Origin of the sequence: Rhodococcus sp. C1 (genome assembly GCF_020809065.1) — a bacterium.
Taxonomy (GTDB): Bacteria; Actinomycetota; Actinomycetes; order Mycobacteriales; family Mycobacteriaceae; genus Rhodococcus_F; species Rhodococcus_F qingshengii.
The window spans coordinates 4,024,699-4,082,369 of the sequence record NZ_CP078080.1; the positions used below are offsets into that span (position 1 = coordinate 4,024,699).

General features: G+C 64.2%; 45 protein-coding genes, 4 tRNA genes, 1 rRNA gene and 1 pseudogene (2 of these 51 only partly in view). 28 read left to right on the forward strand and 23 right to left on the reverse strand.

Features of this window, described 5'->3' with window-relative positions:
• Nucleotides 1–656 carry the 3' portion of an acyl-CoA thioesterase gene (locus tag KTR60_RS18365; RefSeq protein ID WP_007733332.1) on the forward strand. 166 nt of this gene lie to the left of the window's left edge, so 656 of the gene's 822 nt are visible here — the last part of the coding sequence; the start codon falls outside the window, past its left edge; it ends in the stop codon at nucleotides 654–656.
• On the opposite strand, the gene KTR60_RS18370 is transcribed toward KTR60_RS18365, so the two are convergent.
• Nucleotides 646–2,007 carry an MFS transporter gene (locus KTR60_RS18370; RefSeq protein WP_007733331.1) on the reverse strand — a complete coding sequence of 454 codons (1,362 nt, stop codon included), beginning with the start codon at nucleotides 2,005–2,007 and terminating at the stop codon, nucleotides 646–648. The genes KTR60_RS18365 and KTR60_RS18370 overlap by 11 nt on opposite strands.
• Nucleotides 2,008–2,135: 128 nt before the next feature.
• Between KTR60_RS18370 and KTR60_RS18375 the strand changes: the two are divergent.
• From KTR60_RS18375 to lysA, 5 genes and pseudogenes are all read left to right on the forward strand, one after another.
• Nucleotides 2,136–2,660, forward strand: a pseudogene (locus KTR60_RS18375) (PadR family transcriptional regulator); the annotation flags it as partial.
• Between the two features lie 110 nt (nucleotides 2,661–2,770).
• Nucleotides 2,771–4,801 (forward strand): NADPH-dependent 2,4-dienoyl-CoA reductase, encoded by a 2,031-nt coding sequence (locus KTR60_RS18380; RefSeq protein ID WP_228401124.1) that lies wholly within the window; start codon nucleotides 2,771–2,773, stop codon nucleotides 4,799–4,801.
• 19 nt (nucleotides 4,802–4,820) lie between these two features.
• The gene (cmrA, locus tag KTR60_RS18385; RefSeq protein ID WP_007733327.1) at nucleotides 4,821–5,624 is read left to right on the forward strand and encodes a mycolate reductase; all 804 of its coding nucleotides are present in this window, start codon (nucleotides 4,821–4,823) and stop codon (nucleotides 5,622–5,624) included.
• A 172-nt stretch (nucleotides 5,625–5,796) separates the two neighbouring features.
• Nucleotides 5,797–6,234: an LPXTG cell wall anchor domain-containing protein gene (locus KTR60_RS18390; RefSeq protein WP_050656808.1), complete on the forward strand. Its 438-nt coding sequence runs from the start codon at nucleotides 5,797–5,799 to the stop codon at nucleotides 6,232–6,234.
• A gap of 152 nt (nucleotides 6,235–6,386) precedes the next feature.
• On the forward strand, nucleotides 6,387–7,730 hold the full coding sequence (gene lysA / locus KTR60_RS18395) for a diaminopimelate decarboxylase (RefSeq protein ID WP_007733322.1): 1,344 nt from the start codon (nucleotides 6,387–6,389) through the stop codon (nucleotides 7,728–7,730).
• Nucleotides 7,731–7,749: 19 nt separating this feature from the next.
• Here lysA and KTR60_RS18400 read toward each other — a convergent pair whose 3' ends face one another.
• Nucleotides 7,750–9,489, reverse strand: a complete 1,740-nt coding sequence (locus KTR60_RS18400) for a helicase HerA-like domain-containing protein (protein ID WP_007733320.1) — start codon at nucleotides 9,487–9,489, stop codon at nucleotides 7,750–7,752.
• A gap of 120 nt (nucleotides 9,490–9,609) precedes the next feature.
• Here KTR60_RS18400 and orn point away from each other — a divergent pair, with 120 nt between their 5' ends.
• Nucleotides 9,610–10,209, forward strand: a complete 600-nt coding sequence (gene orn / locus KTR60_RS18405; protein WP_039973332.1) for an oligoribonuclease — start codon at nucleotides 9,610–9,612, stop codon at nucleotides 10,207–10,209.
• An 84-nt stretch (nucleotides 10,210–10,293) separates the two neighbouring features.
• Nucleotides 10,294–10,366: transfer RNA gene (locus KTR60_RS18410), tRNA-His, on the forward strand.
• A 291-nt stretch (nucleotides 10,367–10,657) separates the two neighbouring features.
• On the opposite strand, the gene KTR60_RS18415 is transcribed toward KTR60_RS18410, so the two are convergent.
• Entirely contained in the window at nucleotides 10,658–11,068 is a 411-nt protein-coding gene (locus tag KTR60_RS18415) for a MerR family transcriptional regulator (RefSeq protein ID WP_228401125.1), read from the reverse strand.
• Nucleotides 11,069–11,123: 55 nt separating this feature from the next.
• Between KTR60_RS18415 and KTR60_RS18420 the strand changes: the two genes are divergently transcribed.
• Nucleotides 11,124–12,086, forward strand: a complete 963-nt coding sequence (locus KTR60_RS18420; RefSeq protein WP_228401126.1) for an oxidoreductase — start codon at nucleotides 11,124–11,126, stop codon at nucleotides 12,084–12,086.
• Nucleotides 12,087–12,220: 134 nt separating this feature from the next.
• On the opposite strand, the gene KTR60_RS18425 is transcribed toward KTR60_RS18420, so the two are convergent.
• Nucleotides 12,221–13,390, reverse strand: a complete 1,170-nt coding sequence (locus tag KTR60_RS18425; RefSeq protein ID WP_416309280.1) for a L,D-transpeptidase — start codon at nucleotides 13,388–13,390, stop codon at nucleotides 12,221–12,223.
• A 368-nt stretch (nucleotides 13,391–13,758) separates the two neighbouring features.
• Between KTR60_RS18425 and KTR60_RS18430 the strand changes: the two genes are divergently transcribed.
• The 3 genes from KTR60_RS18430 (at nucleotide 13,759) to KTR60_RS18440 (ending at nucleotide 15,539) form a co-directional block, all read left to right on the forward strand.
• A tRNA-Lys gene (locus KTR60_RS18430) sits at nucleotides 13,759–13,831 on the forward strand.
• Between the two features lie 111 nt (nucleotides 13,832–13,942).
• Nucleotides 13,943–15,373: an amidase gene (locus KTR60_RS18435; protein ID WP_228401128.1), complete on the forward strand. Its 1,431-nt coding sequence runs from the start codon at nucleotides 13,943–13,945 to the stop codon at nucleotides 15,371–15,373.
• A 93-nt stretch (nucleotides 15,374–15,466) separates the two neighbouring features.
• Nucleotides 15,467–15,539 (forward strand) — tRNA-Lys (locus tag KTR60_RS18440).
• 66 nt (nucleotides 15,540–15,605) lie between these two features.
• On the opposite strand, the gene KTR60_RS18445 is transcribed toward KTR60_RS18440, so the two are convergent.
• The gene (locus KTR60_RS18445) at nucleotides 15,606–15,827 is read right to left on the reverse strand and encodes a DUF3618 domain-containing protein (RefSeq protein ID WP_007733292.1); all 222 of its coding nucleotides are present in this window, start codon (nucleotides 15,825–15,827) and stop codon (nucleotides 15,606–15,608) included.
• Between the two features lie 145 nt (nucleotides 15,828–15,972).
• Here KTR60_RS18445 and bcp point away from each other — a divergent pair, with 145 nt between their 5' ends.
• Nucleotides 15,973–16,446 (forward strand): thioredoxin-dependent thiol peroxidase, encoded by a 474-nt coding sequence (gene bcp / locus KTR60_RS18450; RefSeq protein WP_007733290.1) that lies wholly within the window; start codon nucleotides 15,973–15,975, stop codon nucleotides 16,444–16,446.
• Here bcp and KTR60_RS18455 read toward each other — a convergent pair.
• On the reverse strand, nucleotides 16,443–17,792 hold the full coding sequence (locus tag KTR60_RS18455) for a dipeptidase (protein WP_228401129.1): 1,350 nt from the start codon (nucleotides 17,790–17,792) through the stop codon (nucleotides 16,443–16,445). The genes bcp and KTR60_RS18455 overlap by 4 nt on opposite strands.
• Nucleotides 17,793–18,082: 290 nt before the next feature.
• Between KTR60_RS18455 and KTR60_RS18460 the strand changes: the two genes are divergently transcribed.
• Entirely contained in the window at nucleotides 18,083–18,784 is a 702-nt protein-coding gene (locus tag KTR60_RS18460) for a TetR family transcriptional regulator (RefSeq protein WP_003945379.1), read from the forward strand.
• Between the two features lie 58 nt (nucleotides 18,785–18,842).
• Here the strand turns inward: KTR60_RS18460 and KTR60_RS18465 are convergent, their stop codons facing one another.
• Both KTR60_RS18465 and KTR60_RS18470 read right to left on the reverse strand, forming a co-directional pair.
• Entirely contained in the window at nucleotides 18,843–19,241 is a 399-nt protein-coding gene (locus KTR60_RS18465; RefSeq protein WP_193595181.1) for a holo-ACP synthase, read from the reverse strand.
• Nucleotides 19,242–19,251: 10 nt separating this feature from the next.
• Nucleotides 19,252–28,563 (reverse strand): type I polyketide synthase, encoded by a 9,312-nt coding sequence (locus KTR60_RS18470; RefSeq protein ID WP_228401130.1) that lies wholly within the window; start codon nucleotides 28,561–28,563, stop codon nucleotides 19,252–19,254.
• Nucleotides 28,564–28,982: 419 nt separating this feature from the next.
• Here KTR60_RS18470 and KTR60_RS18475 point away from each other — a divergent pair, with 419 nt between their 5' ends.
• Nucleotides 28,983–29,699: a hypothetical protein gene (locus KTR60_RS18475; RefSeq protein WP_042925794.1), complete on the forward strand. Its 717-nt coding sequence runs from the start codon at nucleotides 28,983–28,985 to the stop codon at nucleotides 29,697–29,699.
• A 73-nt stretch (nucleotides 29,700–29,772) separates the two neighbouring features.
• Nucleotides 29,773–29,854: transfer RNA gene (locus tag KTR60_RS18480), tRNA-Leu, on the forward strand.
• A gap of 59 nt (nucleotides 29,855–29,913) precedes the next feature.
• Here KTR60_RS18480 and KTR60_RS18485 read toward each other — a convergent pair.
• Nucleotides 29,914–30,633, reverse strand: a complete 720-nt coding sequence (locus tag KTR60_RS18485) for an aspartate/glutamate racemase family protein (RefSeq protein ID WP_064113316.1) — start codon at nucleotides 30,631–30,633, stop codon at nucleotides 29,914–29,916.
• 282 nt (nucleotides 30,634–30,915) lie between these two features.
• Here KTR60_RS18485 and KTR60_RS18490 point away from each other — a divergent pair, with 282 nt between their 5' ends.
• Entirely contained in the window at nucleotides 30,916–31,323 is a 408-nt protein-coding gene (locus tag KTR60_RS18490; protein WP_020970031.1) for a hypothetical protein, read from the forward strand.
• A complete protein-coding gene (locus tag KTR60_RS18495) occupies nucleotides 31,320–31,700 on the forward strand; it encodes a DUF3817 domain-containing protein (protein WP_003945334.1) in 381 nt (126 codons plus the stop codon). The genes KTR60_RS18490 and KTR60_RS18495 overlap by 4 nt, the downstream gene beginning before the upstream one ends.
• A gap of 62 nt (nucleotides 31,701–31,762) precedes the next feature.
• Here KTR60_RS18495 and rdgB read toward each other — a convergent pair whose 3' ends face one another.
• The 7 genes from rdgB to clpS all read right to left on the reverse strand — a co-directional run bounded on the left by rdgB (nucleotide 31,763) and on the right by clpS (nucleotide 36,843).
• Entirely contained in the window at nucleotides 31,763–32,371 is a 609-nt protein-coding gene (rdgB, locus tag KTR60_RS18500) for an RdgB/HAM1 family non-canonical purine NTP pyrophosphatase (RefSeq protein WP_228401131.1), read from the reverse strand.
• Nucleotides 32,372–32,374: 3 nt separating this feature from the next.
• Nucleotides 32,375–33,160 carry a ribonuclease PH gene (gene rph / locus KTR60_RS18505; protein ID WP_003945332.1) on the reverse strand — a complete coding sequence of 262 codons (786 nt, stop codon included), beginning with the start codon at nucleotides 33,158–33,160 and terminating at the stop codon, nucleotides 32,375–32,377.
• Between the two features lie 52 nt (nucleotides 33,161–33,212).
• Nucleotides 33,213–33,971: a cyclic nucleotide-degrading phosphodiesterase gene (locus KTR60_RS18510; RefSeq protein ID WP_007733274.1), complete on the reverse strand. Its 759-nt coding sequence runs from the start codon at nucleotides 33,969–33,971 to the stop codon at nucleotides 33,213–33,215.
• Nucleotides 33,972–34,068: 97 nt separating this feature from the next.
• On the reverse strand, nucleotides 34,069–34,728 hold the full coding sequence (locus tag KTR60_RS18515; protein ID WP_063316260.1) for a rhomboid family intramembrane serine protease: 660 nt from the start codon (nucleotides 34,726–34,728) through the stop codon (nucleotides 34,069–34,071).
• Between the two features lie 92 nt (nucleotides 34,729–34,820).
• The gene (locus tag KTR60_RS18520; protein ID WP_007733272.1) at nucleotides 34,821–35,888 is read right to left on the reverse strand and encodes a P1 family peptidase; all 1,068 of its coding nucleotides are present in this window, start codon (nucleotides 35,886–35,888) and stop codon (nucleotides 34,821–34,823) included.
• Nucleotides 35,885–36,475 (reverse strand): DUF2017 domain-containing protein, encoded by a 591-nt coding sequence (locus KTR60_RS18525; protein WP_003945318.1) that lies wholly within the window; start codon nucleotides 36,473–36,475, stop codon nucleotides 35,885–35,887. The genes KTR60_RS18520 and KTR60_RS18525 overlap by 4 nt, the downstream gene beginning before the upstream one ends.
• Before the next feature lie 56 nt (nucleotides 36,476–36,531).
• Nucleotides 36,532–36,843 (reverse strand): ATP-dependent Clp protease adapter ClpS, encoded by a 312-nt coding sequence (gene clpS / locus KTR60_RS18530; RefSeq protein ID WP_029255695.1) that lies wholly within the window; start codon nucleotides 36,841–36,843, stop codon nucleotides 36,532–36,534.
• Nucleotides 36,844–37,039: 196 nt separating this feature from the next.
• Here clpS and KTR60_RS18535 point away from each other — a divergent pair, with 196 nt between their 5' ends.
• The 3 genes from KTR60_RS18535 to KTR60_RS18545 are packed head-to-tail and all read left to right on the forward strand — an operon-like array spanning nucleotide 37,040 to nucleotide 41,007.
• Nucleotides 37,040–38,305, forward strand: a complete 1,266-nt coding sequence (locus KTR60_RS18535) for a nicotinate phosphoribosyltransferase (protein ID WP_416309281.1) — start codon at nucleotides 37,040–37,042, stop codon at nucleotides 38,303–38,305.
• Nucleotides 38,302–38,949 (forward strand): nicotinamidase, encoded by a 648-nt coding sequence (locus KTR60_RS18540; protein ID WP_228401133.1) that lies wholly within the window; start codon nucleotides 38,302–38,304, stop codon nucleotides 38,947–38,949. The genes KTR60_RS18535 and KTR60_RS18540 overlap by 4 nt, the downstream gene beginning before the upstream one ends.
• Nucleotides 38,950–38,958: 9 nt before the next feature.
• A complete protein-coding gene (locus tag KTR60_RS18545) occupies nucleotides 38,959–41,007 on the forward strand; it encodes an ATP-dependent DNA helicase (RefSeq protein WP_228401135.1) in 2,049 nt (682 codons plus the stop codon).
• A 67-nt stretch (nucleotides 41,008–41,074) separates the two neighbouring features.
• Here the strand turns inward: KTR60_RS18545 and glgP are convergent, their stop codons facing one another.
• Complete coding sequence (glgP, locus tag KTR60_RS18550; protein ID WP_228401136.1) at nucleotides 41,075–43,675, reverse strand: alpha-glucan family phosphorylase; 2,601 nt, start codon at nucleotides 43,673–43,675, stop codon at nucleotides 41,075–41,077.
• A gap of 178 nt (nucleotides 43,676–43,853) precedes the next feature.
• Here glgP and KTR60_RS18555 point away from each other — a divergent pair, with 178 nt between their 5' ends.
• The 3 genes from KTR60_RS18555 to KTR60_RS18565 are packed head-to-tail and all read left to right on the forward strand — an operon-like array spanning nucleotide 43,854 to nucleotide 49,527.
• Nucleotides 43,854–45,878 (forward strand): alpha-1,4-glucan--maltose-1-phosphate maltosyltransferase, encoded by a 2,025-nt coding sequence (locus KTR60_RS18555; protein ID WP_228401137.1) that lies wholly within the window; start codon nucleotides 43,854–43,856, stop codon nucleotides 45,876–45,878.
• Nucleotides 45,878–48,079, forward strand: coding sequence for a 1,4-alpha-glucan branching protein GlgB (gene glgB / locus KTR60_RS18560; protein ID WP_228401138.1), 2,202 nt, complete (start codon nucleotides 45,878–45,880; stop codon nucleotides 48,077–48,079). Before KTR60_RS18555 ends, glgB begins: the two co-directional genes overlap by 1 nt.
• The gene (locus tag KTR60_RS18565; RefSeq protein WP_003945377.1) at nucleotides 48,079–49,527 is read left to right on the forward strand and encodes a neutral zinc metallopeptidase; all 1,449 of its coding nucleotides are present in this window, start codon (nucleotides 48,079–48,081) and stop codon (nucleotides 49,525–49,527) included. Before glgB ends, KTR60_RS18565 begins: the two co-directional genes overlap by 1 nt.
• 18 nt (nucleotides 49,528–49,545) lie before the next feature.
• Here the strand turns inward: KTR60_RS18565 and KTR60_RS18570 are convergent, their stop codons facing one another.
• The 3 genes from KTR60_RS18570 to KTR60_RS18580 form a co-directional block, all read right to left on the reverse strand.
• Entirely contained in the window at nucleotides 49,546–50,442 is an 897-nt protein-coding gene (locus tag KTR60_RS18570; protein ID WP_030537899.1) for a tetratricopeptide repeat protein, read from the reverse strand.
• A gap of 105 nt (nucleotides 50,443–50,547) precedes the next feature.
• Nucleotides 50,548–50,910 carry a DUF3817 domain-containing protein gene (locus tag KTR60_RS18575; RefSeq protein ID WP_158171185.1) on the reverse strand — a complete coding sequence of 121 codons (363 nt, stop codon included), beginning with the start codon at nucleotides 50,908–50,910 and terminating at the stop codon, nucleotides 50,548–50,550.
• Between the two features lie 100 nt (nucleotides 50,911–51,010).
• On the reverse strand, nucleotides 51,011–52,204 hold the full coding sequence (locus KTR60_RS18580) for an acetyl-CoA C-acetyltransferase (protein WP_007733254.1): 1,194 nt from the start codon (nucleotides 52,202–52,204) through the stop codon (nucleotides 51,011–51,013).
• A 107-nt stretch (nucleotides 52,205–52,311) separates the two neighbouring features.
• On the opposite strand from KTR60_RS18580, the gene mce reads away from it, so the two are divergent.
• Complete coding sequence (gene mce / locus KTR60_RS18585) at nucleotides 52,312–52,785, forward strand: methylmalonyl-CoA epimerase (protein ID WP_007733251.1); 474 nt, start codon at nucleotides 52,312–52,314, stop codon at nucleotides 52,783–52,785.
• 40 nt (nucleotides 52,786–52,825) lie between these two features.
• Complete coding sequence (locus KTR60_RS18590; protein WP_003945156.1) at nucleotides 52,826–53,884, forward strand: hypothetical protein; 1,059 nt, start codon at nucleotides 52,826–52,828, stop codon at nucleotides 53,882–53,884.
• A gap of 7 nt (nucleotides 53,885–53,891) precedes the next feature.
• On the opposite strand, the gene KTR60_RS18595 is transcribed toward KTR60_RS18590, so the two are convergent.
• Together KTR60_RS18595 and nucS are read right to left on the reverse strand one after the other, a co-directional pair.
• Nucleotides 53,892–54,236 carry a hypothetical protein gene (locus KTR60_RS18595; protein ID WP_054828484.1) on the reverse strand — a complete coding sequence of 115 codons (345 nt, stop codon included), beginning with the start codon at nucleotides 54,234–54,236 and terminating at the stop codon, nucleotides 53,892–53,894.
• Nucleotides 54,237–54,255: 19 nt separating this feature from the next.
• Nucleotides 54,256–54,930: an endonuclease NucS gene (nucS, locus tag KTR60_RS18600; protein WP_007733244.1), complete on the reverse strand. Its 675-nt coding sequence runs from the start codon at nucleotides 54,928–54,930 to the stop codon at nucleotides 54,256–54,258.
• 42 nt (nucleotides 54,931–54,972) lie between these two features.
• Here nucS and KTR60_RS18605 point away from each other — a divergent pair, with 42 nt between their 5' ends.
• Together KTR60_RS18605 and KTR60_RS18610 are read left to right on the forward strand one after the other, a co-directional pair.
• On the forward strand, nucleotides 54,973–56,565 hold the full coding sequence (locus KTR60_RS18605) for an adenylate/guanylate cyclase domain-containing protein (protein WP_063316266.1): 1,593 nt from the start codon (nucleotides 54,973–54,975) through the stop codon (nucleotides 56,563–56,565).
• Between the two features lie 141 nt (nucleotides 56,566–56,706).
• The gene (locus tag KTR60_RS18610; RefSeq protein WP_064114089.1) at nucleotides 56,707–57,333 is read left to right on the forward strand and encodes a dihydrofolate reductase family protein; all 627 of its coding nucleotides are present in this window, start codon (nucleotides 56,707–56,709) and stop codon (nucleotides 57,331–57,333) included.
• Nucleotides 57,334–57,635: 302 nt separating this feature from the next.
• Here the strand turns inward: KTR60_RS18610 and rrf are convergent.
• Nucleotides 57,636–57,671: ribosomal RNA gene (gene rrf, locus KTR60_RS18615) — 5S ribosomal RNA — on the reverse strand (it continues 81 nt past the right edge of the window).

Here is a 57,671-nt window from a genome sequence, read left to right on the forward strand (position 1 = left end):
CCGAACGCCTCGGCGATCCGCTGTCGTTGACCGTCAACTTTGCCGGTCCGATCACCGAGGGCGCCTTCGAGATCTCCGCCCGGCCGGTGCGCACCAACCGCTCGACGCAGCACTGGTCCATCGAACTGTCTCAGGACGGAACCGTCGCCACTACCGCGACGGCAGTGTTCGGTACCAGGCGTGAAACCTGGTCGTCTACCGAGATCACGATGCCGGAAGTTCCGTCGGCCGAAGACGTTACGCTGCTGCCGTTCCCCGAGTTCATCGCCTGGGCACAGAACTACGAGATGCGCTTTGTCGAGGGTGCGATCCCCGACCTGGAGTCGGGCGAGCATCCCGACTCGACAACGACGCTCTGGGTGCGCGATCAACCGGCACGCGCTCTCGACTTCACGTCGCTGACCGCACTGTGCGATGTCTTCTTCCCACGAGTTTTCTTGCGCCGAGGCAAGATGGCTCCGGCTGGGACGGTCTCGATGACCATCTACTTCCACGCCGACGCTCAGACGCTGACCGAACAAGCAGACAATTCCGTGCTGGGAACCGCGCGGACCCAACGGTTCGGCAACGGGTACTTCGATCAGTCGGCCGAAATTTGGGGCAGTGACGGCGCATTGCTCGCTACGACACACCAGTTGGTCTACTTCAAGGATTGACGGGAAGCGCACTGTCCCCTTCCGGCGCCTTCACCATCGACAATGCGGCAAGGCCGACGCCGAGAACCACCAGCAGTCCGATGATGCCGGCACGGTCTGCACCGAAGAGCCATGCGAACAGGCCGAACAGTGTCGGTGCCAAAAACGACACTGCTCGGCCTGTGGTCGCATACAGGCCGAACATCTGACCTTCACGACCAGGCGGGGTGATGCGCGCCAGGAAGGTTCGTGCCGAAGACTGAGCGGGCCCGACGAAGAGGCAGAGCGCGAGACCGAAGATCCAGAACATCACCGGCCCTGACACCGCGATCAGGATCGCGCCGACCACGATCATCGACGCCAGCGAGACGGTGATGACCTGTTTCGGTCCGATCCGATCGTCGAAACGTCCGGCCACCAATGCACCGATTGCGGAAATCACGTTGGCCGCAACACCGAACAACAGCACGTCGGCCGCACTGATTCCGTAGACGTTGACAGCCAGCACGGCTCCGAAGGTGAACACGCCCGCGAGACCGTCACGAAAGAGCGCGCTCGCGATCAGGTACCAGATCGTGCGCCTGTCGACGTTCCAGAGTTCGCGCAGATCGCGCCACAACACCCGATAGGAGTCGAGGAACCCGGCCTTGGACGCTCCCGGATCGACCGCGGGGCTGGGCAACTCGGGAACCTTGAAGAACACCGGAATCGCGAAGACCGCGAACCACACTGCAGCCAGCAGTGCCACCATCCGGATGTTCATGCCACCGTCGGTGGTCAATCCGAGGAATCCCCGAGTGTCGCCGTCGCCGACGATGAACCCGAAGTAGCACAGCAACAGCAGCACGATTCCGCCGAAATATCCCATGGCCCAGCCGAAGCCGGAGACTCTACCCAGATTCTCCGGTGTCGACACCTGCCGCATCATGGCGTTGTAGGGAACGCCGGCCAGTTCGAAGATCACCGAACCGATTGCGAGCAGAACCAATCCGAGCCACAGATAGCGGTAGTTGTCTTCGACGAAGTAAAGGCCCGCCATCGAGAGCACGGTGATGCCGGTCAGTATCGCGAGCGAGAGTTTACGTTTACCCGACGCATCGAAACGTTGTCCGGTGATCGGAGCGAGAATCGCGATGAAGAAGCCGGCGATTCCGAGTGCCCAGCTGAGCCACGTAGTTGCCGAAATCGTGCCGGGAAGGTCGTCACCGACCGCGTCGGTGAGATAAACCGAGAAGACGAACGTGAGGATCACTGCGTTGAATGCGGCCGATCCCCAATCCCACAGCCCCCATGCGAACACTTGACTCTTCGTGGCCGCACCGCCGATGCCTGCGGGTGGCTCTGCCTGCGTGCTCGTGGACTCGGCGCTCATACGGCGAAGCCTAACTGCGCGCGGGCGACTCGGCGCCTCTCTCCGAAGTCGACATACAAGACGCTCTATGCACCCGAGTTAGTACGCACTTAGTTGCATACGCACCTGAGTGCATAGATACTTTTTCCATGGCACTCGAACATGCGTTGCTCGTCTCCCTTTCCGAACAGGATGCGTCGGGATACGACCTCACACGCCGGTTCGACAAGTCGATCGGCTTCTTCCACAGCGCGACGCACCAGCAGATCTACCGAGTCCTCAAGCGAATGGACGAGGCAGGCTGGGTGGAGGTGGAGGCCATCGCGCAGGACGGCCGACCGGACAAGAAGATGTACCGCGTCAGCGATGCCGGCCGCGCCGAACTGACCCGATGGATCGCAGAGCCGTCCGAACCGAACCACCTGCGCAACGAGTTGGCCATCAAGATCAGGGCCGCTGCGCACGCCGATCTCCCCGCTCTACGACGCGAAGTCGCTCGCCACCGCGACGGCCACGCCGCCCGCCTCGACGTCTACCGACTCATCGAAAAGCGTGACTTCCCCAATCCAGCAGCGCTTTCCGGCTCTTCACTGCACCAGTACCTCGTACTTCGCGGCGGCATCCGCGTCGAAGAAGGATTCACCGACTGGTGCCAGGAAGTTCTGGACGCATTGCCCACTGGCGAGTACGCCATCGAAGACACCGGCGAGTACGCCACCGAAGACACTGGCGAGCCCGCCACCGAAGACACTGGCGAGTACGCCACGGAAGGACATCTTCAGTCATGACGGATACACAGTTCCCCCGCCTGCTCGAACCGCTCGACCTCGGATTCACGACGCTGAAGAACCGCGTCGTCATGGGATCGATCCACACCGGCCTCGAAGATCGCGCGAAGGACACCGACCGCTTGGCCGAGTACTTCGCCGAACGTGCCCGTGGCGGAGTCGGCTTGATCATCACCGGCGGCTACGCGCCCAACCGCACCGGTTGGCTCTTACCCTTCGGCGCCAAGCTGACCAACCGCATCGAAGCGCGCCGTCACCGCCGGATCACCAAGGCGGTTCACGACGCGGGTGGAAAGATCGCCATGCAGATCCTGCACGCCGGCCGCTACAGCTACCAGCCGTTCAGTGTCTCCGCGTCGTCGATCAAGGCCCCCATCAATCCGTTCCGTCCGCGCAAGCTGACCGGCCGTGGGGTGCGTTGGCAGATCCGCAACTACGTTCGCTGCGCGCGTCTGGCCAAGTCCGCGGGTTACGACGGCGTCGAAATCATGGGCGGTGAGGGCTACTTCATCAACCAGTTCCTCTGCGAGCGCACGAACAAGCGCACCGACCAGTGGGGCGGCAGTTCCGAGAACCGTCGACGCATGGCAGTCGAAATCGTGCGACGCACACGCAAGGCCGTCGGCCCGAACTTCATCATCGTGTTCCGGTTGTCGATGGCAGACCTGGTCGAGGGCGGTCAGACCTGGGATGAAATCGTCTCATTGGCAAAGGAAGTCGAAGCTGCCGGCGCCACGATCATCAACACCGACATCGGATGGCACGAGTCACGGGTGCCCACCATCGTCACCTCGGTTCCCCGAGCAGCCTTCGTGGACATCACGAGCAAGCTCGAGAAGCACGTCGGCATTCCGGTAGCCGCCTCGAATCGGATCAACATGCCCGAGACTGCCGAAGAGATCCTCAACCGCGGTGACGCGCAGTTGATTTCGATGGCCAGGCCGATGCTCGCCGATCCCGACTGGGTGAACAAGGCAGAACGCGGAGCGTCCGACGAGATCAACACGTGCATTGCCTGCAACCAAGCCTGCCTCGACCACGCCTTCGTTCACAAGCAGGTCTCCTGCCTGCTCAATCCGCGCGCGGGCCGTGAGACCACGCTGATCCTCTCCCCCACTCGGCGGACCAAGAATCTCGCCGTCGTCGGCGCCGGTCCTGCCGGACTTTCCGCAGCACTCAATCTTGCTCAGCGTGGTCATTCGGTCACGTTGTTCGAGGCCTCGGACAAGATCGGCGGGCAATTCGGGATCGCACAGCTCATTCCGGGTAAGGAAGAGTTCGCCGAGACCATTCGCTACTACACCCGCATGCTGGACGTGGCCGGAGTGACGGTCAAGCTCGAAACCCGCGTCGCACCGGCAGATCTCATCGGCTCCTTCGACGAAGTCGTGGTTGCCACCGGCGTGACGCCGCGGGTTCCCAAGATCCCCGGCATCGAGAACCCGAAGGTGCTGACCTACGCCGAGGTCGTCCGAGAGGGCAAGCCCGTCGGCAAGTCCGTCGCCGTCATCGGTGCCGGCGGCATCGGCGTCGACGTGAGCGAATTCCTCACGCACCCCACTTCCCCCACTCTTCATCTCAAGGAGTGGAAGCAGGAATGGGGCGTCACCGAACCCGAAATGGCCCCGGGCGCTCTCACCACTCCGGTACCAGAGCTCTCCGAGCGGGAGGTCTATCTCCTCCAACGCAAGCCAGGACGCATCGGCGCCGGCCTCGCGAAGACCACCGGCTGGGTCCACCGGGCGGCCCTCAAGAACAAGGGCGTCCACGAGCTCTCGGGCGTCAACTACGAGCGCATCGACGACGCCGGCCTGCATATCACCTTCGGTGAGAAGCACGAGAAGCCCCGACTTCTCGAGGTCGACACCATCGTCATCTGCGCCGGGCAGGAGTCGGTTCGCGATCTGGTGGACGAACTGACCGTCGCGGGTGTGGTGACCCACATCATCGGCGGCGCGGATGTCGCTGGCGAACTCGACGCCAAGCGTGCCATCGAACAGGGCACACGACTGGCCGCGAAGATCTGACCGGCTACGCTGACTGATCGTGAGCCTGCCGACACCCACAACCACAGCCCGCGCCGTAGTGACCGGCGCCTCCTCCGGCATCGGAGAGGCACTGGCCGCTGATCTGGCATCACGCGGACACTCCCTGATCCTCGTTGCCCGTCGTGGCGAGGTCATGGAGGCCCTCGCCGAGAAGCTTCGCGCCGCGCACGGCGTCGAGGTGGAGGTCCGTGCATCGGACCTCTCCGACAGCGCGGCGCGTGCCGTTCTGGTCGAGGAACTCGGTGGCCGCGACATCAGCATCCTGTGCAACAACGCCGGTATCGCCACCTTCGGGCCGATCGCCGAGCTGGACCCGGCCTACGAGCGCGACCAGGTCGAGCTCAACGCCGTTGCAGTGCACGATCTCACGCTGGCCGTGCTGCCCGGCATGCTCGCGCGCAAGTCCGGAGCCATCCTGATGGTCGGGTCCGCGGCCGGCAACATGCCGATCCCCAACAACGCGACGTACGCAGCCACCAAGGCGTTCGTGAACACCTTTGCGGAATCGTTGCGAGGTGAACTCAAGGGCACCGGAGTGAACGTCACCCTGCTCGCCCCAGGCCCCGTACGCACCGAAACCCCGGACCCGGCCGAAGCGTCGATCGTCGACAAGCTCGTCCCGGACTTCTTCTGGATCTCGAGCGAGTACACCGCCAAGGTCTCGCTCGACGGCCTGGCCGAGAACAAAATGCGCGTCGTACCGGGCATCTTGAGCAAGGCGATGTCCGTCGCGGGCGGTTACAGCCCGCGTGCGGTCGTTGCGCCGATCGTGGGCACGTTCTACAAGAAGCTCGGCGGCTGATTCACGCAAACTTCTCAGAGCAGGCCATAGCAGACCGTATAGTCGGTTAATGGCGATGCGAAGAACACTGGCAGTCGGGGCAATCCTTCTTTTGACCGGAGGGTTGCCCTTACTGCTGCCCACGGCAGCGAAGGCATGTTCGTGCGCATCATCGGCTACCCCGGAAGAAGCCGTGAGCGTCTCCAGCACCGTTTTCCTCGGGACTCCGACGGAGAAAACTTCGGACGGATTCGAGGACACCTACCTGTTCGACGTCAGCCGGGTCTACAAAGGCGATCTGGCATCGGTGACGTCGGTGGGGACACTCGCGAACGGGAACGGTTGTGGCACAAGCTACGTGCTCGGCACCGAGCAGCTGATGTTCGTTTCTGCGCCGTACGACGTCGACGCCGAGCACGAGGGGCACAGCTGCGGGCCGGCTACCGAAACCGGGTTCGACATCCAAGCGGCGGTCGAGTCCGTGTACGGCGCCGGTTACGCCCCGAGCCCCGGCGGAACTCCGTCCGCTGGTGTGTCCGCCGACCGATCGACGGTCATCGGCGGAGGCGCCGCGGTGGCATTGCTCGCGGTGCTCGGTTGGTTCGGATGGAAGCGGCGGCGAGCACAGTGAGTCGACAGGCACAGTGAGTCGAGCCCGTCAGGGCCGCGTCAACCTCGTTCGGCGGCGCGTCAAGTAAGCGTCAAGAACCACCCCACCGGTGATCTTCGGGAGTAGATCTGAAGGTAGCCCGCAACACGGCGGGTCACCTTCAGGAGATCGACGTGACGCTACTCGAAATCTTCCCCTCCCTACGCGGCGCAATGACACCGCGTATGGATCCTGCGTTGTGGCCCATCAGTACTCGCCACGACCACAGCGGGCGTGTCTGCATCGGCGACGTCTCCCTCGAAGAGATCGCGGACCAGTACGGCACACCGACGTACGTCGTCGACGAGGCGGACGTGCGGCACCGCTGCCGCACGTATCGAGAGATCTTCCCCGACTCGGAGATCGTGTACGCCGGCAAGGCACTGATGATTCGAGCGATGGCTACCTGGGTCTCCGACGAGGGACTCGGGGTGGATGTCTGTTCCGCCGGTGAACTCGCCGTCGCGCTTGCCGCGGGCGTGGACCCCCACCGAATCATCCTGCACGGCAATGCCAAATCGGTTTCCGAACTGAGGGCGGCGGTCAACGCGGGTGTCGGCCGGATCGTCCTCGACTCCCCCAGCGAAGCGGTACGGCTCGCGTCGGTGTGCACCCACCGACAGAAGGTGTTGGTCAGAGTCACACCCGGCATCGACATACACGGACACAGGGCAGTGTCCACGGGCATCGTGGACCAAAAGTTCGGCCTACCAGCGTTTTCCGAAGAACTGGAACATACGGTATCCGTCGTCGCCAACGCGACGCACCTGCAGCTCATCGGCCTGCATTGCCATCTCGGCTCCCAGATCACCGATCCCGAACTCTTCCGCCCCGCGATCGAGACGATGATCGCACAGATGGACGACATACGACGCACGCATCGAATCATCCTCACCGAACTCGATCTCGGCGGTGGCCATGGGATCGCCTACGTGCCGGGAGATGCCCAATTGGATCTGACCCGCCTCGCTCACGTCATCGACGAAACTCTCGACGACGCGTGCACCCGAAACCGCTTCCCTCGCCCCGAAATCGTGCTCGAGCCTGGCCGAGCGATCGCTGCGCGGGCCGGAGTTACGCTCTATCGCGTACAGAACATCAAGTCGATCAGCGGGGGACGAACCTTCGTCTCCGTCGACGGCGGGATGAGCGATAACCCTCGGGTGTCGTTGTACGACAGCCACTACGACGTCGAACTGGTGAACCGACATTCGCGCGCACCGCTCCAGGAAGTCACCGTCGCCGGGCGCCACTGCGAATCGGGCGACGAAATTGCCGTCGGAGCAAGGCTTCCCGCCGACCTACATGAAGGTGACCTGTTGGCAGTGCCGTGTACGGGCGCATACCACCACAGCATGGCCTCCACCTACAACAGCGTCGGCCGGCCGCCGGTCGTCGCCGTGCTGGGCGGGATCGCGCGGCCGTTGATCAGGCGCGAATCGATCAACGACCTGCTGGCCCGCGAGGTCGGCATCTGACCTCGCGGGCGCCTGAGCCTCAGCGCCTGCGGCGACTACCGGTGCCGAAGATGTTCCGCGAAATCTCGCGTCCCGCAGCCGAAGCCGCCGAGCGCAGGAAGCTCTTGACAGCCGAGTTGCCCAAGATCTGCTCGGCGATGTTGGGGCCCTCCGGCTCGGCCGGCGGCGGTGGCGGCAGATCGGGCAGCGACGGAAGATCCAGGGACTGATCCGCTGTCGGAGCACCGGCCACCTTGGCCGTCAGCTTCTCGTACGCCGACTCGCGGTCGATCGTCTGGCCGTACTTCTGATTCAGGGGACTCGACGACGCGGCCGCCTTGATCGCGTCGTTGCCGATGGTGTCCATCAGCGACCTCGGAGGACGAATCTTGGTCCAGGCCACCGGCGTCGGCGCACCCTTTTCCGAGAGTACGGTCACGATGGCTTCACCGATGCCGAGTGAAGTCAGTGCCTTTTCCAGGTCGTAGTGCTCGGTTTTCGGGTACGTGCGGACGGTCTTGTTGAGGGCTTTCTGATCGTCGGGCGTGAAGGCACGCAGGGCGTGCTGAACCCGCGCACCCAACTGTGACAGCACCGAATTCGGAATGTCGGTCGGAAGTTGCGTGCAGAAGAACACGCCGACGCCCTTGGAACGAATGAGCTTGACCGTCTGTTCCACCTGCTGCAGGAAGGCCTTCGACGCGTCCGCGAACAGAAGGTGCGCCTCGTCGAAGATGAACACGAGCTTCGGCTTGTCCAGATCTCCCTCTTCGGGCAGCGTCTGGAACAGGTCCGCGAGCACCCACATCAGGAAGGTGGAGAACATTGCCGGGCGCGCCGCCTGGGCACCGAGTTCGAACAGCGTGATCACACCGGCACCGCCGACGACACGCAGCAGATCCTCGGTTTCGAGTTCCGGTTCACCGAAGAAGGTGTCACCACCATCTGCTTCGAGGTTGACCAACGCGCGCAGAATCACTCCCGCCGTCGCGGAGGAAACTCCGCCGATACCCTTCAGATCCGCTTTGCCCTCAGCGCTCGTCAGGTGCGCGATGACCGAACGCAGATCCTTGAGGTCCAGCAGGGCGAGGCCCTGAGTGTCGGCCCAGTGGAAGATCAGCCCTAGAGTCGACTCCTGGGTCTCGTTGAGGCCCAACACTTTACTGAGCAGGATCGGTCCGAAACTGGTGATCGTCGCGCGCACCGGGATACCGATTCCGTCGGTACCCAACGACAAGAACTCGACCGGCATCCCAGCGGGAGTCCACGAATCGTCGCCCGTCTCGACTGCGCGAGACTTCATCTTCTCGCTCGGATCCCCCGCCTTCGACAGACCCGAGAGATCGCCCTTGACGTCGGCCATCACAACCGGCACACCCGCGGCGGACAGCTGCTCGGCGATGCCCTGCAACGTCTTGGTCTTGCCGGTACCCGTCGCACCGGCGATCAGACCGTGACGGTTGATCGTCGCCAACGGAATCCGCACCCGTGCGGTGGGATCTGCCACCCCGTCGATCACCACTGAGCCGAGCTCGAGTGCCCGCCCCTCGGATGAATAGCCCGCCGCGATTTCAGCGGCAGCACCCGAGGGCACTTGAGCAGCGGGGGTGGCTCCGGCCGATGCTTCGGCCTCGGCGGCAGCCGCTTCCTTCTCGGCTTCCTCAGCTGCTGCAGCGGCTTCAGCTGCAATCCGAGCGGCTTCGGCAGCGGCAGCCTTGGCAGCTTTCGCCTTCTCCGCCGGCGTCAGCGGCGCGGCTCCGTCCTTCGGATCCACGGTCATCGAAAAGCCCTCCTCGTTGCAATGCGGCGAAGTTCTTGTCATCACCCGAACGCCGTCTCACACACGTCGAGTTTCCACCGCAGACCTTATCCCGCTCCCGCGCGCACTACTGTGTTCCTGGTGCAGGACAAATTGGTATGGATCGATTGCGAAATGACCGGGCTGCGACTCGAGTCGGACAAACTCATCGAGATTGCGGCTCTGGTGACCGACAGCGACTTGAACATCGTGGGCGAAGGTGTGGACATCGTCATCCACGCCGACGACGACGCGTTGGCTGCAATGCCCGACGTCGTGAAGAAGATGCACGCGAAGTCGGGACTGACCGAAGAGGTTCGTAAGTCGACGGTCACCCTCGCCGAGGCGGAGAAAGAGGTGCTCGCGTACATCCGCAAGCATGTTCCCGTCGCCGGTACGGCTCCCTTGGCAGGCAATTCAATCGCCACCGACCGCGGATTCATCTCACGGGACATGACGGCACTGGACACATACCTGCACTACCGGATGATCGACGTCAGCTCCATCAAAGAACTCTCCCGCCGCTGGTACCCGCGAATCTACTTCGGCCAGCCCGAAAAAGGTCTCGCCCACCGGGCACTCGCCGACATCAAGGAATCCATCCGCGAACTCAAGTACTACCGCGGCACTGCATTCGTCGCGGCGCCCGGACCGTCGAGCGCGGAGATTGCAGCCGTCGTAGAGGGCTTGGGTCCCGCCTGACCTGCCGATTGGCTTCCTGACCGACTTTCGCGCTAGTATCTCTTTCGTCAAAGCAGCCGGGTCAAACCGGTGGCCGAGGCAATGGTGGGCGTAGTTCAGTTGGTAGAGCACCAGGTTGTGATCCTGGCTGTCGCGGGTTCGAGTCCCGTCGCTCACCCAAGCGGAACCCCCGAAGATGTCGAAAGACATTTTCGGGGGTTCTTTTGGTTTGTGCGCCAGCCCCAATCTCCCCTTCCACAGCCGGGTGAACGTATCGCTCCCCTTCTCTGACGGGGGCAGCGATACGTTCACCCGAAGTGGGTGGGGTGGCGACCGCGACAAATCGCGCGCTCCCGAGCAACCCGTGCCCGAGCTGAGCGAACGTACCTCTGGTCGCTTCAGATAGACCGAAAGCCACTTTCGCTCACATCGGGGCGGCCGGAATGGCCGCAAATCACCCACCCGACGATCACTCGGGCGACGGTTCCGGCTTCCAGACACCTACGACGGTCCCCTCGCGAACATGTCGCTCGTACGCCGAAACCTTGTCGTGGATGACGTTCAGGTTTTCCTGCATCGCAGCGATCCTGGATCGAATCAACTCCTCATGCGACTGTAAAAGTGAAAGCCGCTCCTTCTCGTTTCCCGGCCCTGACCTGACGAGAGCGGCGAATTCGCGGATCGTGGCGATCGGCATACCCGAGTCTCGGAAGCGATTGCACAGCTTCAACCAAGAGACATCGCTTTCGGAGTAGACCCGACGCCCACCTGCCGAGCGCGCCACCTCGTGAACGAGCAATTCCTCACGTTCGAAGTATCGAAGGGAATCGATACTGATTCCGGTCTGGACAGCGACGTCACCGATTGACAGTTCGCGCATTGCCTGGCGACCTTTCCTTGACCTGGAGTGCACTCCAGATTTTACGGTCGCAGCCATGAATTCCATCCAGCGCAAAATCAACACCGGATACTCCCGAGTCTCCACTGCCGACGACGTACTTGCCGGACAAGATTTAACAGGCACTACGGTTTTGGTCACCGGCGGGTACTCCGGACTGGGATATGAGGTTTCGCAGTCACTTTCTTCGGTCGGCGCGCGAGTTGTAGTTCTTGCCCGCCGACCAGAACAGGCACGGAGCGCGGTGGCCGACATTCCGGGTATCGAAGTGCGAGCGTGCGACCTGTCGGACCCGAGCAGTGTCAGATCGTGTGCGCGAGAAATTCTCGAATCCCGGATCACTCCGGACATCATCATCTGCAATGCGGGGGTCATGGCCTGCTCGGAACTCCGTGTCGGCTCCGGATGGGAATCACAATTCGCGATCAATCACCTCGGGCACTTTGTACTGGTGAACCTGCTTGTGCCAGCCATGCCCGCAAACGGCTCTCGCGTCGTAGCGGTCTCGTCGGCGGGACATTTTCTGTCGGGAGTGCGTTGGAATGACATACATTTCCGCAACGGTTACGACCGCTGGCTTGCGTACGGTCAAGCCAAGACTGCCAATGCTCTATTCGCTGTACAGCTGGCGAGCTCCGGTGCTTCACGCGGTATCAGTGCGTTCTCCGTCCATCCCGGGAGCATCCTCACTCCCCTTCAACGTCACTTCTCTGCATCAGAGAAACACGATCTCGGATGGACGACGTCGAATGGCGACGCCGTGCCGGGGTTCAAGACTCCCTCCCAGGGCGCCGCTACAACGGTGTGGGCAGCGACGGCACCGAAACTCGCCGATCACTCCGGCGCGTACCTCCAGGACTGCAACATCGCGGACGTCGCGCAGACTGATGACATGAGCGTCGGCGGAGTGAAACCTTGGGCTACCGATCCCGCCGACGCACGCAGATTGTGGACACTGTCCGCTGAGATGACCGGAGTGGACGCGTTCGGTCGACGCTGACACCGAGCGAACGTACCTCCCGTCGCCTCAGATAGACCGAGAGGCACTTTCGCTCACAAAAGGTGTGCAGATGCAGAAATGCCCCCAACCGGACGGTCGGGGGCATTCTGGCGTTCAGCGCTTCAGGGACGCACTCAGACGTCCGCGTTGCCGGTCTTCCAGACGCTCCAGGGGATGTTCCAGTCACCGAGGCCGTCGGTGCCGGAGAGAGTGCCGCCGACGGTGTTCTTGACGACGACGATGTCCCCACGCTTGGTGTTGTCGTAGACCCACTTGGCGTTGGACGGGCTCAGGTTGAGGCAGCCGTGACTGGTGTTGGAGTAGCCCTGCTGCCCGACCGACCACGGCGCCGAGTGGAAGAAGATGCCGCTGTAGGACATTCGGGTCGCCCAGTCGACGGGGGTCTTGTAACCCTGCGCCGAGGTGACCGGGACGCCGTACGTGGACGAGTCCATGATCATGTTCGCGAAGCGGTCACCGATGATGTAGACGCCGTTGTCGGTAGGAGTGCTGTCCTTGCCCATGGAGGTGGGCATGGTCATGACAGTCTCACCGTTGACCTGGAAAGTGACCTGCTTGGTGTTGTCGTCCGCCGTGGCGATGACGGCATCACCGATGGTGAAGGAACTCTTCGCGTCTTCCTGCCCGAAGACTCCCTTGCCGAGATTGCGCCCGTACACGTTGACGCTCACGTCGACCTTGGTGCCCGGTGCCCAGTAGTTCTCCGGACGCCAACGGACCTCACGATTGTTGACCCAGTAGAACGCACCTTCGACGGCCGGAGTCGTGGTGACGGTGATCGCAGCTTCGGCAGCCTTGCGATCGGGGATGTTCTCGTCGAACTGCACCGCGATGGGCTGACCGATGCCGACCACGTCACCCTGGTTGGGCAAGACATACGGCTTGGTGACGTTGCCGGGTGCGCTGGTGGTGAAGGACGTGACCGTCGTACTGGCGCCACCCAATCCGAATGCGCGGGCCTCGATTTTGTACTTGCGGTTGTAGCCGAGTGGCTCGGTGGTGGTCCACGACGCACCGTCGGCAGCAATCGCGCCGGCAACTGCCTTGCCGTCCTGATTGACCATCGTCACGTCGGACAGAGCGCCGTCAGCGACGTTGATCTTGACCGGGTCGCCCGGCGAGAAGCCGACAGCGCCGTCGGCAGCGGTCGAGGTGAGCTTCGGCTTGATGAGTTCGGTGAGCGGATTGGAATCGATCGGCGCCGACCCTTCGGTACTGACGTCCTTGCCGCCCGACGTGCACGCGGTCATCAGAACGAGAGCACCGAGAGACGCCGCGATCATCGCCGCGCCCTTCGACGCTCGACCGTTCCCCCCGCGCACGGACAGACCCCACCTTTGACGACTCATCGTTCGACTCCGCTTCACAATTTCTCCGACTAACTTCCGCGTCACATGCGAATCCCACTTACCGGAAGGCAAGTGGGACTTGCGGTATGACTGCGCTGCACCAATGATGCCAGGCGCGCTCGTTACCAACGGTCATGAAAGGCCACGCCGTCAGTAACGTTCAAGTATCAATCGCTCCGAACCGTCCGTTTTGTTACCGCTTTCAGCTGATTTCCTCCGATCGGACTACAGCGGTGACGCCTCCACCTGGCGATTTGCTCCCGAACCGGCGATTCGGCTAATGTTCTGTCTCGCAAGAGCGAGCGCCTATAGCTCAGTTGGTAGAGCAAGTGACTCTTAATCACTGGGTCCGGGGTTCGAGTCCCTGTGGGCGCACTTGCAAAGGTCCCCACCTTCTTCGGAAGGTGGGGATTTTTCTTTGTGTCGTGGTGAACAGGTTGTGGTGAATAGACTTCACAGTTATCGGAACCACGGCCTGGAGGATTGATGACCGAGCGCGAAACCACACCGGGCAGCGAGCTGGCATTTGCCGGGGTTGCGGGTCAGGCCGCTCTGATCCGGTCCGGAGAAATATCGGCCCGCGAGCTCACCGAGAACACACTTCGCCGTATCGAACGCCTCGATTCGACGCTCAATGCTTTTGTGCGAGTTCTCGCAGACGAAGCGCTCGACGAAGCGACACGTCTCGATCAGCGCCAGGCCGACGGCCACAGCCTGGGCCCACTGCACGGAGTTCCGATCGCGATCAAAGACGAGAACGACGTCGCCGGAACGCCGACGACGTACGGCGGTGCGGCGGCAACCCGCATCGCCTCTGCTGACTCGGAGGTCGTCCGGCGGTTGCGCGACGCCGGCGCGGTGATCGTCGGCAAGACGACGATGCCCGAGTTCGGCATCTGGCCCTTCACGGAGACTGCTGCAAACGGCTACACCAGAAACCCTTGGGACACCGGCGTATCCACGGGCGGATCGAGCGGAGGATCTGCGTCGGCCGTCGCGTCAGGCATGGTCGCAGCGGCAATCGGCGGCGACGGCGGCGGTTCCATCCGACTGCCTTCGGCGTTCTGCGGGTTGTTCGGACTCAAACCGCAGCGCGGTCGGGTGAGCACCGCGCCGAACCGCAACCTCTGGCGCGGACTCGGCACGCTAGGCCCTCTCACTCGTTCCGTCGAGGACAGCGCGCTCGTGTACGACGTGATAACCGGTACCACCGGGATCGACGACTACACAGCCGAAACGCTCCGCACCAGCTTTGCCGAGTCAGCCGCGTCGGCGCCCGGGCCGCTTCGCATTGCAGTGTCCACCCGGAGTCCGGTCCGGGGCGTCCGCCCGTCCCCGGAGGTCGTTGCCGCGGTGCATTCGATCGCAGAGATGTTGAGCGCGTTGGGACATCACGTCGAAGAGCACGATCCCGAGTACCCGGACGCAACTGCAGCATTTCTCCCCCAGGTGCTCGGCGGCGTCCGCGACGAAGCACTGCGCGTCGATCATCCGGCGCTCCTCGAGAAGCGCACACGAGCACTCGCGTCGATCGGCCGGATAGCCGCTCCCGCGCGCGTCGGGAAATTCGCTTACCGCAAAGGTGAGCGAATCGCAGCGACGGTCAACCAGGTCTTCGACACCTTCGACCTGGTCCTGATGCCGACCACGCCCGCGCTGCCACGCCCGATCGGACAACTCGAAGGAACCGGCCTTCTGTCAGCAGTCCGCAAGGCGTTGCCGATCGCCGCCTACTGTTCGATCTGGAATGTCTGCGGCAACCCGGCGGCCGCTGTGCCCGCCGGGTTCTCCGAACGCGGACTCCCCCTGAGCGTCCAACTGGTCGGGCGCAGCGGTGGTGAACCGACCATTCTCGCCGTCGCACAGCAGTTGGAAAGCACCGTCCGCTGGCCGGATTCGCACCCTCCACACTCGTGAATTCCGGAAGCGATGTAACCATCGTCACCACGATGAACACGCGTTTTGCAAACTCCTGAGCCTGTCGGCTAATGTTCTGTCTCGCAAGAGCGAGCGCCTATAGCTCAGTTGGTAGAGCAAGTGACTCTTAATCACTGGGTCCGGGGTTCGAGTCCCTGTGGGCGCACTTGCAAGAAGGCCCCCACCTCACCAGGTGGGGGCCTTCTTCATGTTCTGTCTTCGACAACTCGGGTCAGCGAATGATCTTCCGGACCACGAGTATTCCCACCACTGAACCGACTGCGATCAGCGCGTACTTCACTGCCGGCTCGTTGAGCTTGGCGAGCACCGTCTTCTTGGTGTTCTCGACCAGCCGCTTCGGGTTGGTGCGGACCGTCAGTTCGTCGAGTGTGCTCGCGAGCTGGTTACGCGCCTTCTCGATCTCGCGTTCGATGCTCTCGGTGTCCCTGGGCACGTGTCCTCCAACTTGTCTGTGTTCTGCTGCTCTGTGTGCGGGTCTGCTGTGCGGACGCAGCGCGCCGACACTTCGCTCTACCGTAGAGGAGCAGAATGCCCTCGCGCCCACCTGCCGCGCAATTTCTCGACTAACCTCGATTCCCGTGACCGAGAACAGTAGATTGTCCGCCGGCGACGTCGCGCCGGATTTCACGCTCCCAGACGCCGATGGCAACGAGGTTTCCCTTCACGATTACCGCGGCCGCAAGGTCATCGTGTACTTCTACCCGGCGGCCAGCACCCCGGGGTGCACCAAGCAGGCCTGCGACTTCCGTGACAGCCTCGCCGAGCTGAACGGCGCCGGCCTCGAAGTCATCGGAATCTCGCCGGACAAGCCCGCAAAACTCGCGAAGTTCCGCGATACCGAAGAGTTGACCTTCCCGCTGCTCTCCGATCCCGAGAAGGCGACGCTCGAAGCCTGGGGCGCGTTCGGTGAGAAGAAGATGTACGGCAAGACCGTCCAGGGCGTCATCCGCTCGACGTTCCTCGTCGACGAGGAAGGCAAGATCGAGGTGGCCCAGTACAACGTCCGGGCCACCGGCCACGTCGCCAAGCTACGACGCGATCTGTCGGTCTAACTCCCGTACCGGCTCAAGAACAGAGCCTCCGCGAAAGCGAGATTCTCGATCTCCGACGGGTCGACGCTTTCGTCGGGCGCATGAATGCGGCATTGCGGTTCCTCGACGCCGATCAACGCGATCTCCGCGTCGGGGAACTGCTCGGCCAGTGCACTGCACAGCGGTATCGATCCCCCTTGGCCGGCAAATCCGACTTCGCGGCCGTAGGCATCGGTGAGCGCGGACTTCAGCTGCGCGAAACCTGCACCCTCCGTCGAGGACGAGAACGGCGATCCCGTCGATTCCGGAACGACCTCGATGTGGACGCCCCACGGCGCCGCCGCGCGGAGGTGGTCCGTCAACAACTTCTGTGCCTGCGCCGGATCCGTGCCAGGCGGGACACGAAGATTCAGGCGTGCCGACGCGCGGGGCGTGATCGCCGCCGCCGAGCCCACGACCGGCGGGCAGTCGATACCCAGGATGGTCAGCGCCGGACGAGCCCACACCTGCTCGGCGACCGAACCGGAACCAGTCAGCTGCACCCCTTCGAGCACCCCGGCGTCGGAGCGGAACTGATCGCCGTCATAACTGACACCCGCCCATTCCTGGTCGTTGGTCAAGCCTTCGACAGTGGTGTTTCCGGCGCTGTCGTGCAGCGTCGAGAGTATGTGCACCAGCGCGGTGATCGCATCGGGCGCCGGTCCACCGAAGACACCGGAGTGAATCTCACCCTCGAGCGTCGACACTTGGACCACAACGTTCGCGATCCCGCGCAATGACGTCGTGATCGTCGGCTCCCCGACTTCGGTGTTGCCGGTATCGGCGATCAGGATCATGTCGGCTGCAAAAAGTTCGGGCCGCTCTCGCACCAGATCCTCGAGACCGCCAGTGCCCATCTCCTCGGATCCTTCGGCGACGAGCGTCAGGTGGACGCTCGGATCCACGCCGGCTGCGGCGAGCGCTCGCAGAGCTGTCAGATGCATGACGACGTTGCCCTTGCAGTCGGAAGCGCCCCGTCCGTACCACCGTCCGTCGCGCTCGGTGAGCGTGAAAGGCGGGGAGCCCCAGAGCTCTTCGTTTCCGGGCGGCTGAACGTCGTAGTGGCAGTACAGCAGAACGGTCGGAGCACCGCCCGGGCCTGGTCGACGCCCGACAACCGCGGCCGAACCGTCGGAGGTCTCGATCGCCTCGATATCGGCGAAACCCTGAGCCCGGAATGCCTCCAGGACCCAATGCGCAGCGGCCGCGCATTCTTCCGGCGGGTACTGCCGTGCATCGGCAACGGACTTCATCGCCACAAGTGCACTCAGATCCTCACGGGCACGCGGCATGAGTTCACCTACCGCGGTTCGCAGTTCTTCCGTCATCGTCTCCCTCTCCTCGGCATCGAATCTCGGTGTGCCCGAAGAATCTCAGTCTGCCCGAATCGGACGTAGGCGGGCGCCAGGATCGCCGTTGCGCCACACCGCGCAGCAACCTCTTCGGCTACTGGACAGTTGGTCACCTAGTATCGAGGTGTGGCAACAGCATCGGGACTCGTGTGCGCGCACCTGCGCGGTGCGTTTCGACCGATCACGACCGCCGAAGTAGGTGGCCGATGACACCGGATAATGCACAAGTCCCAAATTCGACAGAAAACACCGATAGCCTGGAAGACGTGCAGCCCACGACTCGTCACCGCGCGCGGCGACGAGTCGACCCAGCACTGGAGAATCCCCAGAGCCTCGAAGAACCGCAGGAACTGCTGCCGCGCAAGCGTCCGACGCAAGAGCGCAGCCAGCGTAAATTCGACGCACTCCTGGCTGCGTCACGGGAACTCCTCACCGATGTCGGTTTCGAATCGTTCACCTGTGAAGAAGTCGCGGCACGTGCTGACGTCCCGATTGGGACGCTTTACCAGTTCTTCGCGAACAAGTACGTCATCGTGTGCGAATTGAACCGCCAGGACCTCGTCGGGGTCCAGCACGAGCTTGCTCAGTTCGGCGGCGAAGTACCCTCGCTCGACTGGTTGCGGTTCCTGAACAGTTTCGTCGATCACATGGCCGGGCTGTGGACGTCTGATCCGTCGCGCCGCGAGGTCTGGCTGGCGATGCAGTCGACGCCGTCCACGCGGGCAACCGGAGTCATTCACGAAAAGCAGTTCGCCGAGACCGTAGCGAAAATGCTCGGCCCGTTGACGCCTCGTACGCGGCGAGATCGTCGCCTGATGATGGCGGAAGTTCTTGTCCACGTGGTGTATTCGATGCTCAATTTCTCGGTTCAGGACGGTCAGTCGCATGCCGACGCCGTCGCCGAACTGAAAAGGTTGATGATCGCGTATCTCCTCGTCGCCGAGAAGGAATCCCGCACGAAGGACTAGTCGAGCGACAAAGAGCCGGTCTCCCCTTGGGAGACCGGCTCTTTCGTGTCCGGCAGTGCTACTCCGGGTCGGATTCGATGACCGCGAAAGCGCCCGCCATGTCCCCGTCGTGGGTGAGCGAGATATGAATCTTCACTCCGGTCAGGTGTTTGGCCACGTCACCGCGAAGCCGGATGCCGGGGCGCCCCCAGGCGTCCGAGACGACCTCGATCTGATTGTGGATCATTTCCCCCAGCACCGGTGGGCCGGCGAAGAGAGCAGTTGACCATGCCTTGATCACTGCTTCCTTCGCAGCCCACCGGGCGGCGAAATGTCGTGCCGGTTCGGAGCTCCGGGTAACGGCGTCTCGACGCTCGCCCGGTGTGAAGTTGTCGAGCATTGCCGTTCCCGGCCTGTTCAATTGCTCGGCGAACTCCGACACCGTCACGAGGTCGAAGCCGATACCCAGAACTCCCATACCGTGACTACTACTTGCAGCCGGGCAGATTCGAGCGGTACACCTGGTCTGCGCCGAGTCGTGCGTCCTCGCTCAGCAGCATGTCCGCTTCGAGCTGACGCGACGCCTTGGCCGGCGTTCCGTCGGCACCGAGGCGACGATCCGCCGGGCGCTCGTAGAGGCTGTCGCCACCGCACATCGCCTTCGCGAGGCGACGCTGACCGTCGATCGTCCGCTGCTGGGCCGCAGCAACATAGGCGTCACGCTTGTCGGCCGGAACCGACTCGACGAATGCCTGCGGGTGCACGACTGCGATCAGTCCGGAGACGTGACCGAAGCCGAGGCTGGTCAGCAGGCCCGCGCGCAGCGGAAGATGCTCACCGAACTTGAGCGGCTGACGTGCCCACACGAGGTGCTCGAATTCGGCCATCTTGTCGTCGACGCAGTCGAGGCTGCGGTTCGGCGGGACGATGCCCTGGCTCAGTACCTGGCAGAGCCCGATCAGCTGGAAGGCTGCGGCACCACCCTTGGCGTGACCGGTCAGGCTCTTCTGCGAGACCACGAACATCGGCGCGCCTTCACTGCGTCCCAATGCCCCGGCGAGGCGCTCGTGCAGCTCTGCCTCGTTGGGATCGTTGGCGGCAGTGGAGGTGTCGTGCTTGGAGATCACGGCGATGTCGTCGGCGCTCACGCCGAGAGCGTTGAGCGAGAGTGCAAGCTGTGAATCCGCTCCCCCACGTCCGGCGCCCAGTGCTCCGAGTCCCGGTGCCGGGATCGAGGTGTGGACACCGTCGGCGAACGATCCGGCCCAGGCGACCACACCGAGGACGGGAAGACCCATCTCGAGTGCCAGGTCACCGCGAGCGAGGAGAATCGTTCCGCCGCCGGCCGACTCGACGAATCCGCCGCGGCGACGATCGTTGGCCCGCGAGAAGCGGCGATCCTCGATGCCCTTGGCATGCATGTCCTCGGTCTTGGCAGTGGCCGACATGTCGCCGAAGCCGATGATGCCTTCCGTGCTCAGATCGTCGAACCCGCCGGCAACAACCAACTGCGCCTTGCCGAGTCGGATCTTGTCGACGCCTTCTTCGACGGATACCGCTGCCGTGGCGCAGGCGGCGACGGGGTGAACCATCGCGCCGTAACCGCCGACGTACGACTGAACGACGTGCGCTGCAATGACGTTCGGCAGCGCTTCCTGCAGGATGTCGTTCGGACGGTTCTCGCCGAGCAGCGTGTCGATGTACAGGCTCCTCATGGAGGTCATGCCGCCCATGCCGGTGCCCTGCGTGTTGGCGACCAGGCTCGGGTGTACCCAGCGGAGCAGTTCGCTCGGAGTGAAGCCGCCCGTCAGGAAGGCGTCCACCGTTGCGACGATGTTCCAGAGTCCGACGCGGTCGACCGAATCTGCCATGTCGGCGGGGATGCCCCACTTGGTGACGTCGAAGTTGGTCGGAATCTGGCCGCCGACGCTACGAGTCAGCTTCATCTTGCGCGGGACGCGGATCTCGGTGCCTGCGCGGCGGGTGACCGTCCAGTCTCCGGACTCGGCGGAAACCGTCGCCGTCGTGTTCTCCGGATCGGATTCGACGAAGGCCTGAGCCTCTGCCTCACTGCCGACCACGAAGCTCAGATCCTTGTCCAGGAACACAGAGGTGAGCAGCGGAGCGGTGTTGTCGATCATCGCGCCCTCGTCGACGTAGCGACGGATGCCGCAACGCTCGACGACTGCGTCGTGGTACTTGTCGGCGATTTCCGCCTCGGGTACCAGGTCACCGGATTCGACGTCGTACCAGCCCGGCTTGGGGTCGTTCTCCCAGACGATGAGTCCGGTGTTCCACGCCAATTCGAGAACGCCTGCGGCAGAGAGCTGCTCGTCGACCTCCATCTCGAAGCGGGTACGCGAGGAACCGTAGGGTCCGAGCTCTCCGGCACCCACGATGACCACGAGGTCCGCGGGGGTGACGTCCAGTTCGGGCCAGCTCGGAGCCTTGACCGAGTCGTCGATGCGAGCCGGCGCGGGCAGTGCCAGGATGCTGGACTCGTCGACTGCCTCGTCGACAGCTTCGGCGATCTCGGCAACCTCGGCGGCTTCCTTGGCCAAAGCACCCAGATCCAGGTTGGCCTCGGACAGTCCGCCGGTCAGGTCGACCTCGAGCGGAGCCTCTGCAGCAGCGCGACGCGACTCACGCGTTGCCGTCTTCAGTAGCTGGGTCGCCATCTCCTGGGTGGACCAGGTGCGGACGCCCGCTGCTTCGACCGCGTCGACGATCGGATCGTTGTGACCCATGAGTCCGGTTCCGCGAACCCAACCGATGACGGCGTGTGCCAACGTGACCCGCTCGGCCCAGTTGCGCTCGGCCTTCCAACGGTTCACCACGGCGATCAACGAAGCCTTGGCCTCACCGTAAGCACCGTCACCACCAAATGTTCCGCGGTTCGGCGAACCGGGCAGCACCACGTGCAGGTGCGTGTCGACGTCGCTGTCGTAACCGATCTTCGAGAGACCGCCGATGAGGCGCTCCACCGACCAGAGCAACACGCGCATTTCCATTTCGGCGCGAGCGCCGGCGTCGGAAAGTTCACCGCCGACACGGGGAGCTGCGAACGGGAAGAGCATCGTCGGCGTCATGGCCGGCTTGATGAGCTTCTTTGCGCCGCCTGCGTTCTCGGTGGCCTCGTTGCCGATCCAGTCGATCAGTGCGTCGACGTCGGTGTACGACGCCATGTTCGCGGGAACCACCCAGAGGGCTGCACCGGCGCGAGCGTTCTCGCGGTACAGGTCGCGGTAGAAGCCCAGACGCTGACCGTCGAGTCGCGAGGTGGTCACGAATACCGTTGCGCCACCGGCAAGGAGCTTGCCCGTGACCGCTGCCGCGATGGAACCCTTGCTGGCGCCCGTCACTACTGCGACCTCGCCTGCCCACTCGGGTGCGTCGGATTCTGCCGCAGCAGCCGCATCAGCGATGCGGGTGTAGACCTCGGCGAGTGCGGTGCGGCCTTCGTCGGTTGCACGGGTGGCCCACCACTTCGCCTGTGCGGCGACGGTGGAGCCGGCACCGATGAAGTTCTCGACCGACAACGCGGTGTCACCGAGCCAAATGCGAGCGAGATCCTCACGCGCACTTGCCCAGCGGTCGTCGAGCAGAACGGCCTTCTGCGCGTCGAATGCCGGAGCAACCAGACGCGGCCAGTCGGAGCCGAGTTCGGCCGAGACCAGGTCGACCAGTTCGGTGTCCTCGACCGTCGCGACTGCCGTTTCTTCGTTCAGTCCGAGCTGCTCGAGTACCAGGCGTGCGGCCGAGGCCAGAACGCCGTTGCGACCGGTGATGTTCTCGGTGAACTCACCCAGAGCAGCTGCGTCGACAGTTCCGCCGCTTCCGCCGCCGGTAGCGGGCAACGAGACACTAACTCCACGAGCAGACCCGACCGAGGCAACTGCGCTGTCGATGACTGCGTCCACTGCTGCCGCGTCGGCCAGTGCGCCGGAGCTCAGGCCACCGAGGTCGCCGCCGCGGATGCTGGCGCCGTCACGGGTACCGAGAGCCACTGCTGCGGTGACGTGGTGTGCCCAGCCGTCGCCCAGTTCCCAGACCTTCTTGACGCGGTCGGCGATGTAGCCGGGACGCTTGCCCGAGGGGCCGAAGACCTTGCGCAGGTGATCGTTGATCGAATCGGAGAGCACCGGTCCGAACGGCTTGTACGTACGGGCGAGCTTGTCGACGGTTGCCCCCAGGGAGCCCATGTCGGCGTCTGCGGCCCCGTCGATGGCACCGAGGGAGAGCTCGGAGCCGAGGTCGACCAGAAGCTGGTTGCGACGCGAGGAAACGCCGTCGCACAGTGCCTCGATCGTGTCCGCGGGGCCGACCTGATCGGGACGGAGCTTGGTCCACAGGCTGATCAGGACCTTCGTGGCGTCGGGCGCCTTGAAGGTGAGGTCGTCCGGACGCGGTCCACCCGAAGGTGCAGCCGGCGCGGCAGCGGCAACCGGAGCAACGGCCGCGGCGGCCGGAGCAGCCTGCGCGGCAGGCGCTTCGATCTCGTCGTCGTCATCGACAGCGGGGTCGACGTCGGTGCCGTAGACGATCGCGGCTTCGCGCTCGACGTTGAGAACCTCGACCGGGTAGCCGAAGCGGCCCGGCAGCTTGAGGGTCTGCGACGCGAGGTTTGCAACGGTCGGGGCAGCGCCGAGACCGATCTCGACGAAGCGTTCGACCCCGAGTCCACCTTCGGACTCGTCACCGAAGAGCAGGTCCTGCGTCTCGATCCAACGGACCGGGCTGGCGAACTGCCAAGCCAGCAGCTCGATCAGGATGATGCGGGACAACTCGTGAGTGCGCGTTGCGTAGCTGTCGAAGTCTGCGAGGACTTCCTGCAGCGGCTCGGACGGCACCAGGTCGGCGATTTCCTGAACGAAGTCACGACGCAGCGAGAACGGCTTCGGAACCAGGTTCGGGATGTAGCGGCCGATCAGGATGTCCGGGTCGATGTCGTGCGGGAGCAAGTCCTGCAGGCACACGCGGAAGTCCGCCACGCCACCGCGAAGGACGGTGGAGTGGAACGGCACGTCGATGCCGGGAACCTGGATGTATGCCCGCTTGCCACCGAATTCTGCTCGGCGACGATCGATTTCGACCTCGAGTGCGTCGAGACCGGCTACCGAACCGGCAATGGCGTACTGGCTGCCGCGCAGGTTCAGGTTGACGATTTCGAGGAACTCACCGGAGGTCTCGGCGACACCGGCGACGAAGCCCTGCACGTCGTCGTCGGAAACACCGATCTGCGACGGGCGGATAGCGGCCATGCGGTAGTCGGAGCGTCCGGCTTCGTCACGGGGAACGAGCTGGTGCATGGCGGAGCCACGCTGGAAGACGACCTCGAGAAGTGCTTCGAGCGGGAAAACCTCGGCGACAGCAGCGAGTGCGTTGTACTCACCGACCGAGTGACCGGCCAGAAGGGAATCCTCGATGAAGGTTCCGGATTCGCGCAGCTCGGCAACCTGGGCAACACCGAGAACGGCCATGGCCACCTGGGTGAACTGAGTCAGGTGCAGGACACCGTCGGGATGCCTGTGCTCCACACCACGGGCCTTGACGGTCACCGGGTTGTCGCGCACGACAGCGAGAATCGAGAATCCGAGTGCCTTACGAGTGTGCTTGTCCGCGCGCTCCCAGACGTCGCGGGCGGCCTTGGAGCGTGCGCGAGCGTCGAGGCCCATGCCCGGGCGCTGAATGCCCTGGCCGGGGAAGGCGTAGACGGTCTTCGGTGCGGCAGTGCGGCCGGTGGCGACCATGACCAGTTCGCCGTCGATGCGGCAGCCGACCTCGACGATTTCTGCGCCCTGGTCGATGCCGACACGGTCGACGCGGACGTCGATCTCGGCGCCGGGGCGAACCATCCCGAGGAAGCGGGCGGTCCAGGCGGTCAGGCGGCGCGGCGGGACGCGGGTCTCGGCCGGGTCGACTGCGGTGACTACCTGCTGCGCTGCGGCGGAGAGCCACATGCCGTGCACGATCGGGGTTCCGAGGCCGGCCAGCAGAGCGGCGTTGTCGGAGGTGTGAATCGGGTTGTGGTCACCGGAAACCTGAGCGAACGCGCCCATGCTGACCGGAGCGAGGATCTTCGCGTCACGGCGACGACGACGCGAGGTGTCGACAGCCGCATCGCTGATCGATCCACCGGCGCGAGCCGGGTCGGCGAGTTCGCCTGCACCGGTGCGTCCGCGGATCGCGAAACGCTCGGTCATGGTGACGACTGCGGGGGCGTCGAGGCCCTCGCCGAGCATGGCACCGACCTCGACCTTGACCTCGACGACACGACCGAGGTCGGTGTCGAGAACCGAGGCGACCTCGGCATTGACCACGAGAATGCTTGTCTCGGAGGGAAGTTCACCGACGAAGTCGACGGTGTGGTCGAGGTGGACCAGGTCGAGCATGCCTTCGATAACGGAAAGACTGTCGAGCTTGGCTGCGCCGAGGACTGCGAACACTGCAGGCCAGCATGCTCCGACGACGACGTCCGGAACAGCCTTGCCGCTGACACTGAGCGTGGTGGGCAGACCCGAACCGGTGACACCGGCGTGATCGGCGATGCGATCGGGAACCCACGCGACGTTGAGGCGAGCCTTGCCGTTCTTGACTGTCGGAAGTTCCTGTCCGGCAGCAACTGCCAGGAGCGCGGACATCGCACCTTCGGCATCGGCTTCGGTGACAACCGGAGCGCCGCCGTCGACGACGGACTCGGGGATCGTGATCGTGATGTCGACGGACTTGCCTGCCACCAACGGAACCGAAAGCAGCACGTGCGAGGAATCGACGACGGTCAGACTGGAACCGGTGGTGCCGTGAACTGCCTTGTCGGCAGACTCTGCACTCCACTCGTCGAGGTCGCCGAGACGACGGACGGGGTTCTGGGTCAGGCGGCCGGCCCACTGGAGGTCAGGAGCCGAGAGAACGGCGTCGAGAAGTCCGGGTGCGGAATCCTGGTGGCGACGGCTCGCGAGTGCAACCGGAGTGGTTCCGGCAGCAACCAATTCGTCGTAGGTCGCCTTCTCGAAGCGATCGAGCAGGTCACCGACCGGCTCGTCGGCACGGGTGATGCCGGCGACGGCAACGGTGCCGGGGATGACGCAAACCTGATCGGCGGTGTAGCGGGGGTCGTGTGCCTGCCACAGGGAGTCGCTGCGCCACCAACGACGCACGTCACCGTCGACGACGGGAACGAAGTTGACCGGCTTGCCCGGCGTCTTGCACAACGAGATGAAGAACGAGACGTCTGCGGGATGCAGAACGGTGGTCGAGTAGTCCGGGTACGACGCCTGCAGTGCGCAGATTGCAGCCTCGGGGCGCTCGAGGGTCTCGGCGTCAGCGAACAGCGTGGGGATCGGGCCGCGGTCGACCGGGTGCAGACGCGCCTCGGTGCGCTGGAGCATCTCGCCGAAGCGAGCACGCCAGGTGATGTCGAGCCACGGGCTCGACGTCGCCTCGACGATGGCGTCCTGAAGATCGGCGCCGCAGTCGAATTCCTTCGCCGCGTCGATGCCGACGGTCAGCTCGAGGTAGCGGCGCAGCCACTGTGCGTACGTCATGGTCTCGACGTCGCCGAAGTACGGCTTGGCGGTGACGTCGAGGGCGGCGATGATCTCGTCGCGGCGCTCGGCCACTGCCTCGGAATCGCCGGCAACCTCGTCGAGGAGGCGACCGGTACGCGAAGCCGCGTTGTCGATCTCGTGGATGTCGGCACCGAGCTGGCTACGGCCGGAGGCCATTCCGCCTTCAGCGGTACCTGCACCGACCCAGTCCGGCGTACCGGGTGTGTCGACGAGGAGCTGCTTGACCTCGGGAGAGGTGGTGGCCTCGAGAGTCGCCATGGCTGCGGTGCCGACCAGGATGCCGTCGACGGGCATGGCCGGGAAACCGGCTGCGGCAGACCAGCGACCGGTCAGGTAATCGGCTGCGCGCTCGGGTGTTCCGATGCCGCCACCGACGCAGATGACCAGGTTCGGGCGTGTACGCAGCTCGGCGTACGTGTCGAGGAGCAGGTCGTCGAGGTCTTCCCACGAGTGGTGTCCGCCGGCGCGGCCGCCTTCGATGTGGACGATGACCGGGAAGTTCGGAACCTCGTTGGCGATGCGGATCACGGAGCGGATCTGCGCCACGGTGCCGGGCTTGAATGCAATGTTGGTGATGCCGATCTCGGACAACTCGTCGATGAGAGCAACAGCCTCTTCGAGTTCCGGGATACCGGCGGTGACGATGACGCCGTCGATGGGAGCACCGGCGGTACGGGCACGCTGCACGAGGCGCTTGCCACCGAGTTGCAGCTTCCACAGGTACGGGTCGAGGAACAGGGAGTTGAACTGGACCGCGCGGCCCGGCTCGAGCAGCATCTTCAGCTCTGCGACACGGTCTTCGAAGATTTCTTCGGTGACCTGCCCGCCACCGGCAAGCTCGGCCCAGTGACCGGCATTGGCTGCCGCGGCAACGATCTTGGCGTCGACCGTCGTCGGCGTCATACCTGCGAGCAGGATGGGTGAACGACCGGTCAGCTTCGTGAACGCGGTCTCGACGCCGATACGGCCGCCGGGAAGCGCAACGGGCTTCGGCGCGAACTCGGACCACGAACGTGAGACCTCAGGTGCTGCACCGGGTGTGAGCAGATTGCGGTGTCCGCCGCGGGTGGCTGCGGCAATGATGCCGATGCCCTGTCCACGCAGCGAAGAGGACGTCATACGGGTCAGCTGATCGCTGGGTCCGAGATCGAGAATCCACTTGGCGCCGGCGGAGATTGCGCCGTCGACAGCCTCGACCCAGTCGACCGGATCGACGAGGACACCCTGCGCAAGTTCGCGCGCACGGTCCGCGTCGAGACCGCAACGGGTCGCCCAGCTGCCGACGAGTTCGACGGCCTCGGTCAATGCGGGGTGATGGAAGCCGATTTCGGTGTCGAGCGGATCGAAGGACGGCGCGAAGACGGAACCGCCACGCTTCTTACCCTCACGCTCGCGGGCTTCCTCGGCTTCGATCTGTTCACAACGCTCTTGCACGCGTGCCAGCTGAGCGGGCGGCCCGGCGAGAACGACGCGGCGACGGCCGTTGCGGATGGCGAGGACAGCCGCGCGCTCAGGCGCCACACCCTCGGCAAGCTCGGCGACGACGGCGGCGAGACGCTCGGGATCGACGCCCGAGACCGCAACCATCGGCTTCGCGGAGGCGCCGGCGATGACGCCGCGGCGACGGCCGACCAAGCTGGCAGCAGCACCGACGAGCTGTGCGACGGCGAGGAGTTCACCGTCGTCGTTGCCCTGCGCGGCTACGGCAGCCGTGGCCAGAAGGCCCTGCGAGTGGCCGATGACGGCAGCCGGCGGGTTACCGGCTACATCCAGACCCTGAGCGGAGAGTGCACGCAACGCCGCAAGCTGCGTGAGGAAGACGCCGGGGAGTGACACCGGAGCTGCGGTGAGCGCGGCAGCGGAAGGCCCGGCCGACTTCTCACCTTCTTCTTCGTCGACGATCTCGGCTTCGAGCATCCACGCGATCGGATCGAATCCGACCGGGCGAACCACGAGGAGATCCTGTGCGACGGGCGCGAGGCGTGCGGCTGCGTCATTGACCAGATCGGTCAGAACGGGCTCCAGGCCGTTGTCACGGCTGAGCTCCTCGAGCGAGGTGAGCCAGGGAGCGCCCTGTCCACCGAAAGCGATTGCGTAGGAAACGCCGTTGTTCAGCGAATCGACGAGGGCACCTTTGCTGGTCGTGCGGGACTGTCCCCCATCGACGCCGAAACGGCGTCCACCCTTCGAGTCGCGTCCGTTTCCTGTAGGTGTCGTGTCATCGATCGTCACGCGTACGTCCTCTCCTGGTCACCTCTGCGGCGAGGTGGGATTTGCGGTGTGCTGCCCGGCTGAAGTGCTCGCGAATTCGTCGAGAGAATCGACGGAGTCAGGGCGTTCGTGCAAGACAAGGTTTACACAGAATCATGAGGATTTCCTCACGTTTGTCGGCACCCTGGAAATCTGGACTTTCGGGGCCGTGATCTTCCTCACGAGACTTCGAGAAAGTGACTCGCGAGTAGGTCGCGAACGCCCTGCCTGGGACTGTTACCGGGATTTTCAGAAACCTGAGGAACCCCTCATATTTATTGTTACCAATTCGTGACCTCCTTGACGGACGGTCGATCCCGTGCGTTCCGGGCCACAATCTGTCGGACTCCCTCGCTACGTTCAGCGCGTCCACACGGGACAACTTCTCGGGGGGAGAAATCATGAAAGACACAGACGTAGTCAGAGCGGCCGAATTCATCGGCGCCGAGCTTCCGCGCGAGGCGTGGCCGCATTGGAATCAGGGATGGCCGCGCGAGTCCGAAGCCGCCCTTCTCGATGCGATCTTCTCGTCGCGCGCCGCCTATGGAACACCGAAGACCGGAGTCCGCGCCGTCGTCGACCGTTGGCGCACACACCGCTCGGTAGCCGCCGACGATCGCCTCGACAGCTTGCCCGCTCTCGCCGCCTTCACCGACCGTGGCGACGAGCTCGCAACGATTCTCGGCAATCGCCAGCGCGTGCCGGGCAACTACTTCACCAAAGCCGAGGGTGCGGCTCGCGCGGCCAAGGCGCTCGTCGAATCCGGTTGCAGGTCCAGTGCCGACGTCGAGGACACCGAAAGCCTCCGTTCGGCAGTTGTCTCCGTTCCGGGGCTCGGCCCCAGGACCTTCGAGACGCTGGTGTTCCTGTCCGGGAAGTTGACGGTAACTTCGATAGATCTACTTGCACGGTTCGCCACCGAAGCAAGCAGTGGTGAGGAATTGTTGTCGAGCACCGACGCAGCCGAGTTGCTCGTTGCGGTTGCCGAACATCTCGATGTCGATGTTCAAACGCTCACCCACGCTGCGTGGCGGTATCAACGCACGGCCGAGCAACCTCGCCGGTCGAAGAAATCCACCATGCCGCCCGCAGCGGATCCACTCGCCGAAACGGCCTGAGAGCGGGCGGGCGCATCCCGACCAGGGTGGTGTGCCCGCGAGCGATTCCACTCGCGTATCCTTTGAATTCCGCGCGCGAGTGGCGGAATTGGCAGACGCGCTGGATTTAGGTTCCAGTGTCTCAGGACGTGGGGGTTCAAGTCCCCCCTCGCGCACAACGAAGAGCCCCGCCGGATCTGATCCGGCGGGGCTTTTTCGGTTCTCGTGAGCAAGGTCAGCGCTTTCGATCCTTGACCGGTGGAGTCATGTACGTCGTCCGACTCGGTGTCAGCCCCAGACGGACCGAGCTCTCCAACCAGGTGATCGCCGAGGCCGTCGGATCCACAACCGGAACGTGAATCCCTTTGCCATGCAGCCTGTCTCGGACCGCACTGGTCACACCGAGCATCCCGGTGCAACCGAGAACGACGGTGTCGGCCTCGCCGTTCTCCACTGCCGCAGACGCCTGAGCGGCCAGTCGATCGATCAGTTCCTCCCGATCGGTGAGGCCCAGCACCGGCATGTCCACGACTCGAATACTGCCCAGCCGATTGTCCAGCCCATACCGCCGAGTGAGCGATCGGAGCATCGGCACGACATTCGGCAGGATGGTCACGACACCGACGCGATCGCCCAGACTCATCGCTGTCAGAAATGACGGCTCGAAGCCGCCGACCACCGGAGCGTCGATGACCTCTCGGGCGGCATGCACTCCGGGATCGGCGAAACACGTGATGAACACACCGTCGACGCCGTCGGCTGCCGCCTCCTCGACCCGCTGCACGATCCCGGGGCCGGCAAGTGCCTCGTCGTACTCGGACTCGATGCTCGCCGTGCCAGAGAGCAGTGACACGACGTCGACCGTCGTACCGGGCGCCGCCCAGTGCTCCACCTCGGCTGTCACCGCCGGAGTCAGTGTGGTGTCGATGACCGGGCGAATCACTCTGATGTGCATGAAACACTCCCCTGCTTTCGGATACGCGCCGAGGTTATCGATGCAGCACAGCCGGGAGAATGTGTTCAGTGCCCTGGCGTTGCGGGTGAGGATGGGCATAGCGCACAGGTGCTGCGGGACGGCCTCTACGACACGCCGTGGCACGGCTTCTACGACACGCCGTGGCACGGCTTCTACGACACGCCGTGGCACGGCTTCTACGACACGCCGTGGCACGGCTTCTACGACACCGTGTCGGAGATCGCAGGGCGAGGCACTATAGCTCTCAGGTACCGTCTTAGTGTGTCCAAGAACGCTACTAAACGCCGACCTGCGCTGATTCTGCTGGTCATCGTGTCAGCTGCCGGCTGCCTCGCGCTCGGCTGGTGGCAGTGGGAGCGCTTCGAAGCCGTCGGAGGCTCGGGACAGAATCTCGGGTACGCGTTCCAGTGGCCGCTGTTCGCGGCGTTTGTCGTGTACGCGTATCGCAAGTTCGTTCAGCTCGAAGACGTGGACCCCGAAGAGGCCGAAGCCGAGGAAGCCGCCGCGGAGCCGCGTGAGATTCCCGCCGACCTCTTGCCGCAACGCCCGCGGGCCGAGTTCGACGATGTGAACCTCGACGTCGACGACCCTGAAGCCCGCCAAATGCTGGAATACAACGACTACCTTGCGCAGCTCGCCGCTCGCGAGTCCGATAGGAGCACGACGTGAGTACCGGTTCGGAAGCGAGCATCGCTACCCCCGCAGTCAACGCAGAAAAGCAGAAGAAGGTTGCGTCGGCGCTGGTCCGATACCGCGTTCTCGCCTGGATCACCGGCCTCTGGCTGCTGTTCCTGACCGGTGAGATGGTCTACAAGTACCTGATTCTCGACAATTCGGCGGACGCACCGTCGTGGTTGTTCTACATCGGCCAGATCCACGGCCTGTTCTACATGCTCTATCTCGTGTTCACGATCGACTTGGCGATCAAGGCCCGGTGGAAGCCCGGTACGACGGTTGCCACCGCGCTCGCCGGCACGATCCCGTTCCTGTCGTTCGTGTTCGAGCACAAGCGAACTGCCCAGGTGAAGCAGGCTTACCAGCTCTGAGAGTTTCAAAAAGTAGAGCCCTGAACGCAGACGCGTTCAGGGCTCTACTTTTCGGATTCGGTTCAGCCGGCCAGTGCCGCCAGCGCGGGAACGAGCTGTACGAGCGCGCGCCCTCGATGTGACGCCGCATCCTTCTCGGCCGGGGTGAGTTCTGCGGCCGAGCGGGTGTCGCCGTCCGGACGGAAGATGGGGTCGTATCCGAAGCCGCCGTCGCCGGCTGGTTCGCGGCCGATCACCCCGCGCCATTCGCCGCGCACGACGGTCTCGTCGCCGCCGGGGATCACCAGTGCACAGGCGGAGACGAACGCCGCGCCTCGACGCTCGTCTGGCACGTCTCCCAGCTGAGCCAGGACCAGAGCCGTGTTGGCGCCGTCGTTTCCGTGAGTGCCCGACCATCGCGCGGACAGCACGCCGGGCATACCGTTGAGTGCGTCGATCTCGACACCGGAATCGTCTGCGATGCAGGGAATTCCGGTTGCAGCTGCTCCGTCACGCGCTTTGGCGAGCGCATTCTCCTCGAACGTAGCTCCGGTCTCGGGGGCTTCGGGGAACGGCGGGACCTCGTCGAGCCCGACCAGTTCGATTCCGCTCACTCCGGCGGCGTCGAGCACCCGGTGAAGTTCCTTCAGTTTCTTGGCATTTCGGCTGGCAACCAGTACTCGTACGCTCACAGCTCAGGCACCGAACTTCTTCTTGGGTTCCGGATTCTTCGGTTCGGGTAGCACCCCGGGATACGGCTCGGCCAACGCTTGACGCTGGATCTCGAAAAGTTGCTCACAACCAGCCAGAGCGGAGTCGAGCAGCTTGTCCAGCGTCGAGCGTGGGAAGGTGGCGCCCTCACCGGTTCCCTGAATTTCCACCAGCGTGCCGGTATCGGTGGCCACGACATTCATGTCTACCTCGGCACGCGAATCCTCTTCGTACGGAAGGTCGAGACGCACTCGTCCGTCCACGACGCCGACGCTGACGGCCGCTATGCCACACGAGATGGGCTGTGGGTCGGAGAGCAGGTCGGCTGCGCGCAGGTACGTCACGGCGTCGACCAGGGCCACGTATGCCCCCGTCACTGCCGCGGTGCGAGTGCCACCGTCGGCTTGGAGGACATCACAGTCGAGGGCGATGGTGTTCTCACCGATTGCCGCGAGATCGATGCACGCTCGAAGTGATCGGCCGATGAGTCGACTGATCTCCTGCGTGCGGCCGCCGACCTTGCCCTTGACCGATTCGCGGCCACTGCGTGTGTGCGTGGCGGCGGGAAGCATCGCGTATTCGGCTGTAAGCCAACCCAAGCCGGAGCCCTTGCGCCAGCGGGGTACACCCTCTTCGACGCTGGCCGTGCACATGACGCGAGTGTTCCCGAACTCGACCAGAACGGATCCGGCCGGGTGACTGGTGAACCCGCGGGTGATCTTGACCGTGCGGAGCTCGTCGTCCGCCCTACCGTCTTCTCGTGTAGTCACCTTCGTGAGCCTAGCGGTCGCCCGGTGAGCGCTGCACCGAATGTGAGGGGAATCAGATGTCGTAGACACTTCCGGCGGAGACGGCATGGACCGGTCCGGAGAATTCGGATTTCGCTTCGGCGATCACGTCTTCACGCGATGTCCACGGCGGGATGTGCGTGAGGAGAAGTTCCTTGACGCCGGCGAGCGCAGCCACACGGCCGGCTTCCTTACCGGAGAGGTGAACTCCCTCGGGGCGATCCGGACTGTCGGTCCACGACGCTTCGGAGAGCAACACGTCTGCACCACGCGCGAGTTCGACGACGTTGTCGCACATTCCGGTGTCGCCTGTATAGACGAGGACGCGGCCGTCGGCGCCGGTGATCCGGAAACCGTAAGCCTCGGGTGGATGATTCATCCGGCGGGCGACGACGCTCAGTTCACCGAACGTCACCGGCTCGTTCTCGGCCCAGAGCCGGACGTCGATGGTGTCGGAGATGTCGTCCATCTCGCCGGCGCACTCGGCGGAGGACACTCCGATGCGGCACGCGGTGTCGGTGGGGCCGTAAACCAGAGCACGGCCGACCGGCGGGTTGGGGTGATAGCGACGCCAGACGAGCAGGCCGGGCATGTCGAGACAGTGGTCCGCATGAAGGTGCGAAAGCAGGATCGTCACCTCGCCCGGATCGGCGTATCGCTGCAACGCCCCAAGAACTCCCGGGCCGAAGTCGATCACGAGCGGCGGAGTTCCCGGTGCCGTGAGCAGGTATCCCGAAGCCGGTGAATCCGGACCCGTGACGCTGCCGGAACACCCCAGGACGGTCATGCGCATACCGGTCATGCTGCCACGTCTACCCGTCTGGGAAAAAGCTCTTGGTGGTTTTGGCGCGTCGAAGTCACACCGCAGTGAGGGTGTGACCCACGTCCGTTCAGAAACTCGGTGGTCGAACGGCCGGCGCCGACCCGGCGCGCTTGGCCCTCTCCCCCGACGTCAACGCCCAGGCGGCAACCACGCCGCCGATCGCTCCGAACAGATGTCCTTGCCAGGAAACCCGTGGATCGCTCGGCAGAACGCCCCACAGCACTCCGCCGTACACGACGAAGACGGCAACGCCGATCAGGATCTGTGTGAAGCTCCGCGTGAAGAACCCGCGCACCAGCAGGTAGGTGACCCAGCCGAAGATCAGCACGGACGCACCGACGTGATTCGAGTTCGAGCCGGCGAACAACCAGGTCCCGACGCCGCCGATCACCCAGATGATGCCGGTCGCCGCGAGTCCCCGCGCAATTCCCGACACCAGCACGAGGTATCCGAGGATCAGCACCGGAATGGTGTTGGCGATCAGATGACCCCAGTCGTCGTGCAGCACCGGGGCGAACAGGATTCCCCACAGGCCGTCGAGCGTGCGCGGGGTGACGCCGGCGTTCTGGACGTTCTGACCAGAAATGACATCCACGATCTCGATCACGTAGAGCAGGATCGCGAAGCCGCCCACCAACACGGCCGACTGCTTCCACACCGAGGGCGGACCGGATTTCGGTGCCGGCGTCCGGGTGCCGAAGTCCGGATTGTTGAAATCCATCGTCATCGTGTGCGTCCTCCACCGTCGATCCGGTTTTCTGATCCGGTCACTCGCGACCAGGCTCAATTCGAGATTACCGCCGATTCCAGGAGTGCTGCCTAGAGAAATGCGGACGGGAAGAGTTCGCGGTAACTCGGGATTCCGGCTACCGACGTGGCGTCGAGAATCGCTGTGACGATCGCACGTTCGACCACCTGGGCCGAAGCCGCGCACACCGCGTCGAGTATCGGCAGATCGTTCGGGAAAGCGTCCGGAACCGTGATCTCCGAATTCGGAGTGTGATCACCGGTGGCGAGCGCAAAGATCGTGTCGCCGTCGAGCGGCGAATGTGCGGGCCGAATTGCTCGGGCCAGGCCGTCATGACCTGCGACGGCGACGCGTCGGCACCCGGCTTTCGTCAAGGCGGCGTCAGTGGCGACCACACCGATCGTGGTGTTGAGGACGGTTCCCTTGGCTGCAACGGCGTTGGCCGACGCGAGTTCGGACGCGTCGGGGAGCCTGAGGCCGAACGACTCCGCGCCGTCCGAGCCGACGCCCCACGGCAGGCCTGTTCTGGGGTCGAAGACCGAACCCACCGGATTCGCCACGATCAAGGCGGAGACCGTCGTCCCCTCGGCGGGGCCGTCGGCGATCACGACGCTGGCCGTTCCCACCCCACCCTTGAGCGCTCCGGCTCTGGCACCTACCCCCGCGCCGACCGTGCCCGTGGCGAATTCGCGCGAAGCAGTGTCGGCAGCGAGGAATCCGAAATCGCCGGTCGGACGAACGGTCCAGTCCCCCACCGGCAGATCGAAGATCACGGCACCGGGCACGATCGGTACCACCTGGCCGGGAGCGCCCATCGCGATCCCGTGATCGTGTTCCTCGAGCCAGCGCATCACTCCGTCGGCCGCGGCAAGTCCGTAGGCACTACCGCCGGTCAACAGCACGGCATTGACCTGCTGGACCGAATGGCTCGGGTCGAGCAGATCGGTCTCGCGGGTACCCGGACCGCCGCCCCGGACGTCGACTCCGGCGACCACACCGGCCGACGCGAGCACGACCGTGCAGCCGGTGGCTGCGCCGCTTCCGAGAGTGGCTCCCTCGTCGAGCTTGTGGTGATGACCGACGGCGAGGCCGGCGACATCTGTCAGTGAATCAGTGGGCCCGGTCCGCGTTGTGGTCATGGCATGAGCGCCTGGACGAGGGAGTCCTGCATCCACGTCAACCAGTGATAGACGTCGAGATGCGGGGCTCGCGGGTCGTCGGGTTCGAGGCTTTCCGGTGTGTCGGCGTCGATGCCGAGATTGGTTCCGAGCGCGAGACGGACGTCGTTGAGCGAGGACAGCCAGGCGTCGGCCTGTTCCTGCGTGAGAACGACCTTGCCGCCGGCCTCCGGAAGCGAAGCCAACAACATGCGAGCGGACTCACGCTTGGCGTCGATGATCTCGGGTTCGTGCAAACTGCGCAGCGCGCCGTTGACATTGGCGCCGGCGTCGTCGAGATCGTCACTGTCCGGAGCGACCTTGTCCGGATCGGTGCGCTGGAAGTCGGGAAGCAATCGCGCCAACACCGGATTGTCGGGCGTCTCCGAATTTCCGGTACGAAGACCCGTCAGCGCGGCGAGCTCGTCTTGCGGCGCCGAAGACGCGCGCTCGTCGAGAAGCCCGGTCACCGACTCCACGAGCGAGCGCAGAACCGCCGCCTCGTGGCCGTCCATCTCGGACTTGAACTTCACTCCGCCGAGTGAACTCTTCCTACTCCACGTCCGCACGCGTCGGACTCCCGTCTACGAGTTAGGCGAACAAATCGGTCGAAAAAGTGCTTTTCTCAGGTGTCGTCGCGTTGCATCGTGGCCCAGAGACCGGCAGCGTGGAGGCGACGAACATCGGCCTCCATCTTGTCGCGCGAACCGCTCGAGACCACGGCCTTGCCCTCCGAATGGACCTGCATCATCAGGTCGGTGGCCTTGGCTTTGCTGTAACCGAACAATTTCTGGAACACGTAAGTCACGTAATGCATGAGATTGACCGGGTCGTCCCAGACGATGGTCACCCAGGGCCGATCTGCGGCTTCGATGGTCGCAACAGCCTCCGACTGCTCGGGCGTGGCTTGAGGAGAAGAAGCCGTAGCGCCTCTCATCGTTACGTTCGCCGAGTAAGTGCCGGACACGGTCGCGCCGCCGAAAACCATGTATCCAGGGTACGGCGCGACGAGAGGCGACAACACCCACCCACGTCGTCTCGCGCATAGAGTTGTGTGCGTGCCTACGCAAATTTCCGACATCCGCGACGCCGGTGCCAGCACCGCACTGCTCACCGATCAGTACGAACTGACCATGCTCTCGGCAGCTCTCGCCGACGGATCTGCCTTCCGCAACTGCAGTTTCGAGGTATTCGCACGGCGGCTGCCGGACGGTCGTCGCTACGGCGTCGTCGCCGGTACCGAGCGCCTTCTCGACGCACTCGAGCAGTTCCGGTTCGGTGAACCTGAACTGGCGATCGTTGCAAAATTTCTCGACGACACGACCGTCGAGTGGCTGCGCAACTATCGATTCTCCGGTGACATCGACGGCTACCGCGAGGGAGATTTCTACTTCCCCGGATCACCGATCCTCTCGGTCCGCGGAACGTTCGCCGAGTGCGTCATCCTCGAAACCTTGATTCTCTCGATCCTCAACCACGACAGCGCGATCGCTTCGGCCGCAGCCCGCATGGTGAGCGCAGCGGGCGGTCGACGGATGATCGAGATGGGCTCGCGTCGTACACACGAACAGGCCGCCGTCGCCGCTTCACGTGCCGCCTATCTCGCCGGCTTCGACGCCACCTCCAACCTCGAAGCCGCGCGGCGTCACGACGTACCCAGCGCAGGTACCAGCGCGCACGCCTTCACGCTCCTGCACACCACCGAGGACGGTCCGGACGAAGCCGCGGCATTCCGCGGTCAGGTCGCCGCTCTGGGCGTATCCACCACCTTGCTGGTCGACACCTACGACATCACCGAGGGCGTGAAAACGGCTGTCGCCGTTGCCGGTCCCGAACTGGGTGGAGTTCGCATCGACTCCGGCGATCTCGGCGTTCTTGCTCGTCAGGTACGCCAACAACTCGACGATCTCGGCGCTCCCAAGACACGCATCGTCGTCTCCGGCGACCTGGACGAGTACGCGATCGCGGCTCTGCGCGCCGAACCCGTCGACTCGTACGGCGTCGGTACTTCCCTGGTCACCGGATCAGGCGCCCCCACCGCAGGCATGGTTTACAAGCTGGTCGAGGTCGACGGAATCGCGGTCGAGAAGAGAAGCACCAACAAGGCATCTCGCGGCGGCGCCAAGAAGGCACTGCGCGTAGTGCGTCCGACCGGCACGATCGTCGAAGAAGTCATCTACCCCGCCGGATCACCGTCACCTGTCTCCGAGGCGGACGGAGCGACCGAACTGCTGATCCCGCTGGTTCGCGAAGGCAAGGTCGTCGACAGCGCGCCGACGCTCGAAGAGAGCAGAGCGGTTCTGAAGGCAGGGCTCGTGAGCCTGCCGTGGGAAGGCCTCAAACTCTCGCGCGGAGACTCGGCTGTGCCCGTTCGATTCACCGGAGGTGAGCACCAGTGAGCGCAAAAGCACTGATAATTGTCGACGTTCAGAACGATTTCTGCGAAGGTGGCGCTCTTGCAGTCGACGGCGGTGCTGCGGTTGCGGGAGCCGTCAACGATTTCGTCAACTCCCACGAGTACGACGCCGTAGTCGCGACTCGCGATTTCCACATCGACCCTGGGGCGCACTTCTCCGAGAATCCCGACTTCATCGACAGCTGGCCGGTTCACTGCGTCGCCGGGACAGCCGGCGCCGAGTTCCATCCGGCGTTCGACGCTTCCGTCGCCGGGTCGGCGATCTTCTCCAAGGGCGCCTACAGCGCGGCCTACTCCGGTTTCGAAGGAGCAGCCGAGGACGGAACGACGCTCGAGGACTGGCTCCGCGCCCACGAGATCACCGACGTCGACGTGATCGGAATTGCCACGGATCACTGTGTCAAGGCCACGGCCGTCGATGCCGCGCGCGCGGGGTTCGCCACGACTGTCCTTCTCCCCTTCACCGCTGGTGTGTCGACCGCCACGATCGAGTCGGCATTGGTGCAGATGCGGGAGGCGGGAGTGCAGCTGATCGGGCGAGACGAGGCGTCGCCGGAAGAAGACTCGAATGCCGGTGAACTACCCCGGGAATCATCCGTGGACGTTTCTGACGTAGGGATCCATTAACCTTCGTGGGTGGCCGATCAACTCCCGAACGTTCCCGAACTGCTCCAGACAGCGGTGCGGTCGCTCGGCGGTGCCGAACGAACCAGTCAGCTGACGATGGCGTCCGCCGTGGCGCACTCGATCGACACCGGCGAGCATCTGGCCGTCCAGGCCGGCACCGGTACCGGTAAGTCGCTCGCCTACCTCGTTCCGAGCCTGCGCCACGCGGTCGAATCGGGACGCACCGTGGTCGTGTCCACCGCCACCATCGCGCTGCAGCGTCAGCTCGTCGACCGAGATCTGCCTCGGCTCGCCGATGCCCTGAAGAAGCCACTCGGCCGACGCGCAGAGTTCGCAATCCTCAAGGGCCGCAACAACTACCTGTGCATGAACAAGATCCATACCGGCGCGTCCGAGCAGCCACCCGAGGACGAGTTGTTCGATCCGTTCACGGTCTCGCGTCTCGGCAGGGAGGTCGTCCGCCTCACCGAATGGTCCTCCGACACCGAAACCGGTGATCGGGACGAATTGGTGCCGGGCGTATCCGATCAGGCGTGGCGGCAGGTCAGTGTCACCTCCCGCGAATGCATCGGTAAGAACCAGTGCCCGGTCGGTGAGGACTGCTTCGCCGAGCGCGCCCGAGTCGAGGCGTCGAAGGCCGACGTAGTGGTCACCAACCACGCACTGCTCGCGATCGACGCCATCACCGGCATCCAGATCCTGCCTGACCACGACGTCGTGGTGATCGACGAGGCCCACGAGTTGGTCGACCGCGTCACCGGCGTCGCCACGGCCGATCTCACTGCCACCTCGATCAGTGCCGCGGCCCGGCGTTGCGGCAAGATCGCCGAAGAACAGGATGCCGATCGCCTCGAAGCCGCCGGCGAGGGGTGGGCAGGGCTCCTCGAAGAATTACGGCCAGGTCGCTGGGAAGGCCTCCCGGACGGGGCGGCACCCGCACTGGCTGCGATCCGCGACGCGGCCTGGTCGCTGCGCACCGCTATCGGTCCGGCCAAACCGGGTATGGCTGCTGCAGATCCCGAAGCCGCTGCGGCCCGCAACGCCGCACTCTCGTCCGTCGACGACGTCCACGACAGTGCCGTGCGTATTCTCACCGCTTTCGACGAACCAGACCCGGCAAAGCGCAAGGACGTCGTCTGGCTGTCCTCGGACGAGTTCCGCGGATCGGTGCGGCGCTCCGTCCGGATGGCTCCGCTCTCGGTCGGCGGATTGCTGCGCTCGCGACTGTTCGCCGAATCCACCGTCGTTCTCACTTCCGCGACACTGACCGTCGGCGGATCGTTCGACGGTCTCGCCGTCAACTGGGGTCTTCCTGCGGAATCGTCCGCGCGCCCCGACTCGGGTACCGCCATCGGCACCGAAGCACCCTCTGACGCTTCGGCTTTCCGCTGGAACTCACTCGACGTCGGGTCGCCCTTCGACCATGCAAAGGCCGGCATCATCTACATTGCCCGCCACCTGCCCACGCCCGGCCGCGACGGCCTCTCCCCGGTCTATCTCGACGAGATCGCCGAACTCGTCGAGGCTGCGGGCGGACGCACCCTCGGCCTGTTCTCGTCGATGCGCGCCGCCAAAGCCGCCTCGGAGGCGATGCGTGAACGCCTCGACACCCCCATCCTGTGCCAGGGCGACGACGCCACCGGCACCCTCGTCAAGGCCTTCGCCAAGGACGAACCCACGTCACTGTTCGGCACGTTGTCCCTGTGGCAGGGCGTCGATGTTCCGGGTCCGTCACTGAGCCTCGTCATATTGGACCGGATTCCGTTCCCGCGCCCGGACGATCCACTGTTGATGGCTCGCCAGCAGGCTATCGAATCCCATGGCGGTAACGGCTTTCTCAGCGTCTCGGCCAATCACGCGGCGCTGCTCCTGGCACAGGGCGTGGGTCGCCTGCTTCGTAGCACCGACGACAAAGGTGTGGTGGCCGTGCTCGATCCGCGTCTGGCCACGGCGAGATACGCGGGTTACCTTCGCGCATCGCTGCCTCCGTTCTGGGAGACGACCAACCCCGAAGTCGTCCGCAAGGCACTCACCCGCATCCGCGACTCACGTCCCTGACCCAGTTCTCACGCGGGCACAATTCTGCCCCGGTACCGACCGAACGGACCGGGGCAGATGTATTACGTCAGACGCTCGGAGTGGTCACCAACCCGAGTTCGGAGGCATCGACCAACAACCGGTGATGCGGCAACACCCGCACGGTGTAACCCACGGAGCCGGAGACCGGAAGCGCAACCTCGGCTTCGAAGATCTCGGCACCGTCCTCGGTTCCGAAATGTGTCATCGGGAACGTCACCACGTCGGTGAGTTCCTCGCCTGGGCTGACGCGTCCCAGGACTGCCTGAACCTCCACATCCGAGACCGACAAGCCGCCGAGGCGGACCTTGGCTTTCAAAGAGATGGTCGCACCGATCTCCGGGGTGTCCGGCAGGCCGGAACCGTCAACCTGCTCGACGGCGACCGACGGCCACTGCGACTCGATACGGCGACGGAACTCGGCCACCTCACGCGCGCCGGCAAAATCGTCCGCCACTACCGCTCGAGCTGATTCCGCCGAAGGGGCGTAGTAGTCGACGGCGTAGTCACGAACCATGCGTGATGCCAACACCTTCGGGCCCAGATTCTCGAGGGTGTGGCGAACCCTCTCGACCCAGCGCGTCGGCAGATCGGCTGCATCACGGTCGTAGAACGTCGGCAGTACCGCGTGCTCGAGAAGTTCGTAGAGGGCGCTGGCTTCCAGATCGTCACGCCGCACGTCGTCGAGAACACCGTCGGCCGTCGGAATGGCCCACCCGTTCTCGCCGTCGTACATCTCGTCCCACCATCCGTCGCGAATGGAGAGGTTGAGGCCGCCGTTGAGCGCGGATTTCATGCCGGAAGTACCGCACGCCTCGAGGGGGCGAAGCGGGTTGTTGAGCCACACGTCGCAGCCCCAGTACAGGTAGCGGGCCATCGACATGTCGTAATCAGGCAGGAAGACGATGCGGTGACGCACATCCGCTTCGTCGGCGAACCGCACGACCTGCTGGATGAGTGCCTTACCGCCGTCGTCGGCGGGGTGCGACTTGCCGGCCACAACCAACTGCACCGGACGTTTCTCGTCGAGCAACATCGCACGCAGACGCTCGGGATCACGCAGCATCAGCGTCAACCGCTTGTACGTCGGAACGCGCCTCGCGAATCCGACTGTCAAGACGTTGGGATCGAATACTCCAGTGGTCCAGCCGAGTTCGGCCTCGGTCGCGCCGCGTTCGAGCCAGGACGCTCGGACGCGACGACGAACTTCGTCGACCAACTTGCGGCGCAACGCATTACGTGTTTCCCACAGTTCGGTTGCCGACAACTCGTGCAGGCGCTCCCACCCGCGTGCTTCTTCGAGTTGCTCCTGACCGACGATCCGCCTGGCCACGTCCATCCACTCCGGCGCCGCCCACGTCGGCGCGTGAACACCGTTGGTGACCGAACCGATCGGCACCTCGTCGGCGTCGAAGCCCGGCCAGAGACCGTTGAACATGTCGCGACTGACGATGCCGTGCAACTTCGAGACGCCGTTGGCTCGCTGGCCCAGGCGAAGACCCATGTGCGCCATGTTGAAGATCGACGGATCGGCTTCGCGCCCCATCCCGACGATGCGGTCTACGGTCAGGCCGGGAAGCAAACTCGATTCGTTCTCGCCGTTCGCTCCGCCGAAGTAGTGACGGACCAGATCCGCCGGGAAGCGGTCGATTCCGGCGGGAACCGGAGTGTGCGTCGTGAAGACCGTTCCGGCGCGGACCGCGGCCAGAGCCGAATCGAAGTCCAGACCGCTGGTGGTGACAAGTTCCCGAATCCGTTCGATGCCGAGGAATCCGGCATGCCCCTCGTTCATGTGGAACACCTCGGGATCGGGCAATCCGTACGCCGCGGTGTAGGCGCGCACCGCGCGGACGCCGCCGATACCCGCGAGGATCTCCTGCTTGATGCGGTGATCCTGGTCCCCGCCGTAGAGACGGTCCGTGACGCCGCGCAGATCCGCGTCGTTCTCGGCGATGTCGGAATCGAGCAGCAGCAACGGCACTCGTCCGACCTGAGCGATCCACACTCGCGCACGCAGCACCCGGCCACCGGGCATGGCGACGTGAATGACGACCGGCGATCCGTCTTCGGAAGCCGGGCCTGCGTCCGTCAGCAAACGAAGAGGCAACCCTTGAGGGTCGTGCGGCGGGTAGTGCTCGGCCTGCCAACCGTCGGCGGTCAGCGACTGGCGGAAGTAGCCGGATCGGTAGAGCAGTCCGACGCCGATGAGCGGCAGCCCGAGGTCGGACGCGGCCTTGAGGTGATCGCCCGCCAGGATGCCCAATCCACCGGAGTAGTTGGGCAGAACTTCGCTGACTCCGAACTCCATGGAGAAGTACGCAATTCCGCCGGCTAACGATGTGCCCTTGGCCTGCTGGGATTGGTACCAGCGCGGGGTGCTCAGATAAGCATCGAGATCGGCTGCTGCAGTGTCGAGGTCACCGAGAAATGCCTCGTCACTGCTGAGTTCGTCGAGACGGGTGGGGTCGACTTCCCCGAGCATGCGGACCGGATCGAACTGGACTGCTTGCCAGAGTTCGGGGTCGAGTCGCGAGAACAGATCCTGTGTCTCGGGATGCCACGACCACCGAAGGTTGGTGGACAGGGGGCCGAGCGCGGCAAGGCGCTCCGGAAGGTGGGCTCGGACAGTGAACCGACGCAAGGCTTTCACCCCGCGAACCCTAGTCGAGTTCCTTGCACTCTGTCCGGTGGAACCCGAACGCCCGAGCCGACCTGACCACCGACAGACCCGAATTCGTCGTTATCAGCACTCCAGCGCCGCACCCACTACGGTTGAACCCGGCGAAAGAAAGTTTTACCGCGATCCATCACCAGAAATGGAGCTTCCCGTGTCAGGACGCCTCGGTATCGACGACGTGGTACCCGAGATCTCGGGTAACTATCCGGCAAAGGCCGTGGTCGGTGAAGTCTTCCCAGTGCACGCCACCGTGTGGCGAGAAGGCCACGACGCCATTTCCGCCACTTTGGTCGTGCGTGGTCCGCGCGGTGCCAAGCCGCTGCGCATTCCGATGGACCCCGGCACCGAACCGGACACCGTCGACGCGGTGTTCACACCGTCCGCCGAAGGTATGTGGTCGTTCCGGATCGAGGCGTGGAGCGATCCCATCGCCACCTGGAAGCACGCCGTGGAAGCGAAACTCGCCGTCGGGCAAGGGGCGGCCGAGTTGGCCAACGACCTGGAAATCGGTGCGCGCCTGTTCGAACAGGCCGCGCACGAGGTACCGCGGGGCAACAGGTCCAGGCTCGAGGCCGTCACGGCGTCGCTGCGCAGCGATCAGGCGCTGACTGCTCGCGTCGCGCCGGCCTTCGCCTCCGACGTCGCCGAACTGCTCCGCGCCACTCCGCTCCGTGAACTGGTCACCAAGGGCGAGTCCCACCCCGTCGTCGTCGATCGCAACCGTGCACTGTTCGGATCGTGGTACGAGTTCTTCCCCCGCTCGACGGGCGGTTGGGACGAGAACGGGGTGCCGCAACACGGTACTTTCCGAACCTCGGCCGAAGACCTACCCCGCATCGCCGCAATGGGTTTCGACGTCGTCTACCTTCCGCCGATCCATCCCATCGGCGAGATCAACCGCAAGGGACGCAACAACACTCTCACTCCCGAACCCGGTGACGTCGGCTCGCCGTGGGCCATCGGCTCGGTCGACGGCGGGCACGACGCTGTTCACCCGCAACTCGGCACGCTCAAGGACTTCAAGGCCTTCGTCGCTGCGGCCCGCAGGCTCGATCTCGAAGTGGCACTGGATCTCGCGCTGCAGTGCGCCCCGGATCATCCATGGGCCAAGAAGCATCCGGAGTGGTTCAACGTCCTTCCCGACGGCACCATCGCCTACGCCGAGAACCCGCCCAAGAAGTATCAGGACATCTACCCGATCAACTTCGACACCGATCCTCGCGGTCTGGACAAGGAAATCCTGCGAGTCGTCCGACACTGGATCAGTGCCGGCGTCAAGATCTTCCGGGTAGACAACCCGCACACCAAGCCGCCGAACTTCTGGGAGACACTCATCTCGGAGGTCAAGAAAACCGACCCCGACGTCCTGTTCCTCGCCGAGGCATTCACTCGTCCGGCGCGCATGTACGGCCTTGCCCGGCGCGGGTTCACGCAGTCGTACACGTACTTCACCTGGCGAGTTGCGAAGTGGGAACTCACCGAATTCGGTAACGAGTTGGCGGCGAAGGCCGACGAAGCCCGACCGAACCTCTTCGTGAACACGCCGGACATCCTGCACGAGTCCCTCCAGCACGGTGGGCCCGGAATGTTTGCACTACGAGCAGCTCTCGCCGCCACCCTGGCGCCGACGTGGGGCGTCTACTCCGGTTACGAACTCTACGAACACCAAGCCGTTCGCCCCGGCAGCGAGGAATACCTCGACTCCGAGAAGTACGAACTTCGGCCGCGCCGTTTCGCCGAAGCAGCAGCGCGAGGCGAGTCTCTCGAGCCGTGGATCACCGCACTCAATCGCATCCGGCGTGCACACCCGGCCCTGCAGCAGTTGCGGAACCTGCACTTTCACCACATCGACAACGACGCGTTGATCGCCTACTCGAAGTTCGACGCCTCGACCGGTGACGCCGTCCTGACGGTGATCAACCTCAACCCGTTCGCTGCAGAAGAGGGCACCGTCTGGTTGGACATGCCGGCGCTCGGACGCGAATGGCACGACCACATGACCGTGCTCGACGAGGTAACCGGTGAGCAGTTCAATTGGGGCCAAGCCAATTTCGTCCGCCTCGAGCCCTGGCGTTCGGTGGCGCACATCCTCGCGCTCCCACCCGTTCCGTATCCGGCCCGGATCTCTCTGGCCTACCAAGCACGCAATGCGCACCGCGCAGGTGGAGGCAAGTGATGTCAACCGAGAAGTTCCCTTCGGGTATCGCACCGGACAATCACGATCTGGAGCTGTTGGCGCGCGGTGAACATCACGATCCGCACAGTGTCCTCGGCGCCCATCCCCACGCCGACGGCACCGTTCTGCGAGCGTTGCGTCCCAACGCCGAGTCCGTCAGTGCCGTCATCGGCGGCAAAAACTTTCCTCTCGAACATGTTTCGAACGGAATCTTCGCGGCTCTGGTCCCCTACCCCGACCTGATCGACTATCGGTATTCCGTGACGTACCCGGGTGGACACACGGTTCTCGCAGCCGACCCTTACCGGTTCCTGCCTACTCTCGGTGAACTCGACCTACACCTGTTCGGCGAAGGTCGGCACGAACGACTGTGGGACATCCTCGGTGCACATCCGCGTTCGTACGAGACACCGGACGGCCCCGTCGACGGCACCTCGTTCGCCGTCTGGGCTCCGGCCGCCCGCGGCGTGACCGTCGTCGGCGACTTCGACGGGTGGAGTGGGCAATTCGCCCCCATGCGAGTCCTCGGATCCACTGGGGTCTGGGAAATCTTCCTGCCCGACATCGCAGTCGGTTCGCTGTACAAGTTCCGGGTCCACGGCCACGACGGCTCCGTTCGCGACAAGGCCGATCCCATGGCATTCGGTACCGAGGTCCCGCCGGCGACTGCATCGCGAGTGACCACCAGTTCGCATGAGTGGAACGACGCGGCCTGGCTCGAAACCCGCGCCGGTGTCGATCCTTCGCAGTCCCCGATGAGCGTGTACGAGGTGCACCTCGGATCGTGGCGTCCCGGGCTCGACTACCGGCAGATGGCCGAGCAACTCGCCGTCTACGTCACCGAAACCGGATTCACCCACGTCGAACTGCTGCCCGTCTCCGAGCATCCGTTCGGTGGATCGTGGGGATACCAGGTCACCTCGTACTACGCACCGACCTCCCGCTTCGGCACCCCGGACGACTTCCGCTGGTTCGTCGACCACCTGCACGCCGCAGGGATAGGTGTCATCGTCGACTGGGTGCCTGCACACTTCCCCAAAGACGAGTGGGCCCTGGCTCGTTTCGACGGAACTCCCCTGTACGAGCACGCCGATCCGCGTCGCGGCGAGCAGTTGGACTGGGGCACATACGTATTCGACTTCGGTCGCCGCGAGGTCCGAAACTTCCTCGTCGCCAACGCGCTCTTCTGGCTCGAGGAGTTCCACATCGACGGACTGCGCGTCGACGCCGTCGCATCGATGCTGTACCTGGACTACTCACGCCCGGAAGGTGGATGGACTCCCAACATTCACGGCGGCCGCGAGAATCTCGAAGCCGTTGCGTTCCTGCAGGAGATGAACGCCACCGTCCACAAGAACCATCGAGGAGTCGTCACCGTCGCCGAGGAGTCGACGGCGTGGCCCGGAGTCACTCGGGCGACCAATGTCGGCGGCCTCGGATTCAACATGAAGTGGAACATGGGGTGGATGCACGACACCCTCGGGTTCCTCGGTCACGACCCGGTACACCGGACCTACCACCATCACGAGATCACGTTCTCACTGATGTACGCGTGGAGTGAGAACTACCTGCTACCGATCAGCCATGACGAAGTGGTGCACGGCAAAGGAACTCTGTGGACCCGGATGCCCGGCAACGACTTCGCCAAGGCGTCCGGCCTGCGCTCACTGCTTGCATACATGTGGGCGCATCCAGGCAAGCAACTGCTGTTCATGGGACAGGAATTCGGTCAGAGTGCGGAATGGTCCGAAGAACGCGGCCTCGACTGGTGGCAGCTCGACGATCAGTACACCGGCACTCTCCATCGCGGCGTCCAGCGACTGGTCGGCGATCTCAACTCCGCGTACCGACGTCATCCGGCCATGTGGACCCTCGACACCTCGCCCGGTGGATACTCCTGGATCGACGCCAACGACACCGAGAACAACGTCCTCAGTTTTCTGCGTTACGGTACTGACGGTTCGATTGTCGCCTGCCTGTTCAACTTCTCGGGCAGTGAGCACTCGAGCTACCGCGTCGGGCTACCAGAGCCCGGCCGATGGGTGGAAATTCTCAACACCGATGCCGAGGTGTACGGCGGCTCCGGAGTCGGGAACCTCGGAGCGGTCACAGCAACGTCGCATTCGTGGCACGGTCGGCCAGCCTCCGCACAGGTGGCGCTGCCAGCTGCTGGAGCGATTTGGATAAGTCTGGAGCGTTGATGGTCGGCCGGCGAGTAGTCATTGTCACGTCGTCACTGTTGGCAGTGGCAGCACTGCTCGCCGGTTGTGCCCAGGGAACGAGTGGCCACGCCGTCTCGATTTATCACGATCCCTTCCGCGTCGCCGGACTCGACGCAACGGCAGGACCAAGTGGGTTGCGTCCGGGAGCCCCCAACGCCGACCGAGCAATCACCGGCACCGACGGCGGGGACATCGACGCGCTGGCAGCCAACGCCATCACAGACATCGAAACCTACTGGGCCGCCGAGTACCCGGCTCTGTTCGACAAGCCCTTCGAACCGGTCGACGAGCTGATCTCGTGGGACCCCACCGAATCGAACGGCCCGGACTTCTGTGAGGAGACCACCGAAGAACTCATCAACGCCGGGTACTGCAGCATCGATCACACCATCGGTTGGGATCGTGAATTGCTGCTGCCCGAGGTGCGGGAGAAGTTCGGTGAAGTGGCCGTCGCGTTCATCTTTGCGCACGAGTACGGCCATGCCGTTCAACGCAAGGCCGGGATCGTCGGCGGTAAACGAGACGCAGCCCTGGTGCGCGAACAGCAAGCCGACTGTTTCGGTGGCGCCTTCTTGCGGCACGTCGCCGAGGACAAGGCCGCGCACTTCACGATGAACACCTCCGACGGCCTCAACAAGGTGTTGGCGTCGGCGGTCGCCATCCGCGACGAAGACCCTAATGATCCTGAGAGCCACCATGGTTCGGCGTTCGAGCGCGTCACCGCCACTCAGATCGGCTTCACCGACGGCGCCGGTGCGTGCGCGAAGATGGACGCCGACGAAATCGAGTCACGGCGTGCAGACCTCCCGCAGCAGTTCGCCGAGGGCAACGATTCCGGAGAACTGCCCGTCACCGAGGCAACTCTCGACGAGTTCGTGAAGACCTTCCAAGCGATCTTCGATCTACCGCAGCCACCGAAGGTCGTGTTCACCGGCGCAGACACCGGGTGCAGCGATGCCGTTGCGACCGAACCCGTCTCGTACTGCCCGTCGACGAACACCATCGGAATCAGCGTCGACGACCTTGCCGAGCGCGGCACGCCGGGTCGCGTCGGGCGACGCGAGTTGATCCAGACCAACATCACCGGTGACTACAATGCCTATGTCCTGCTCGCGTCGCGGTACACCCTCGCGATGCAGAAGGAGAACGGCCAATCGCTCGACACTCCGCAGACTGCCCTGCGCGCGGCCTGCTTGTCCGGCGTCATCACCGCAGCACTCAGTCCCACCAACGCCGCGGCGTCCGGAGCACAGGTCACACTCTCCCCCGGCGACCTCGACGAAGCCGTATCGGGGCTGCTGACCGACGGCCTGGCTGCCAGTGACGTCAACGGTGAGACGGTTCCGAGCGGGTTCGCACGTGTCGACGCGTTCCGGACCGGCGTTCTCGGTGGCCGGGAAGTGTGCGACAGCCGCTACACGGAGTAGCGACTGCCGGTCCACACGTCAGTAGAGAGCGGAAGCCAACTTACGACGGGCCGCGATGACGATCGGTTCTGCCGGGTCGAACAGTTCGAACAGTTCGAGCAGGCGCGTCCGAGCGGCAGCCTTGTCGTCGCCGGCAGTTCGCGAGACCACCGAGATCAAGCGGGCGAACGACGCCTCGGGTTGCTGGGCGAACATTTCCAGGTCGGCCGCAGCGAACTGCAGTTCGAGATCGGACGGATCAGCATCCGCGGCCGCAATCGACTCGGGATCGACACCCTGAACCCGAGCCATGAACTTCACCTGGCGGACAGCGCTCTTGGCCTCCGCATTGTTGGGTTCGGCGTCGAGAATTTCCTGGTACGCAGCGATGGCGGCGTCGAGATCGCCCTCGTCCAGCGCGGTTTCAGCGGCCACGAAGCGAGGATCCTCGACCTCCTCCACCGGTTCGTCCGCGTCGGAGACCGGCCCACTCAACTTGCCCTCGACAGCTTGGAGGACTGCGTCGAACCACTGGCTGAGCTGCGCCTCTGGCTGAGCGCCCTGAAAATCGGCCAACGGCTGACCAGCCGCGACAGCAACAACCGTCGGAACCGACTGGACACCGAATGCCTGCGCGATACGAGGGCTCACGTCGACGTCGACGTTGGCAAGAATCCACTTGCCGCCGGCTCGCGCTGCAAATGATTCGAGAACTTCGGTGAATACGACCGAGGGCTCGTATGCGCGGCCACCGATGTTGACGATCACCGGCACCTGGCTCGACTTCAGCAGGACTTCGCTTTCGAAGTTCTCCTCGGTCACCTCGATCACTGCCCCGGAGACAGCAGAAACGGCCCCGTCGCCGCTGGTGTTACGCGGCGGTGGTGGGGCCGTGGCCCGCTCTTTGAAGGCGGACAAGTCGACTGCGCCGCTCATGGCGGCAGCAACTGCGGACGAACGCGCGGGGGGCCTGGAACCTGGTCGAGTCACGGCTCCCAGTTTGTCACGAGTTGCGAGAAGCTACGTAGAGGGATGCAGCACTCAGACGAGCGCCGCGTTGCCCTTGGACGACTCGAACTCCGTGGACAGCTCACCGAGCTTGCCGTTTCGCACTGCCCAGCGTTCGAAGATGACGGTGCCGAAGGGGGGAACGCTCGAGATCAGCGCAAGGATCGTGGTCTTGACGTCCCACTTGAGCGACCACGCGGTCAGGAGTGCAACAACGATGAACACCAGGAAGCCGGCGGTTCCGTGGACCATTCCGGGGATGCGAATCGCTTCTTCGTGTCCGAGGACCCACTTGAAGAACATGGCAACCAGCAAGGCCGCCCAGGTCACAGCTTCCCACCACGCCACCAGACGGAAGCGTTTCGCGGGAGTGGATACGTCAAAGATGTTCGCCATGAGGCCATTGTGCCCGAACAACTACGACGCCCCGTAGTTGTGTGAGCAAAACCACGGGGCGTCGCCGAGCGAGAGCGCTCGTTCAGGTGTATTTAGACACTCAGGCCTTGGGGACGCGGACGATGAGTGCGTCGCCTTGTCCGCCGCCGCCGCAGAGTGCGGCTGCGCCGATGCCGCCGCCGCGGCGTTGCAGTTCGAGGGCGAGGTGCAGGGCGATGCGGGCGCCGGACATGCCGAGGGGGTGGCCGACGGCGATGGCGCCGCCGTTGACGTTGACCTTGGCGGGGTCGAGGCCGAGTTCGCGGGTGGAGGCGATCCCGACGGCGGCGAATGCTTCGTTGATTTCGACGAGGTCGAGGTCGGTGGGGTCGATGCCTTCCTTCGCGCAGGCTTTGGCGATGGCCCGGGCGGGTTGGGACTGGAGGGTGGAGTCGGGTCCGGCGACGACGCCGTGGGCGCCGATTTCCGCGATCCAGGTCAGGCCGAGTTCTTCGGCTTTGGTTTTGCTCATCACGATCACGGCGGCGGCGCCGTCGGAGATCGGGGAGGCGGAGCCGGCGGTGATGGTGCCGTCCTTGCTGAACGCGGGACGCAGTTTGCCGAGGGATTCGGTGGTGGTGTCGGCGCGGATGCCTTCGTCCTGGGCGAAGACGATGGGCTCGCCCTTGCGTTGGGGGATGGAGACGGGGACGACTTCGTTGTCGAAGAGGCCGTCTTTCCAGGCGCGGGCCGCGTTCTGGTGTGAGGCGGCGGCGAAGGCGTCCTGCTCGGCGCGGGTGATGTGGGCGGTTTCTTGTTGGTTGACCTGTTCGGTGAGCAGGCCCATGGCCTGGTCGGTGAAGATGTCGTGGAGGCCGTCGTAGGCCATGTGGTCGCGGAGGGTGACGTCGCCGTATTTGAAGCCTTCGCGGCTTTTTTCGAGCATGTGGGGTGCGCGGGACATCGATTCCTGCCCGCCGGCGACGACGATGTCGAATTCGCCGGCGCGGATGAGTTGGTCGGCGAGGGCGATGGCGTCGATGCCGGAGAGGCACACTTTGTTGATGCTCAGGGCGGGGACGTTCATGGGGATGCCGGCGGCGACGGCGGCTTGGCGGGCGGGCATCTGGCCGGCGCCGGCGGTGAGGACCTGTCCCATGATGACGTAGTCGACCTGTTCGGGTGCGACTGAGGACTTGTCGAGGGCGCCTTTGATGGCGATGCCGCCGAGGTCGGACCCGGAGAGGTCTTTCAACGATCCGAGGAGTCGACCCATCGGGGTCCGAGCTCCCGCAACAATCACAGAACTGGTCACGATTTCCTCCGGCTGCAAAAGAGAGATAGTCGTCGGTTCCGTGCGGCCTAAGAGCCAAGTCACATCCCGACGTGTACTCCTCAAACGGTAGCGCTACCGTGAAAGGTATGACACAGACCTCCCCCAGTTCTGCACTCGCACCTTTGTCGTCCGACCTCGTCGTCGCGATCGATCACGTCGGAATCGCGGTGCCCGATCTCGACGTGGCAATCGAGTGGTACACGCAGCACCTGGGCATGGTGTCGACCCACGAGGAAATCAACGAATCGCAGGGCGTGCGTGAGGCCATGCTCTCCGTCGTCGGCTCCCCCGCCGGATCCACTGCCGTTCAGCTGCTCGCGCCTCTGGACGAGAACTCGACCATCGCCAAGTTCATCGACCGAAGCGGCCCCGGACTCCAGCAGCTCGCCTACCGGGTCACCGACATCGACGCCATCTCCGCCGAGCTTCGCGACCGCGGGGTTCGGTTGCTGTACGACGCTCCCCGACGCGGTACGGCCAACTCGCGCATCAACTTCATTCACCCGAAGGACGCCGGCGGCGTCCTGGTGGAACTGGTCGAACCCGACGCGAGCCACTAGCAGACCCGACTCCAGCTCGTATGCCAGGTAGATTGTCGCCATGGCATACGAGCAGGACCGCGGTTCGATCCAACTTCCGTTCCAGATCGCACGGAAGGGATACGACCGCGACGAGGTACGCAACTACTTCGAGCGATTCGACGCGGAGCTGCGAGTTACCGCGGCTGATCGTGATGCTGCCGCTGCGCAGGCCCGTGACCTCGCCAAGCAGCTCGACGATGCACGCGACGACATCGACGACCTCCGCAAGGACGTCGACCGCCTCTCGGTACCGCCCACCACTGCGGAGGGCATGAGCGATCGCATCAGCCGCATGCTGCGCCTTGCCTCCGACGAGGCCTCGGAAGTGCGCGCGAAGGCCGAAGCCGACGCAGCCGAGATGACCTCCATCGCCGAACAGGACGGCGCTCGCCTACGTGGGCACTACGAGTCGCTGATCGCCGAACTCGAGGACCGTCGCAACGCGATGGAAACCATGCACGAGCAGACCATGGCGCAGGCCCGTACCGAAGCCGCCCGGATCGTCGAAGCCGCGCAGGCCGAGCGGGATCGACTGGCTGCCGAGTCCGAGGCCAAGCGCACTCAGATCCGCGAAGACTTCGACATCTCGATGTCGGAGCGCCGCGCCAAGGTCGTCGCCGCCGTCAACGAGTTGGAGTCGTCGAGCAAAGCAGAGGCCGAGCGTCGACTCGCCGATGCGTCGCACGAGGCTCAGCGCAGGCTGCAGGCCGCCACTGATCAGTCCGAGCGCAAGATCGCTCACGCGAAGGAACTCACCGAAGAACTGCGTGTTCTCCGTGGCCGAATCCTGGCTCAGCTCTTGGGTATTCGCGGACAACTCGATTCGGTTCCGGCTATGCTCGCATCGGTCAACCGGGAGAGCGAACTCCTCGATGCACCGCCCGCTCCGGTCATCGTCGAAGCCGAGGAAGATCTCGAGATCGAAGACAAGAAGGCCGACGCAGATAAGGTCGACGCAGAACCGGTCAAATCAGAACCGAGTATCGACGAAGACGACGTTCTCGAGGACTCGGACGAGACGAACACCGCCGAGATCGACACCCGCGCCGTCGAGCAGCGAGCCCAGTCCAGGAACTGATCGACGCTCAGGACCACCGTCTGGTCAGGCTGCGCGTACCGCGGCCTGACCAGCATCCGGTGTGCCAGTGTCGACGCTCGTTCGCGCCGCCCGGTTCCGAAGGCCACGTCACCACGTGAGCGACGCCGGGCCTGATGTCGTGATCACAACCGGGGCAGCGATAGAACTTCGTCGCGTTGGAGCCGGGTATCGGCCTCACCATGTACATTTCACCGCCCGGACCGGGTTCCTCCCGGACCAGCGCCCCGCCGAACAACACACCGCTTGGTGACGCCGACTCCGCGCTCGAATCCCGCGCACGCCGAGTATCCGTTCGACGGGTTTGCTTCGGCGAAGGTTTGCGGCGCGGCATGGTTCGAGTCTAAACAGCGTCAGAAGAGGCGGAACTCGGTGCTTTCGGTGCCCCGCAAGGCCTCGTAGTCAAGGACCAGGCAACGGATCCCACGGTCGTTGGCCAAAGTCTTTGCCTGCGGCTTGATCTGTTGCGCTGCAAAAACTCCCGTGACCGGCGCGAGCAGCGGATCGCGGTTGAGCAATTCGAGGTAGCGCGTCAACTGCTCGACGCCGTCGATCTCGCCGCGACGCTTGATCTCCACCGCCACCGATGCACCGTCCGCGTCTCGGACCAGAAGATCGACCGGCCCGATGGCCGTCATGTACTCACGCCGCACCAACGTGTAGCCGGGGCCGAGTGTCTCGACATGCTCCGCCAAAAGTTCTTGAAGGTGTGCCTCGACACCGTCCTTGATCAATCCCGGATCGAGACCGAGTTCATACGACGAATCGTGCTCGACCTCTTCGAGAGTGATCCGCAGTTCCTCGCCCGCCTTGTTGGTGACGACCCACAGGATGTCGTCGCCGTCCCCGGTGGTCTCGACCAACCAGCACGGCGGACTCATCCAGTTGAGCGGCTTGTACGCCCGATCGTCGGCATGGATACTGACCGAGCCGTCGGCTTTGACCAACAGCAGTCGTCTTGCGGTAGGGAGGTGGGAGGTCAGGCGTCCCACATAGTCGACACGGCAACGAGCAATAACTAGGCGCACCGGACCACCCTAAGCGATCATTACGACTACTCTCGACACACTATGCAGCGAAGCCGTGTCCCGAGTGCGCCCCTGGGGTCGTGGCTGCTCGGATCCACCGACGAAAGCCCCAGGCGCCGCCGAATCCGCGTCCAGGCACTACTCACCGCGCCCCTCCTGGTCACAAACCTGATCGGAGCGGTACTGGCGATCGTGCTCATCGGATTCGTGGTTCCCGGACCCGAGATCATCCACCCCGAATTCGCATGGATCAACTTCATTGCCGTGCCCGTCTTCATCGGGTGTGTCTTTCTCATCGGACTTCTGTGGGGCACCAAACGGCTGATGCGGGATCTTCGATGGGCCACCGAGGATCACCCACCGACAGAGCAGAATCAACGCGCGGCGCTGCGCGGGCCGTGGCGACTGACCCGAGTGCAAGCCGTCCTGTGGACGGCCGCGCTCATCACCTTCACGACCATGTACGGAATCGTCGACCCCGACACTATTCCGAAAGTTCTGTTCACCGTGGCTTTCAGCGGTATCACCACGTGCGCTTTCTGCTACCTGCTCAGCGAGTTCGCACTCCGCCCGATTGCTGCGCGTGCACTCGAATCCGGAGCACCCCGCAAGGCTGCCGTTCTCGGACTGACCGGCCGGACAATCCTCGTCTGGCTGCTCGGAAGCGGAGTCCCCGTCACCGGCTTGATGCTCGTGGCGGTCTTCAGCTTCATCCGGCCTGCATCGTGGCAAGCCCTCGCGATCGCCATCCTCGTCATTGGCGGAATCACCCTGTGCGTCGGACTCGGGCTGACATACATCAACATTCGGTCCGCCGCGGCCCCCATTCGGTCCGTGCGACGAGGAATGGAACAAGTCACCCGTGGCGACCTCACCGCGTCCGTCGTCGTGTACGACGGAACTGAACTGGGACTACTGCAGGCCGGCTTCAATCGCATGGCCGAGGGTCTGCGCGAGCGAGAGCGGATACGCGACCTCTTCGGGCGCCACGTCGGACACGAGGTTGCCGCAAACGCGGTTCGCCGAAACCCGGAACTCGGCGGTGAAGAACGTGACGTTGCCGTTCTCTTCGTCGACGTCATCGGATCGACCACGATCGCGGCCACCAACTCCCCTACGGCTGTGGTCGCTCTACTCAACCGTTTCTTCGACGTCATCGTCGACGAGGTCGACGCACACGGCGGATTCGTCAACAAGTTCGAGGGCGACGCAGCGCTGGCGATCTTCGGAGCGCCGACGACACTCGACGATCACGCCGGCAGCGCACTCGCCGCTGCCCGCAAGATTCAGCAGCGCCTGCGTGCCGAGGTTCCGGAAGTGAGCGCGGGAATCGGCGTCGCCGCAGGTGTTGCCGTAGCCGGGAACGTCGGTGCGCGAGAGAGATTCGAGTACACCGTCATCGGTGATCCCGTCAACGAAGCGGCGCGACTGTCCGAGGTCGCCAAGACGGTTCCGGGTAACGTCGCCGCATCCGGTCGGGCTGTGGCTGCCGCTGACAGCGCCGAGGCTGCACAGTGGTCGATCACCGAGAACATCACCCTTCGCGGCCGCCTCGAACAGACCGAGCTCGCGATTCCGTGCGACGCTCTGGAGTCCGAGACCAGCCCGTCAGACTCCGTGCCCGTGCAGCCCTGACCCCACCTCCCCCCTGAGCGAACGGCACGTTCGGTCGATCCAAGGCGATCAACGCCACGTTCGCTCGATGACTTTCCCGCTTCTCGACGGTCTATATCGGCACAGCGGAAATCCGACGACGCCTGGGAGATGGGTACGACTATGAAACTGACGACCTTTACCATCGTCACTCTCGACGGAGTGATGCAAGGACTCGGTGGGCCGGACGAAGATCGCCGTGGCGGATTCGAGCGGGGCGGCTGGTCCGCGCCATTGGTGGACACCGAAGCCATGGACTATCTCGTCCAGGTCTACCAGCGAGCTGACGCGTTCCTGTTCGGGCGACACACGTACGAGATCTTCGCCGGCTATTGGGGCGCGTTCGAGAATCCCGACGTCAACCCCATTGCAAGCGCACTGAATTCGCGGCCCAAGTACCTTGCGTCGACGACGCTCACCGATCCGGAATGGAAGAACACGACAGCCCTTTCAGGTGACACCGCCATCGCTCTCGGCGAACTGAAAGCCAGACCCGGCGGTGAGCTTCAGGTGCACGGCAGTGGCAACCTGTGCCGCTGGCTTTTCGCGAACGATCTTGTCGACGAGATGATCCTGCTGATCGTTCCGGTGGTGGTAGGCCAGGGCACGCGACTGTTTCCCGACTCCGGACCGGACATCGCACTCGAGCTGGCCGAATCGCGAGCCACATCAAAGGGCGTGACGATTCAGAGGTATCTGCCGGCTGGCCGGCCGAAGTATGCGACTGCCACCGCCGACGGCATCGACTGATCCGGGCAAAGCGCCTGTCGTCCTCAGTCGTGTTCCCGCCCCTGATGGTGTGAACGTACCGTTCATCTCGTTGAAGAGGGTGAGCGTGTCGTTCACTCGATCCCGGACGGGGTGGTGAGTCGGCGGCGTGCCCGCCCTTGATGGTGTGAACGGTACGTTGGGTCGATCTGAGGCGACGAAAGTGCCGTTCGCTCGAAGTCGGGGGTGCCGGCGGCGGTGCTTTCGGGTGTTGGCGGGGTGGGGTGTTTTGGGTACGAGAAAGCCCCCCAACCAGTACTGGTTGGGGGGCTTCTCTAATGTGTGTTCGGCGGTGTCCTACTCTCCCACACCCTGTCGAG

Excerpts from the sequence above, each read along its gene's own strand:
- KTR60_RS18370 (WP_007733331.1), bottom strand. The coding sequence starts at position 2,007 with ATGAGCGCCGAGTCCACGAGCACGCAGGCAGAGCCACCCGCAGGCATC.
- KTR60_RS18380 (WP_228401124.1), top strand. The coding sequence starts at position 2,771 with ATGACGGATACACAGTTCCCCCGCCTGCTCGAACCGCTCGACCTCGGA.
- KTR60_RS18400 (WP_007733320.1), bottom strand. The coding sequence starts at position 9,489 with ATGACCGTGGATCCGAAGGACGGAGCCGCGCCGCTGACGCCGGCGGAG.
- KTR60_RS18415 (WP_228401125.1), bottom strand. The coding sequence starts at position 11,068 with ATGCGCGAACTGTCAATCGGTGACGTCGCTGTCCAGACCGGAATCAGT.
- KTR60_RS18420 (WP_228401126.1), top strand. The coding sequence starts at position 11,124 with ATGAATTCCATCCAGCGCAAAATCAACACCGGATACTCCCGAGTCTCC.
- KTR60_RS18425 (WP_416309280.1), bottom strand. The coding sequence starts at position 13,390 with ATGATCGCGGCGTCTCTCGGTGCTCTCGTTCTGATGACCGCGTGCACG.
- KTR60_RS18435 (WP_228401128.1), top strand. The coding sequence starts at position 13,943 with ATGACCGAGCGCGAAACCACACCGGGCAGCGAGCTGGCATTTGCCGGG.
- KTR60_RS18455 (WP_228401129.1), bottom strand. The coding sequence starts at position 17,792 with ATGACGGAAGAACTGCGAACCGCGGTAGGTGAACTCATGCCGCGTGCC.
- KTR60_RS18465 (WP_193595181.1), bottom strand. The coding sequence starts at position 19,241 with ATGGGAGTTCTGGGTATCGGCTTCGACCTCGTGACGGTGTCGGAGTTC.
- KTR60_RS18475 (WP_042925794.1), top strand. The coding sequence starts at position 28,983 with ATGAAAGACACAGACGTAGTCAGAGCGGCCGAATTCATCGGCGCCGAG.
- KTR60_RS18485 (WP_064113316.1), bottom strand. The coding sequence starts at position 30,633 with ATGCACATCAGAGTGATTCGCCCGGTCATCGACACCACACTGACTCCG.
- KTR60_RS18510 (WP_007733274.1), bottom strand. The coding sequence starts at position 33,971 with ATGCGCATGACCGTCCTGGGGTGTTCCGGCAGCGTCACGGGTCCGGAT.
- KTR60_RS18515 (WP_063316260.1), bottom strand. The coding sequence starts at position 34,728 with ATGACGATGGATTTCAACAATCCGGACTTCGGCACCCGGACGCCGGCA.
- KTR60_RS18520 (WP_007733272.1), bottom strand. The coding sequence starts at position 35,888 with ATGACCACAACGCGGACCGGGCCCACTGATTCACTGACAGATGTCGCC.
- clpS (WP_029255695.1), bottom strand. The coding sequence starts at position 36,843 with ATGAGAGGCGCTACGGCTTCTTCTCCTCAAGCCACGCCCGAGCAGTCG.
- KTR60_RS18535 (WP_416309281.1), top strand. The coding sequence starts at position 37,040 with ATGCTCTCGGCAGCTCTCGCCGACGGATCTGCCTTCCGCAACTGCAGT.
- glgB (WP_228401138.1), top strand. The coding sequence starts at position 45,878 with ATGTCAACCGAGAAGTTCCCTTCGGGTATCGCACCGGACAATCACGAT.
- KTR60_RS18565 (WP_003945377.1), top strand. The coding sequence starts at position 48,079 with ATGGTCGGCCGGCGAGTAGTCATTGTCACGTCGTCACTGTTGGCAGTG.
- KTR60_RS18570 (WP_030537899.1), bottom strand. The coding sequence starts at position 50,442 with ATGAGCGGCGCAGTCGACTTGTCCGCCTTCAAAGAGCGGGCCACGGCC.
- KTR60_RS18575 (WP_158171185.1), bottom strand. The coding sequence starts at position 50,910 with ATGGCGAACATCTTTGACGTATCCACTCCCGCGAAACGCTTCCGTCTG.
- mce (WP_007733251.1), top strand. The coding sequence starts at position 52,312 with ATGACACAGACCTCCCCCAGTTCTGCACTCGCACCTTTGTCGTCCGAC.
- KTR60_RS18590 (WP_003945156.1), top strand. The coding sequence starts at position 52,826 with ATGGCATACGAGCAGGACCGCGGTTCGATCCAACTTCCGTTCCAGATC.
- KTR60_RS18595 (WP_054828484.1), bottom strand. The coding sequence starts at position 54,236 with ATGCCGCGCCGCAAACCTTCGCCGAAGCAAACCCGTCGAACGGATACT.
- KTR60_RS18605 (WP_063316266.1), top strand. The coding sequence starts at position 54,973 with ATGCAGCGAAGCCGTGTCCCGAGTGCGCCCCTGGGGTCGTGGCTGCTC.
- KTR60_RS18610 (WP_064114089.1), top strand. The coding sequence starts at position 56,707 with ATGAAACTGACGACCTTTACCATCGTCACTCTCGACGGAGTGATGCAA.